Source organism: Psychrobacillus sp. NEAU-3TGS, from assembly GCF_029955155.1.
Lineage (GTDB): Bacteria > Bacillota > Bacilli > Bacillales_A > Planococcaceae > Psychrobacillus.
In genome coordinates, this window is record NZ_JAPNOZ010000004.1 from 291,085 (window position 1) to 335,895 (window position 44,811).

The window sequence follows — 44,811 nt, forward strand, 5'->3', positions numbered from 1 at the left end:
CTGCGAATATTAAATTCATGGAAAAGGATACACTTTAATGCCTTTCCTCTATATTATTTGCATACAAAATAAATCTTTGATAATATATAACTAATATATCTCGAATTCGAGATAAATAAGGAGGGCATAAATATGAAATTAGCGGGTATACACCATGTATCAGCCATTACTGGAGATGCAGATAAAAATCATGATTTTTCACTAGAATATTAGGGATGCGTTTGGTGAAAAAGAGTGTTAATCAGGATAGTACCTCTTCGTATCATTTGTTTTACGCAGATGCAGTAGGGACACCTGGTACGGATATGACGTACTTTGATATTCCGATGGCAGGCCGAACATATCCTGGAGTATCAAGTATTAGTAATACAGGATTTCGAGTGCAAAGCGATGATGCATTAACGTTTTGGAAAACAAGATTTGAGAAATATGGGGTGCACCATGATCAGATAGTAAAAAGATATGGTAGAAACACGCTTTATTTTGAGGATTTTGAAGGCTCCAGAATGATGCTTGTAGTTGATGATGGGCAAGGGATTCCTTATGGGAAACCATGGGTAAAAGATGAAATCTCTGCTAAAAACGCCATAGTAGGTTTAGGTCCAGTTACATTAACAGTAAGAAAATCGGCTGCAACTGAAAAAGTACTCCAAAGTATACTCGGATTTACACTAGCAGGATCATATCCATCCAAATTAGAAAGTATGCCAGATATTCTTGTATACACTACAGGAGAAGGTGGGCCGGCAGGAGAAGTGCATATCGAAACGCGTACAGATTTGCCTATTGAGCGTCCAGGTCGTGGAAGTGTCCACCATGTGGCATTCCGTGTAACGACAATGGAAGATTATCCAAAATGGGAAGAATTATTGCGCTCTCAGGGATTTACTACTTCAGGGTTAGTTGATCGCTATTATTTTAAATCTATTTACTTTAGAGAACCGAACGGCATTTTATACGAATTGGCAACAGATGAACCGGGGTTCGATTCTGATGAACCGATGGAAACACTTGGAGAAAAACTTGCATTACCACCTTTTTTAGAACCACAAAGAGCCCAAATAGAAGCTAAGTTGCGTCCGTTGTCAATTAACAAATAAGTGTGTTAAAATTCAGAAAAGGAGTGGTAGACAATGGATTTTCAATACAAAGAATTAGGCAATGACGTTTTTGCGTATGAGTATACGCAAGATGGAGAGAAACTTGGAGAAATAACGTGGACATTACTTGGAGACATTATGGTAATGGATCACACTTTCGTTTCTGATAAGCTAAGAGGTCAAGGTATAGCAAAAAAACTACTGGATGCTGCCGCTTCCTATGCTCGCCAAAATAATTTAAAAATGGAGGCTGTATGCTCTTATGTTGTAGCAGTCTTCAATAAATCAGATGAATATAATGATGTAAAAGCCTAGTAAAACAAAAAGGCAATCCGCTTTATAAATAAGTGGATTGCCTTTTTATTTTTTGTTTACTAAATCTGTGTAAATAATACCAAGATACCTGTTAATACCGAAGCACCTGCCAATGTGTAAAAGAAATCAGTCTGGTTGAATATCAATTTTTTCTCCATCTAATCATCCTTTCTAGAATAAGTGTTAGTATATAAATACCCAATTATAAAATAATATAAACAGGTTTAACCCAAAAGGTTGCGGGAAGATGAAAAAAGACGAAACTTTTATAAACTGTATTCGTAGAATAGTTATATTAAAATTTTAATGGAGGTTATCTATATGTCACGTACTGGAGAAATGGTGTTAGGAGTAATTAGTGCGGTTTTTACTATTATTGCAATTATAGGAGTATCCTTTCTAGTTATTAGTGGAAGCGCTGCAATTCAAGACGAGTCAGTAAAGTCTGATATACAACAAGAAATCTTGAATGATCCGAATTTTACAGGAGAGGAAGCTGAAATGGTTGTCCAATTTTTGGACGTATTACCGGGAATGTTCAGCACTTTTGGGTGGGGATTTGTTATCGTTCTTGTGATTAGCCTTGTATTGAATATCGTAGGAATTGTTGCTGTTACTAAAAACAAAAAACCGAAGCTTGCAGGTGCTATGTTTATAATAGCTGGACTATTTGCGGGAATTATTTCATTGACTTCGATCTTATTGTACATCGCTGCAATTATGTGCTTTGTTCGTAAAGGACCAGCACAATTGACTGATCAAGATGAATACTATAAGACTGTATAACTAGAAAAAACACTAGCTTAATAAGCTGGTGTTTTTAATAGGTACATGTATTTTGCGGTAGTTAATGGATGCCCCTCAAAATATTCGTCAAATTCTTCTAAGCATTCAAAACCAAATTTTTCATAGAAAAAACGAGCATTTTGATTTTCTCCTTCTACATAAACGAATAATTGGCGGCCAGAATGCATTTCCTCTAAGCCAGCTTGAATTAACTTTTTACCGTAGCCAAGCTGTTGATACTCGGGCAAGATATAAATGGCAGTTAGTTCTGCATCACCATCTTCATCTACATATGTAAAGCTAGCAAATCCAACTGGCTGTCCTTGATATTCAGCGATTAAAAAAATAGTTTTTTCCATTCGTTTCGCAAGCATTGTATTCGAATACGCTTTTTCTAGAAAAAGGGATTGTATATTATCAGGAATAATACCTTTATATGTTTCGTTCCAACTGATCTTTGCGATTTGTTGTACAGTTGAAATATCTTCTAACGTCGTCGCCCTAATCATTCGAACTCACCTCTAAATTCTTTTTGTTATCATATCAAAAATACGAGCAATCTTCTACCAATAAGTAGAATAAAAACACAAGCTTCTTATTTTTGTAGTGAAAATTAAAGTTTAAGTGGTGTAAAAGAGGGTATATATTAACAGGTAATAGAATAAGGAGAACTCGGAGGTAATTTAAATGGCAAAAAATAAATCATTATTATTAGCAGGTCTTGCAGCGGGGGCATATGCCTATTTTAGAAAAAAAGAAAATCGAGACAAAGCGATGGTAGCGTTTAACAATACAAAGGCAAAAGTAAATTCCTATATGGAAGCTCAAAAGCATAATAACTCAGATTTAACTACAGCAGGTAACCCAGATCCTCAAGATGTCCAAGATAACAAAATGGTATCTGAAGGGGCTATGACAAGTGTCCAGTATTATAATGAAGAAGTACAAGATAACACTAAAAAATCCGAAGAAGTTACAAATTAAAAGTGCCTATTAAGGGCACTTTTTAATTTGCCAGAGTCTTTACTTTTTATTGATTAAAATTGATAAACCAGATATTATGAGTAAAATAATTCCCGTTAGGAAAAAGCCGTCATTGGCAGTTAACTCTAAATAACCAGTCACACTCGATCCTGCTACAACCCCAACAGAGAAAAAGGCATAGAAATAACCATACGCTTTGCCCCGGTTAGAAGAATGTGTAGAATCGATTAATAGTGAATTAATAGAAGGGAATAAAAACGCAAAGCCGACCCCATATAAACCCATCCAAATATACATAAACAACAATATCTCCGTTTGTCCTAAAAGCAACATACTTATACCCATAAGAGACATTCCGAAAGCCAGCGTCTTCACAGGCTTTACCAGATCGAAAATACGATTCGTTGGCATAATAAAAACCAGAATTGCGACAAATCCGAAGGTACTTAATAGCAAACCGCTAGTTTTCGTATCAAATCCGAGATGTAATATCTTTAATGGTAGCATATAAGCTAATACGCCTTGCGAAAACATTAAGAAAAATGCTCCTGCAAAAGCTTTTACAAGTCCAGCTTCCTGAAAAAAATGGCGAATAGAAATAGTAGGAGTTGACTTAGGAATGGTGGTTTGTCTACGTATTGTAATGGATCTTAAAAGAAAAATCGATAAAATGCTTAACATAAGCATAACGCAAGCCGTAATACTAAGTACAAATACTTCGCTTTTCTTACTAGCAATAATTCCGCTCATAGCTGGACCTACTATAGCAGCTAATCCAACAAATGCACCAGATAGTGCCACCCCTTTCCCACGTTTTTCGCTAGCTGTTTGGTTAGCCGAAAAAGTAAAAGATGCAGGTACGATAAATCCTGCAACCAAACCGTGGATAAATCGTATGAATAATAAACCAATTGGTTCTGTTACCAAATGATACAAAAATAATGCAACGCTAGTAGTAAATAAACCAAATAGTAGAACGTAATAGGGACCTTTTTTATCAGTCAAGAATCCAGAAATAATGTTACCGATTGTATTGGCGAAAGAATACATGCCTACAACTAAGCCGGTTATAAATGGAGTTGCACCTAGTTTATTAGCATAAGGACTCATAATCGGCAATTGTGTAAACAGATCAAAAAATGAGAAAAAGATAATGATATAAACAAATAAGCGCAATTTAGATCCTCTTTTCTATATCGAACTATTCCTTAGTTTAGCATTTAGATCTGCTTCACACTAGAAACGGGAAATAATATTTGGATAGTATAAATATTTATAGAGGATAATTGAAAAATAGTGGAAAATGACGAAATAAACTATAGTATACATATAATTATGTTTATATAATAACAAAGGAAATTTATGTGAAAAATATCACTTCTTTTAAGTGATAATATTTTAAACTTCCAGTATAATGATATAAAGTGATTCTGTATTCCTAAAGTACGAATTCCAAAAGTACTAGACGAAAAGAAAGATGAGGTTTGTATGTATAGCAAAGAGAAAATATTTTTGGAGTATTTCTCCAAGTCTTATAACAAAGAAATGGGTGTCACCAATAGAATCGAAGGACTAGATCAGTTTTTCGAATTAGAGAAGAAGTTATTTCTACATATGTTTTCATATGAAATAGAAGAAGCAAAAGCAGTATTGAGAAAAATGATTGACTTAATCATTGCTAGAACTGGAAAACAAATGATATTAAATGTGAAAAATTACTATATTCAATTAGCATCCATTATGGCGAGAAAGCTTTACGAAAACCAAGTACCTACTGATAAAGTAATGGCCTTTAATATTGCAAGCGTTGATATTATTGATACACAAATGAATGATGCTCAATTTCTCCAATGTGCAGATGAGCTAGTAGAATTTTTTGTTTTGGTCATCACAGAGAGGAAAAAACCCTCCTTCGGTCACCAAACAGTGAATAAAGTAATATTATTTATCAACGATGGGATTGAGACTAGTTTAACGGTGGAGGATATTGCAAATCATTTCAATATTAGTACAAGCCATTTGTCTCGTATATTCAGAGAACATACTGGTGTAACTTTAGTGGAGTATTTAAATATTCGTAAAGTTGAAGAATGTCAGTTTTTTTTACGGCACACGAACAAACCTATTTTGGATATTTCAGATGCATTCCATTTTTGCAACCAAAGTTACTTCACGCGTATTTTTAAAAAATATACAGGTGTTACACCTAAACAATTTAGAAATCATCTGGAACATCCGACCTTTAAATATGTTTTCCCTAATGAGCCTAAATCACTTTAGATTTGATAAATAGCTTCATAGTGATGTATACTCTGTATAGTTTGATAATTGTAGGTGAATGAATTGAAAAAGAAGATTAGTTTACTTTCTATTCTTGTATTCGCAGCCCTTGTATTAGGTGGATGCGCAGGAGTAGAAAACAAAGAGGGTACTTTTTACAATATATTTGTTCGACCTTTTGAATTTTTGATACATTTCTTTGGTGAAATGTTCAATGGTAGCTATGGGCTAGCGATTATCGCTATCACAGTTATTATCCGTTTTGCACTTATGCCATTAATGCTTAGAAACTATAAGCATCAGCAAGGCATGAAAGAAAAAATGGACAAATTGAAACCAGAAATGGATGAAATTCAAAAGAAATTAAAAGAAACAAAATCTAAAGAAGAACAAATGGCTTTACAACAAGAAATGATGGGTCTATATCGCAAACATGGTGTAAATCCATTGAATATGGGTTGCTTGCCAATGCTTATTCAAATGCCTATTGTAATGGGATTATACTTTGCTATTTCGCATTCAACAGAGATTAAAGCCCATCCGTTTTTATGGTTTAACTTAGGTTCTCCTGATATCGCGATGACACTTATAGCGGGAGCAGTGTATTTCATTCAAGCGAAAGTATCATTATGGACAGTACCAGAACAACAAAAGCAACAAATGAAGATGATGATTTATATTTCTCCTATTATGATTATGTTCATCTCGTTCAGCTCAATGGCAGCATTGCCACTTTATTGGGCAGTTGGTGGGCTATTATTAATATTCCAAACATACTTGGGAAGAAAATTCTATTCTAATCATCCAGAGAAAGCGAAAGAATCAGTATAAAAAACGAAGCTTTTATAGCTTCGTTTTTTCTTGTGAGGTGTATGAAATGAAAAGAAATTGGATTTTTGGTATTTTAATTGTAGGAGCAGCAATTACTGCCTTAGTGTTTATCGTATTAGGTAATTTAAACCTAGCAGTTTTATTTATGACAGCTATTTTTGCACTTAGTAATGGCTACCGTGCGATTAGTTTTAAGGAAAAAGGATTTCCACGCGAGGCAAAGTGGATGAGAACGATGGCAATAGTATTTACTATCCTGTTTTTCGTCGTTTTAGGATTAATATTATTTTAAAGATGCGTTTACCTGAGAAAGGTAGACGTATTTTTATTTTAAGGAAGATAGTCTAGCGAATTATTCAGGAAAAAATGGTAAACTAGAAGTATCGTTAGTGGAAAGAAGGAAGACGAGTACATGAAGTCAAGATATAGTATGTTACAAAAGAAGAAAAGAAAATGGCCTTATATTGTTTCAGGATCCATTTTAGGAGTTTTAATAGTAGCAATTGTCGGGTGGATTTGGTGGAATGACTGGGATATAGATAAAAGTATAGCTGCATTAGGAATTTCCCTTAAAGCAGAGGAGTCTGTACCCGTAGAGGAAAAACCAGTAGAAGAACCAGTAGAAGAAGAACCGGTTGTAGAAACCCCAACTGTTGTGGAACCTGAAGTTGATATGTCAGGAGCAAAAGGGTATGTGGGCAACGAAACATTGCCGGAAGAACCAACTTATGTGGAAGGGATATTGATTGCAAGTAAAAAATATCCATTGCCATCTACTTATGCACCAGGGGAAAGCAAGGAAGCAAGAGCTGCTTTTGAGGAAATGGCAGCAGAAGCTAAACTTTCTGGCTATGAGTTGGTTGCATTTAGTACGTATCGTTCGTTTGAATATCAAACAACTCTATATGAAAAGTATGTAAGTAATGATGGTCAAGAGGCAGCCGATCGCTATAGTGCCAGACCAGGCTATTCTGAACATCAAACAGGGCTTGCTTTCGATATAGGAGAAAAGCATTTTGAACAACATTTTGCTAGAGAGAGCTTTGGAGAAACAGAAGCTGGCAAATGGGTGGCTGCCAACGCCCATAAGTATGGTTTTATCATGCGCTATCCAAATGGAAAAGAAAAAATCACTGGATATATGTACGAACCATGGCATTTCCGATATGTAGGTAAAGAGCTTGCCCCAAAGGTTTTTGAAGCAGGAATAACGTTAGAAGAATATTTCAACTTATAAATGAAAAGAGGTTTCCGACTTTGGAAACCTCTTTTTTATAATATTGGAGATAGCAATCGTGCCAGTGATTCTTTAAATTTAATCATTTTAGTTCGTTCCTCGTAAATCTCCCACGTCATCTCGGTTGATACTTTCATATCCTCTTCGAAAATTTCAGCTAGCTTATGAGAAGTTTCCCGATCATAGATAAATGCATTCACTTCAAAATTCAACTTAAAACTTCGAACGTCAATATTAGCTGTCCCTACAGTAGAGGCTTCATCATCAATTACAATCATTTTTGTATGCAAAAATCCATTTTCGTAAATGTAAATTTTTGCCCCAGCTTTTATAAGTTCTCCAACATAGGAGTAAGTAGCCCAATAAACAAAAATATGGTCTGGTTTGTTTGGAATCATGATCCGCACATCGATACCTGATAAGCAGGCAATACGTAATGTGTCCATAAAACTAGCATCCGGGATAAAGTATGGAGTTTGGATATAAATGTACCTTTTAGCCATCATGATTAACTTTAAGTATCCATTTTTAATTTGTTCCCATTCGGAATCCGGACCGCTCGAAACGATCTGTAAACCGACAGAACCTTTTAAAGGGATAGCTGGGAAAAAGATGTCGGAGTATTCGATATCATGTTCAGCGGAAGCTTGGTTCCAATCCAGTATAAAACGTGTTTGGAGCGGATGAACGGAGCTTCCCTCAATCCGTAAATGCGTATCCCGCCAATATCCAAACTTTTTGTTTAATCCTAAATACTCATCCCCCACATTAAATCCTCCGATATAGCCAATACGTCCATCAATTACGACTATTTTTCGGTGATTACGATAATTCATCCGAGGATTAATGAGAGGTAAAATGGCAGGAAAGAAAGCTTCCACCCTTCCACCCAAATCAATTAGTTCTTTAAAATGTCTTTTCCTTAAGGAACGAGATCCAGTATCATCGTATAATATTCGAACTTTTACCCCTTGTTTTGCTTTTGCTAAAAGCACTTGGTAAATTTTCTGCCCAAGGTTGTCTAAACGAAAAATGTAATACTGAATATGAATATGATCTTTCGCATTTTCTAAATCATGTAGGAGCGCATCGAATTTTTTACGACCATCCGTAAAAATTTCTACATCGTTGTCTTGTGTTAAGACTGCGTGGTTATTATGCAAATGCATAATAATAAGCTCTTTATAATGACTAGCATCATCTAGGCGGAAATCGAATGAGTCATCCTCTATAGCTTCCATTTGGAATTCGATCAGCTTATCAATCCCGATTTTGTTTTTTCCTTCCCATCGAAATAAATGCTTTTTACGTAACTTTCTTCCAAATAACAAATAGATACCGAATCCTACGATAGGGATAAAAAACAGAATCATAATCCAAGCCCATGTGGAAGAAGCGTCCCGCCTTTCCAAAAATATTAATGCAATAGCAAGGAAAATATTTAAAATAAGAATGCCGGAAACGAGTAGGCTATAAACGCTTGCTGCCATAGTAACACCCCCTAAAGTGAAGTTTATCTTCAGTATAGCTGATTTAACGAAAAGAAAGAAGAAAAGCAAATATCTATTACATTTTGGCGTAATCGCGACATCTATTGAATTGCTCCAGATGCTTATAATGCTTGAAAGAATAATACCCTTACTACTGGATATGTTAAACTACGATTGCCTTTCTTTTGAGAGAAATAGAATGTTTGAATTCCTTGACGATACAATTTAGTTTAAAAACCCACTTGACCAATAGGAATAAAAGAATTATTATATGTTAAGAGTTAAATAGGGAGGTATTTCAGGTGGATTTATTATTCATTATTCTTAACGTGGTAGCCTTATTGGTTTTCGTTGGAATATTAATCATAATGCAAAAGAAACATGTTTCTTTTTCAAAAAGAGTATTTACAGCATTAGGGCTAGGGATTGCATTAGGCCTAGCGCTAAACTTTATTTACGGAGTAACATCAGAAGTATTAGCAGACTCTGTACAATGGTATAACCTAATTGGAACAGGATATGTGAAGCTTCTTCAAATGATTGTAATGCCATTAGTGTTTATTTCAATTTTGGGTGCGTTTACGAAAATTACAATTGGTAAAAACTTCGGGAAAATGGCGGCCATCATTTTAAGTATCTTAATCGGTACGACAGCAATAGCTGCACTTGTAGGTATGGGCTCAGCGGCGATATTTGATTTAAATGCAGATCAAATTGTGCAAGGAGATGCAGAGTCAGCTCGGGCAGAATATTATGAAGGACGTTCTGCGGAAGTAGCAGATAAAACGCTTCCTGAGCAAATAATTGAATTGCTACCTGCAAATCCATTTTTAGATTTCACAGGAGCACGTTCCACATCTACTATCGCTGTAGTTATTTTTGCAGCATTTTTAGGATTCGCTTACTTAGGGGTTTCACGTCGAGACAAAGATAATGCAGCGATTATTAAAAAGGGTATTGATGCAGTTTATGCACTTGTCATGAGTGTAGTGAAAATTGTATTACGTTTAACGCCATACGGAATTTTAGCAATTATGGCAAGAACAGTAGCAACATCTGATTTTGGAGCAATATTCAACTTAGGTAAGTTTGTAGTAGCTTCTTACGTAGCACTTGCAGTAGTGTTTGGCATGCACTTACTAATTATTTTGTTATCTGGGCTAAATCCAATAACTTATTTGAAAAAAGCAGCAGAGCCATTACTGTTTGCGTTTACTTCACGTTCAAGCGCAGGGACATTACCTATTAACATTAATACACAAACGAACAAATTAGGTGTAACAGAAGGAGTTGCTAACTTCTCAGGATCATTTGGTTTGTCTATTGGGCAAAACGGATGTGCGGGTGTATATCCAGCAATGCTTGCATTTATGATTGCCCCATCACAAGGAATTAATCCATTAGATCCGATGTTCATCTTAACAGTCGTAGCAGTTGTTGCTATCAGTTCATTTGGTGTTGCAGGTGTAGGAGGCGGAGCAACATTTGCCGCAATTCTAGTACTTTCTGCTTTAAATTTACCGGTTGCTTTAGCTGGTTTACTCGTTTCAGTAGAACCATTAATCGATATGGGGCGTACTGCAGTAAACGTAAGTGGTTCAATGACAGCAGGAGTTACTACAGCAAAAATTACTGGAGAGTTAGACAAAGACGTATATAATGCACCGTTAGAAACACAATCGGTAGAAGCTTAATAGAAATACGAAAAGCCGTCCTTTCGAGGGTGGCTTTTTGTGTTTTATTAAGTATCTCTGGCATTGGAAAATGTTCTGCAACAAAATGTCTAAGCTAGACATTAGATTTTATCAGCACCTTATGCGCAGTATAGGGAAACTGAGCGGTAGTGAGTTGAATGAAGTGTCGGCTAGGATTTCCGCTACAGGGCGACGCTTTCCGCGGGCATGGCTTCAGCCTCCTCGTTGCTTGCGCTCCTGCGGGGTCTTCAGCTCACGCTATTCCCGCTGGAGTCGCCGCCTGCAGCGGAAATCACTAGTATTGATTATTTAATTTGTATAGACTTGTTAAACAAAATTTTAAGCAGATTTTCGGTTGTTCATTGAAAGCAAGTAAATCTACATACTGCTCTGTGGTTGGTATCGGCAACAAGCTAATTTCAAAGTCATCTACATTTTTATCCAGCCCTTCCTAAATAATTTCCTTATACTTTACATAAATTTAATGAACAGATTTTCAATTTTAAGAAAATAGTTTGTTATAATTTAACTAAATATGCATAACAAGGAGTTGGATAAATGCTACAAGCGATTGATCTTCACAAGAAATTCAAAACAAAAGAAGCGGTTCATAAAGTTAATATGCTTCTGGAGGCAGGAGAATCTGTTGGGTTACTCGGTCCGAATGGTGCTGGTAAGTCTACAACTATTTCCATGTTATCTTCTTTAATAATGCCGACAAGTGGTGAGGTGTTATGGAATAACGTATCCATCAATAAAAATCCAGAGGCTCTCCGTAAAACACTCGGTGTAGTTCCACAAGAAATTGCATTGTATCCAGAGCTCTCTGCAAAAGAAAACCTACACTTTTTTGGACGTATTTATGGATTGAAAGGACAATTACTCGTAGAACGTACGGAAGAAATATTGCGGAAAATTGGTTTGTCTGACCGCAAAAACGATATAGTGAAAACCTTTTCTGGAGGTATGAAGCGTCGTTTAAATATTGGAGCAGCACTTTTACATAATCCATCTATCTTAATCATGGACGAACCGACAGTTGGGATTGACCCGCAATCGAGAGCCTATATTTTAGATACTGTCAAACAGCTCGTCGAAGAAGGCATGACATTACTTTACACCAGCCACTACATGGAAGAAGTAGAGCTTCTCTGTGACAAGATTTATATTATGGACCAAGGTGAAATCATTGCCCACGGCACAAAAGAAACATTAAAATCACTAGTTTCAGACAATCAAACCATCGAATTAAAAGCACATGTCTTATCAAAGGGATTCGAGGCGGCTCTAAAAAAGCATTTTCCAACTGCTAATATTCGCAAAGAAGATGAAATACTATTGATTACAATGCCCCAAAACGAAGAGCCACTGGCGACTATATTTGCAATTGCTGCAGAAAATGCAGTGACTATTACTTCTGCGATTGTGAAAGTTCCTTCTCTGGAAGATGTATTTTTACATTTGACAGGCAGAGCATTGAGGGATTAGGGGGAGAATCTGTGATGTTACTTAGTTTAATTGGAAAACAGATGAAAATGTTGCTGCGTAACAAACAGCCGCTTATTATTTTGCTCGTGATGCCTGTTGTGCTCATTACCATTCTTTCTACTGCTCTCGCTAGTGTGATGAATAGTGAGGAAGAAGCAGCTATTCAGGCTAAACTTGTACTAATAGATGAGTCGAGCTGGGAACAGGAAGAGGCGTCTATTGAAAGTTTTTTGAAAGAAGGGGGAGTTAACGGACCTGCTTTGGAGGCCTTACTTCAAGTTTTCAAGAGCAATGATCCTATTTATATCTTAGAAGAATCAATTTTGGACACAAAAGATATTAGTAAATATATTGCGAAGGAAAATAGGCAATCTACTGAACTCGATAATCTTAGAAAAGACAAAGAAATCGCTGGCATCTTAGTGATTCCTGCAGACTTTCGTTTCAATTACATAAAATCAGCTTATTTTGATGAACAGGAAACCCCTGATATGGATTTGTTTTTAAGCCAAGAAAATGGAATACGCGCTTCGATTATTCAATCGGTGCTCGAAGAGTGGCAAAGTGGTTTCACTAAATCGCTTGCTTTAACGAAAGCTGGAATTCCAGCTGATGGAGTAATGCAAAATGAGCAAGCGGTTGAAAGGATTGAACAGGTGTTGCAAGGAAGTGAACGAAAAATTCCTGCTTCGATTTATTACACAGTTGGAATGCTTGTGATGTTTGCACTTTATATACCGACGTTTTTGGCTGGCTTTGCTTTGCAGGAAGTGCAGTGGAAAGTATATGATCGAATCCTTTTAGCGGGTGTACCCGCCACACTATATGCTTTTTCTATCTTTATAACGGGAATGATTATTGCACTGATGCAGCAAGTCATCATCCTACTATACGGTAAATTTGTGTTAGGTATTGACTGGATTGGTTTGGAAGGAATGACTTTAATCGCGTTAAGTTTTAGTTTATTTATCGGAGGGCTTTCTGCTTTACTCACGACATTACAACTTCGAACGAAATCAGAAGGAGTTGCAAATATATTCAGTGGTTTAGTAGTTTCCATATTCGCTTTTTTAGGAGGTTCGTTTTTTAACATAGGGGACGTCTCTAGTCTGCTTGCGAATATAGGGAGTTTTACGCCTAATGGAGCAACAATGAGCGCTATTTTAGCGATTCAAAAAGGACAATTATTAGAAGTTATTTGGTCTTATATGTTCACATTGTATGGCTGGTTTGTTATTTGTATATTGCTATCTATTGTTTTATTTCCAAAAAGAGGGGTGACATCGTGAAAGGAATATGGCTGGCAAGGTTGCAAAACTTGAAACGAAAACCTCTCGTTCTTATTTCAATGACGGTTATGACTGTTATTTTTGCGTATGTATTAAGCGGTGGCGTCGGTAGTAGTGTAACCTTATTAGTCGCGACGGATGACACGGATATGAGTAATAAGGCTTTGGAAAGGCTACAACATATAGATGATTATTCCATTACCGTTTTAACAGAGGCAGAATTGCAAGAAGTAATGAAAGAAAAGAGGGACAAAATCGGATTACAGCTTTATGAAAAAACGTATTCTGTTTTAGCAGATACCGAATCGGACATCGTAAGAATGCTGTCTCTTGAAGTAGTAACCATCTATAACGAGCTTTCTTTTCAAGAACAGATAGTTACCAATGCTGGAGAGAGTAAGTGGGAAGAAGTAGAAAACAGTATGGTGGAAGAACCATCATTTCTATTGGAAAAGTCCTCTATGGATGAGTCTCAAGTTTTTAGATACGACGGAGCACTTCAAAGTCTTTTTGGGTTCATGCTCTATTTTGTCTTTTATACAATTTCTATCAACGTTCAATTTATATTAGAAGATAAACGAACAGGAATATGGAATCGTTTGAAGCTTGCATCTATAAGTAGATTTCAATTGTATTTCGGTCATTTATCTTTTAGTTATCTTATTGGACTTATACAAATGCTGTTAGTCATTTTCTTGTTTCGCTTCATCATTGGTACAAATATGTACGGTGGATTCTGGAAAGTGGTCGTTATTTCTAGTGTGTATGTATTACTCGTCATGGCGTTTTCGTTGTTTATTATTTCACTTGTGAAAACCGTTAGTCAGAGCAGCGTTATTATTTCTTTACTTGCTGTAGCTTTTGCAATGATTGGCGGGGCATACTGGCCGCTAGAAATCGTTCAATCAGAAGGGCTGCTAGCGATGAAATGGATATCTCCTATTTATTACGGAATGGAAGCTTTAAAAAGAGTTACCATTTATGGGGAAACTTTAGGTGGAGTCTTTTCGTATATATCTATGATGATACTTTTAGCAATATTGCTAATCGTGATTGGTATTACTTTACTAGAAAAAAGGACAGAACGATACCATTCTAGTGAATAGATAGGGGTGTTTGGAATGTACTGGTGTAAAATTGCGAGGACAGAAAAAGAATTTGAAGCGATTGCTAGATTAAATTATCAAACGTTTGTAGAAGAAATTCCGCAGCATGAACCGGATCCAAGTGGAATGAGGGTGGATCCATTTCATCATGAAAACGTGTATGTTATTGTGCTAAAGGATCAGGAACTCGCAGGGATGGTTGCATTTCGTGCAGTCCGTCCTTTTTCCTTAGATTTAAAGCTTGGACCAGTAGAGGATTTGCTTCCCAATGATGCGCTTAATGGACTGTTGTGTGAAGTGCGTTTAATGGCAGTCGATAAGGCTCATCGAAATGGACGAGTATTTTACTATTTAGCGCGTGCATTATCTGATTATGCGTATGAGAACGGATACGGGGCTGCTGTTATATCAGGAACTATTCGTGAACAAAAATTATATAATCAACTAGGTTTTGAACCTTTTGCAGAAACTGTCGGGACAGGGGATGCCCTTTTTGTTCCAATGGTGCTGACAAGAGAACGATTTGACCGTTCCGTTGCTGCTCGGTTTAAGCAAAAAAGATATTCGTTTTATCCGGGACCTGTTCAACAAACGGAACTGATTCAACAGGCATTTCTAGAAAAACCAATATCCCATCGATCGCATGCATTTGAAGTGATGCTAGAACGAGTGAAAAATAAACTCTTGGGGATGAGTGGGGCAGACTATGTACATCTTTTATCCGGAAGTGGGACGCTTGCGAACGAAGCGATGATTGCCCAATTATACGTATTAGGAGAGAAGGGGCTAATACTTACAAACGGTGCATTTGGAGAACGCTTGGAAAGGCAGGCCAGTAGATGGGGGCTTGCTTTTGAGGTACAAGCCTATGAGTGGGGGACACCATTTGATAAGACGGAAATTGAAAAAGAACTTGCAACTGGTAATTATAGCTGGTTATTAATGGTGCACGGGGAAACTTCTACGGGAATGTTAAATGATCTGGAAGCATTCGCTAAAATGTGCAAAGAATATAATGTGTTGCTTTGTGCAGATTGTGTAAGTTCTTTTGGTGCGTTACCATTTTCAATGGATGGTGTGTATTTAGCTACTGGAGTCAGTGGAAAAGCTATTGGAACCATGAGTGGTTTAGCATTTGTCTTTTCAAACTCGGAAATTGTAACGAGCGATAACATTCCAGCTTATTTAGATATTGGTCTAACAGCTAGCCAAATGATCCCGTTTACGATGTCCTCCCAGCTTGTACAAAGCTTAGTGAATGCCCTGAAAGCCTATGAAAAAGGTGCAAGATATACACTTTTACAAAAACGGATTAAGTTCATCGAGGAAGAAGTGAAGAAGCAGCAAATCCAATTATTAGCGGATGATCATTACCCAATGATTATTACTTGGCAGGAAAAAGTCTTTCCTCATTTAGCCGAGGATGCAAGAATGTCCGGTTTCGATCTTCATTATAAAAGTGATTATTTAGTGGACCGAGGATTGCTACAGGTTTCATGTATTCAACCAGATTTTGAAGATGCTTGGTCGAAGTTTACAAATTGGATGGATAATTATCGGGCATACCATACCAAGTAAATGATGATTGAAAAAAATAATAAATCGACTTAATAAAAAGTGTTGTCTCCCAGTCAGTTCTGATAGGGAGAGAACACTTTTTTATAAATTTCTTCAACGAATTTTTTATATGGTGTTTCTGGCATTTTACGGATATTATCGACAGCAACTTGTACTGCTTTCATTGCCTTATCCTTCTGACCTAGCTCTAAGTAACATAATGCCATATAGGCATCTTTCTCGTAGAAGGTCGATAAATCGATTGGATGATGAAGGATTTCGGGTATAGTAACTTCCTTTAATTTTTCGATTGCTTGTTCGAATTGGCCCAAGCCAAAAAACGTTTTACCTCTTTCTAATAAGAAAAAGGAGTGAATAGTTTTTTATTTATACTTTTAATCGAAAGTGTGTTGTATAAATGATCTGCTTCTTCATACATTTTTTTAAAAGAATTTAAGTAATGGATATTAGCGTAATAGATGAAAATTTTCGAATCCTCATCATCGGCAAATTCACTATATGCAAGAAGCTTATTTAAATAATGTTCTATTTTTATCTCATCCTCTGCCATCATCGCTTGTGCGGCCGCTAATCTATACAAATTATCCACTTGCTTAAATATCTTATGTTTATTCGAATACTGAATGGCTTTTTCCATTACACGAATCGCATCATCATATCTGCCGACAGCAAAATATAAAGTAGCTTCTAAATAATCGTAATCTAAGTGAGATAGGGGGTCTATCCATAATGGATTGGCTTCTAGTTTTGCACGTTCTTTCAGAAGTATGTCCAGCGACTCTTGATATTGATGCTTCATATATGGAATTACTGCAAGGGATGCCCCTATATCTCCTTGTTTTGTCGTTAAATTTAACTGTTCATACATCACTGCCACACGTTTTAGAAGATTTTCAGAGTCATCGATGTTTATTAATGATAAACAGCGGCTGTACATTTCTAGTAAACGAGCAGCTTCATATCCTTTTGTAAGCTTAGGCACATATGGTTTCACTAATTCAATTAGTTGCTCGTGCTCATTTGTTAGATCCTCATAGTTCGTACTAAAAAGGATTTCCGCTTTTTCGAGTAGCTCTCTTAATTCGATGTTGCTAACTTCTTCTAAAAGATCCGTAACATCCACGTTTAGTCGTCCTGCTATATAATTTAAACTTTCCATGGAAGGGTTTGCTTTGTTGTTTTCGATTAAGCTAAGCATTCCTTTTGTGAGCTCTGTGCCCGCCAGCGTTTCTAAAGTCATATTTTGTTGTTTTCTCAGTTTGCGAATTCGCTCTCCTAATGTTGGCATATTCTTCACCTCGGTTTATTAGTTTAATTATATTAAACTTTTGGTTGAAATGAAAGTAATGCTATGCTATTATTTGTTTAATTAAATTAAACATTTCAAAGGGGAAATGAAAATGGAAGAAGTGCTAAAGCTGAAAAGGGCTACCTATCATTTGTGGACGTTTACGATTAGTAAAATGATTTCTAGTTTTGGGGCACAAGTGTATGCTTTCGCAATCAGTTTTTATATTTTACAGTTGACTGGGTCCGCTTCAAACTTTGCATTGAATTTGATTTGTAGTATTTTGCCAAGAACTTTAGTTGCGCCATTTGCAGGGTATGCTGCGGACAGATATTCGCGGAAAATTATTGTCATAGCAGCGCAAATTGCAACGACTTTAGCAATAATCGGCTTACTTATAGTTAGTATAACGGCTGGTTTGTCATTAATAGCAATTTATACAACGACTGTTATTTTATCGTTGGCTTCTACGTTTTCTAGTGTCACATTTAGCTCATCCATTACAGGATTAGTGGATGAAGGAAGAATTCAAAAAGCGATGTCGCTGAACCAAATGTCGATTTCATTTGCTGCAATCGGCAGTCCAGCTTTAGGTGGGTTATTATATGGGGCAGTTCCTATGCCAGTGTTTCTAATTATGTACATGGTTGCATCGGTTATTGCGGTAGCTTTAGAGTCTACGATGAATTTTACTTTATTTGCAAAACGCAAAGAAGTTGTGGAGGGAGAAGAAAAAGAACCAATGCTTCAAAGTATGAAAGAAGGATTGCGTTATTTGAAAAACCAACCCATTTTGAAAGCGATTGTGTGGATTTCACTTTTCATTAATTTTTTATTTGGTGCTTATATGGTAGGTTATTCATTTATTTTAATCGAAAAGCTAAAAGTGGCTTCTGAGCATTTTGGATTAACAGAGGGTGCTTTTGCGGTAGGTATGTTGCTATTATCCATTTACTTCTCTACCAGAAAAGAAGTCAAGTATCCTTTATTGCTTTCAAAGAGAAGTATAGTAATAATGGGTGTCCTTATGGGAGCAGTAGCTTTACCATTAATCGTTAGCATGTCCTACAATGTTACATTCGGTTACTATGCTATTTTAATGTTTTGTCTCGGATCTGCGATGATCATCACAAATACTCCAATGCAGGTGATGATGCAAAAGATGATTGAGGATGATTATAAAGGCCGCGTATTCTCTATTATAGAAACGATGGCAATGGCGCTTATGCCTCTAGGGACGGTAATTTATGGATTTTTGTATGATTTGCTGCCTGCAGAAGGGGTTCTTATCGTATCGAGTCTGTTATTAATAGCGGTTGTATTGATACTAGCAAGACCATCCGTTATTCGTACCGCACATCCTGAACTGAAATAGAAAATGCCAAGGAGCGACTTTTCGCTTCCTTGGCATGCAATTTTACTCTACACTTTTAACATTTTCTTTGAATTACGGAATGCGAAAATCAATCCGATAGTTAATATCGCAAGTGCACCAGAAAAGACATAAATATTATCCGGTTGAACGGTGAACAACCATGCAAATAATAATGGACCAATGATTCGCCCGAGGTTATCCATTGAATAGGCCATTCCGGCTGCCGTTCCGTAGCGTCCACCTGACTCTTTCGAAGTAAGTGAAACAATTGTTGTTCTTGCAAGCGCATTTCCTGCAGTGAATACGCATAAGGAGAAACCAGCCCAGAAAATGCTGTTTGTAAATACAGTCATAAACAAGCCGATAGCCGTGAAAATTTGTGCATATAAGAGCCACTTTGTTTCGGTGCCATTTTTTATACGACGCACGACACCTCCCTGAATAGCTGCATCAACAAACCCGCTAAACATAAATAGATAACCAATTTGAAGTGGTGTAATGTCAATTCTTTCAATTTGGAACAACTGGAATGTAGCCTCTAAACCAGCAAGTAAAAAAGTGACCATAAAGGAAAACAAAAATAAATACTTAATACGATAACTCCAAAGACTTGCAGCACCTTTGGGAAGTAGAGCACGTTTGTTTGCTTCTCCGGTACGTTCTGGCTCTTTCAAAATAATAAATGCATACAAAAAAATCGCCAGTAATAACAATGCGGAAACAGTAAACGGAAGTGCTAAGTTAACATGTCCAAGTACACCGCCAATTGCAGGTCCAAAAATAAATCCTAAACCAATCGACATTCCAAGAAAACCCATATATTTATTGCGATTTTCTTCATCTGATAAATCAGCAGCAAATCCAGTTACCGCTGCGTAAAGTGCGCCGGAGAATAATCCTCCTACTACACGGGATAAATAAAGCATAAATAATGAATCAAAAAATAAAGAAAATAGCCAGAAACTCAAACTAAATCCAACTAACCCAACTAATATAAGTGTTTTCCGACCAATACGATCAGAGAGCATTCCCCAAAATGGTGCTGTGAAAAAAGCAGCTAGGGAGTAAATGGTAAGTAAACCGCCAACATGAATTTCTTGATAATTCTGCTGTAAAATGACTTCGGGTAAAACGGGAATGATAATCCCAAAGCCTAGATAAACTAAAAACTGTATGGACATTAATATAAAAAGAGTCTTTTTCATACAAAAACCTGCCTTCTGGAAAACTTCTACTTTCTATATTACATGTTTTCATAAGGTTTGGCACATTGGAGATGGAGTCACTTTTTTATGTATTCAATTTATTGAATGCGAATGGAAAACTCAAAAAAGCCATCCCTCGAAATTTTGGGATAGCTCTTCGTTTAAAAACTTCGTGGTTCGGAAATGCTTTCCATAGCGTTTGAAATTTCTTGCACATGCGGAAAAGGGAATGCTAGATCAGCTAAAGATACGAAGCCAACAAGTAAACCATCTTCCATTACGGGGAGCCTGCGAACTTGATTGCGTGCCATCACTGCCGAAGCTTCTGTGGTTGTATCGTCAGGAGAAACGGAAATGACTGATTTCGTCATGACATCTTCTACTTTACTTCGTACATCTCTTGCAACAGCACGTGTCACGATATCTCGATCCGTAATCATACCGACTAATTTTTTGTTGCTGACAACTGGCAAACAACCGATATCTAGTGTTCGCATTTGATCTGCAACTTCATTTACATAATCTTGCGGATTACATGTTACTACTTCTCTGCTCATCACATCTTTCACGTTCATATTAAATCACTCCTTTTGTTCGCAGTTTTCATTTTGTAACTGTCTAGTTTCAGCGCCTTGCCCCTCGGGGGCAAATGTCTGCTCCTGCGCAAAGCTCGTCGCAAACAAAATCGCTTGTGGTGGCTGAGGAGCTACCTCCTTGGCCCGTACGATACGGGTTATGTCTGCTTTGCCACACGATGTGGCGCACTTTGCAGACCTACCCCACCCCATTTGCCTGTCGGGGCAGACATAGGCGCTTCCACATTTCTTTACTAGTTTGGTTTACAAAAGTTTAAAATATGTAATATAAAAGAAAGTTTAAAATGAATAAAAAAGTGGTATGATAAAAACAAAATAAAAAACAAAAGAAACTTTTTTCAACATAAATCGTAATAATAAATGGAGAGGACGAGGTGGATAGAATGGCAAAGGAAGTTGATTTAAAGAAAATTGTAAGTAATCTTTCAAAGCTGGGTGTTACAGTTACAATGACAAAATCGAGACTTGACATACTTAAAGCGTTAGCACCACCAGCACAAACTCCCCACACGCAAAGTTAAAAAGAGTGGCTCGAAAAGTTCGTATAAAATTGAACTTTAGAGCCACTCTTTTTAAATCCATTCTTTTTTAGTCATCATCTTCATTTTTAGCGAACATATACGTTTTATGGTGAAATTTCATACTGAATACGAGGCCGAGTGCGAGCATATTTCCCATGAGCGAACTACCACCGTAGCTTATAAATGGTAATGGAATCCCCGTGATTGGTAGCAATTGTATCGTCATCCCAATATTTTCGAACACGTGGAATGTAATCATAGCAATGATTCCTGCACATACATACGTGCTATACGCATCTTTAAGCTGAAGCGTAATTTTCGTTAAATGAAAAATAAGTAAAAAGAAAATACTGATGACAATGCTTGTACCTATAAAGCCATACTCTTCACCTATAACAGCAAATATAAAGTCGGTATGATTTTCAGGTACATACACAACTCGTCCACCATAACCTTTACCAAATATTTCCCCTGAACCAATAGCGTTTAAGGAAGTGATTAAGTGCATTCCTTCATCGGAGGCATAGGAATAAGGATCAAGCCAAGAATATATACGAGCGAATTGGTAACCCTGTAAGCCGAACTTTTCCTGTAAAAAATCTTGCATATAAAGCGCCATCCAAAGAAGAGACGCCCCTATAGTTACGGATCCCAACAATAACGGGAGAATAATTTTCCAAGTTATTCCTGCTACTATAACTAACGCTGCTGTAATAGCGATAAAAACAAGCGCAGTTCCTAGGTCAGGCTGTTTGAGAATAAAGGCTAATGGAATCAGCAAGGTAATAGCGATTTTTCCGAGTAAAATAAAATCCGTTTTTAAAGACTTCATTAAATATACTTCATGATGATTTGTGATTAAACGGGCAAGAGCTAATATAAAAAAAGTTTTCATGAATTCAGCGGGTTGAATATCCCCAATAGGTAAGTGGAACCAGCTTTTCGCATTGTTTCTTGGTTCAACCAGTGCTAAGCTACCCGGCAAGATAAAAAGAATGAATAGTAGCAGTACACCAATACCATAAATATACCAAGACATTTTTTTGTACTGATCAGGTTCAAAAAACATGACAAGCCCGATAATGACGGCACCAACGCCATACCAGAAAACTTGTTTCGCTACAAAGTTGTATCCAGCATATTGACCAGTAGTTACTGCAGAAGAAATAGCAAGTAAACTAACGATTAAAAATAATAATATAATAAAAGCGAGGGTCCAATCGAAGCGATCGGCAAAGCCTTTTTTGTTTTCCATAAGAGTCACCTAAATTTCTTTCAAATTTCACTTATTCATTATAGCTTAAAATAATGTTTTTGGCTTGTAGATAAAAGAGACGAAGATTAAGATAAAGATGTTTCATTGGAAAAATTATGCTATTATATTATTTAGAATAAAGGGGTGAATTGAGTGGCAAAAAAAGAGAAAGAAATTGAAGAATATATAACGCATTTATATGTGCATGTAAATGATATCGAGCATTTTGTGTTGTTTAGTGGTATTACTGTTCACCAGTTTATTCGGCAATTCTCAGACTTGCCCGCTCTTTTATTATTAAAGCATGAATACGAAGAAGCATCTTTTAATATTCATACACAGCTGGAGTTTGTTGTGCATGATCAATATAATCGCTTTTTAAAGGATTTTGCAGAAAGACCAACCGCTTTATGCTTATTAGATTTTACGGATGAACGTAAGTTAAATATGTTATCTCCTCAAGAGCAAGCGGAGCTGCTTTATATCGCACATAAGAAAGAGACGTTACGTTTACCTTTTTATCATCATCTTCAAAATAGATTTGTTTATTTGACGGATGAGAGTGAACAGATAACGAAAATATATTTCCGCGATTCAGAAGACTTCCATCAATTGGTTGCTAGTGTGTTTAACCAACAAGTTAGTGAAAAAGCAAAAAACACTGCTTTTTGGCGTAAAAAAAACAACGTCGTTTTACCGGAATTGACGACCCAAAAAATAGAAGCATATGCCGACTACTATGAGGATGGCGTCCTCATGTCTTTATGCAAAATAGGGAAAACCAATTATGGAATTGAAATTAGAAGCTTACCCGATAATATATTTCCAGATGAAGTGCTAGGCGATTTAAAGCATCATTTAAAGAAGCCTGCTGATTTTTTAATCCAACTTTAATGTTAAAACCTTTTGCAATTAGCTGCAAAAGGTTTTTTTATAGAAAAATATTAAGTAGGGGGTACGTGGCAACCATAACATCTCTTAAGAAATATCGATTTTAACAGTAAACTTGTGACTAATATGGTGGATTGTAGCGAAAGGGCGGCGACTCCAGCCGGAATAGCTTGAGCTGAAGACCCTGGACTGAGCGTAGCGAAGGAAGCGGCTGAAGCCAAGCCGGCGGAAAGCGTCCGCCCTGCATCGGAAATCCTAGCGGACACTTCAATCAACTCACTACCGCGCGGTTTCCCTATAATGCGAAACACATATACTTAATCTTCTTAGCTCATTTTGTTTTTATTATTTCCTTAATCTTTCTTGTGCTAAAATGAGTGAATGTAATAGAACAGAGGTGTTTATAAGTGGCTTGGTTATTATTAATCATTGCAGGGTTAACGGAAATCGTTTGGGCGATTGGCCTTAAAGAAGCGAATGGCTTTACGGAGCTAGTGCCTTCTATCATTACAATTGTCTTTTTAGTCGTAAGTTTTTTCATATTTGCAAAAGCAATGAAGACGATTCCAATTGGAACGGCATATGCTATTTTTACAGGGATCGGTGCGGCGGGAACTGTAATTGTAGGGATTCTATGGTTTCATGAGGAAGTCAGCTTCGGTAAGCTATTCTTTTTAGGTGTATTACTCATTGGCATCATTGGGCTAAAGCTAGTGGATGATGAAGAGGAGGTTGCCTAATGGAGTGGATTGTGTTAATTGTTGCAGGTCTATTCGAAGTAGCATTCGTGGTCAATATGAAGCTCTCAGATGGTTTTAAAAATGTGAAATATACCATTTTTACTGTGATTTCAGCTTGTTTAAGCTTTTTCCTCTTATCACTTGCTCTAAAAGATATTGCGGTAGGCACTGGATATGCAGTATGGACGGGAATTGGAGCAGCTGGAAGTGTATTAGTAGGTATGTACTTTTTCCATGAGAAAAAAAGCTGGAAAAAGTTATTCTTTTTAAGCTGCATTATTTTTGGTGTGGTAGGCTTGAAATTATTCGGATAGGTGTTCATCTAATGATGCGGTCCGTGATAAACTAGTAGTATCCCAAAACGTGGAGGTTAGTTAAAAATGAAAATAAAATTAGGCTTATTATACGGTGGTAAATCTGCTGAGCATGAAGTGTCGTTACTTACAGCAAGAGCAGTATCCCAAGCGATAAATTTTGAAAAATACGAAGTATATCCAATATATATAACAAAAACAGGTGAATGGATAAAAGGGAGTGTTTTGACAGGCCCTGCGGAATCCGTTGAATCACTAAAGCTTGGTGAGGCAGTAAGCAAGCCAAATAATATTTCAAGTTTCTTACCAGTAGAAGGAAACGACGATTCTCAGCTAGATGTTATCTTTCCATTGCTACATGGTCCAAATGGTGAAGACGGCACTGTGCAAGGTTTACTAGAAGTGTTGAATTTGCCTTATGTCGGAAATGGTGTTCTTGCGTCTTCTGCTGGAATGGATAAAGTAGTCATGAAGCAACTTTTTGAAGTAGCAGGATTATCCCAAGTTCCTTACGTGCACTTCATTCGTAAAGAGTGGAAGAGTAATCAGGAGACGTTTATTCAAAAAATGGAAGAAAGCTTAAAGTGGCCATTGTTCGTTAAACCAGCTAATCTGGGATCGAGCGTAGGAATTACAAAAGCTACGAACAGAGAAGAGCTGATTAAAGCAGTGGAATTAGCCTTCAAATATGATCGTAAAATTATTGTAGAACAAGGCATTAAAGCACGCGAATTAGAAATGAGTGTGCTAGGAAATGACAATCCAAAATGTTCTATAGCTGGGGAAGTATTGCCTACAAAAGATTTTTATGATTACGAAGCAAAATATGAAGATGGTACGACAAACTATGCTATACCAGCTGTAGTATCTGATGATTTGCTTGAGAGAATGGAAGATGCAGCGATTCGTGCATTTAAAGTACTTGATTGTTCTGGGCTTGTTCGTGCTGACTTTTTTGTGACGGATAAGGAAGAAATTATTATCAATGAAGTAAATACAATGCCGGGTTTTACGCCGATTAGTATGTATCCGAAGCTTTGGATAGAGTCTGGTTTATCTTATTCGGGTCTAATTGAAGAATTAATCATGCTAGCTCTAGAACGTTACGAGGAAAAGCAACAGCTTGAGCATTCGAAGGACGGAGAGTGAGCAATTTGAAGAAAAGCTTAGCAGAAATCGCAAACTGGTTAGGGGAAGAGGTTTCTTTTGAAAAAAATCCTCTAGTTACAGGCGTTTCGATTAATACCAGAACATTGCAGCCCGGCGATTTATTTATCCCTTTTCGTGGGGAAAATGTAAATGGCCATCGTTTTGTGCAAGATGCATTTGATAAAGGAGCAGCAGCGTCTCTTTGGTTAAAGGATGAACCAAATCCTCCAAAGGATGTTCCACTTTTATTTGTCGAAAGTGGCGAAAAAGCACTACAGCAAATGGCGGTAGCGTACCGGGAAGAATTGAGTGCAACTTTTATAGGAATTACAGGATCAAATGGTAAAACGTCAACGAAGGATTTAGTGGCAGGGATTCTATCTCCATATTTCCGTGTAAAAAAGACGGAAGGTAATTTTAATAATGAGCTAGGATTACCTTTAACAATTCTTGCCCTTGATGAAGATACGGAATTTGCTGTATTGGAAATGGGGATGAGTTCATTTGGTGAAATAGAGTTTCTATCCAAGCTTGCTAAGCCAAAGTATGCGGTTATTACAAATATAGGCGAAGCGCATATGCAAGATCTCGGCTCACGCGAAGGAATTGCAAAAGCAAAGTTTGAAATTATTGCAGGCTTACAAGAAGCCGGAAAACTTTTCTATGATGGCGATGAACCATTACTACGTCCATTTATAGAAAATACCCCATCCCTACATTCCATTTCTTTTGGTACAGAGGAAGCCAATGATCTGCGTATTGTAGAAGTGACATTTACCGAACAAGGAAGTAAGTTTCGTACAGACGGCTTGATCAACGAAGAGATGTCCATTCCTATTCTTGGGGAGCATCAAGTGAAAAATACATTAGCGGCTTTATTGATCGCAAAAGAAGTTGGGCTTACTTCAGAGCAAATGCGGGTAGCATTAAAGGAAATCGTATTGACCGATATGCGTATGCAAGTAATAGAGGCAGATAATGGAGCAATTTTCATTAATGATGCTTATAATGCAGCGCCAACATCGATGAAAGCAGCGATTTCTTTTGTAGAGAAGTCGACGATTAAATCAGATAAATGGCTCGTACTTGGTGATATGCTGGAACTTGGCGAAAATGAAAAGCAATATCATGAAGAGATGAGCGCCTATATCTCAGATAAAGTGTTTACTGGTGTTTGTTTATATGGACCGAGAATGGAGTGGCTATATAAGAAATTACTAGAGCAGTTTAAGGATAAACAGCTTATCTGGGTAGAAAATGAATATGAGCAAATCATTTCGCACATAAGACAAAGAATAGATGCAGACTCCATTGTTTTAGTAAAAGGATCACGTGGTATGAAGCTAGAACAGATCATCGAACCGTTTAAAAAGTAAAATTTAGAAAGGAGTAGGGCAATATGAAAACAGGCGTCCTTTGTATTCACGGTTTTACGGGTGGACCATATGAAGTACAGCCATTCGTGGAATTTTTACAGGAAAGGACAGACTGGACAATTATTGTCCCTACACTTCCTGGTCATGGAGAAACGTTAGAATTACAAAAGTTAATTGCGGAAAATTGGTTGATGGCTGCAGAGCTAGCATTAAGAAAACTTCTAAAAGAAGTGGACGAGGTATACATTGTTGGATTTTCAATGGGTGGGATTATTGCCATGTACTTGGCAATCCGGTATCCAGTTGCCAAACTTATTTTGTTAAGTGCAGCAGCTAAATATATTTATCCTACACAGCTCTTGCAAGATATTAAAGAAATGGCAAAAGAAGCAGTGGAAGGAAAACTTGAGGACAATATATTGTACAAGCGATACAGTACCAAATGGAAAGAAACACCGATTCGGGCAACGCTTGAATTTATCCGTTTAGTACGTATAGTTGAACCCTATTATAGCCACATTAAAATACCGGTCTGTTTAGTCCAGGGTAAAAAAGATGGCATAGTCCCTTATACAACCGCTGAGTTTTTATTTGACCAAATTGGTTCAGAGGAAAAAGAACTGATCTTTTCCGAAACAGGTAAACACCATATTTGTTACTGTGAGGATTGCGAAGACTGGTTTTATCGAGCGTTAAATTTTTTAACCGAAAAAGGAGTGGATAATTAAACTAATAATTATAACAGTTGCTATTTCGTTGCAACGAGTAATAAGGCATGATATACTACGTTTAGAGCAATGGATACATTTTGTGTGAAGACTCTTCAGCTTTAATTGAAGAGTACTTTTTTTTGAACATAACGGTTTGTTTAGGTAGTAGGGATGAAATCTCTCTCAAACGAACCGCTCGGCAAAAGACCGGGCTTTCCCTTTATATAAGACCCCTCTGAACTGTAAACCACAGAGAATTTTAAGTAACGGAAACGTTCCTCGTATAGGCTCGAATTTGCCGCAATTTCATCTGAAAATGTAACCATTTGTCAAAACACAAGAAAAAGGAGATTAAAATTTTGACAAATTTTTCAGAATTAAATATTAGTGCTTCTACATTGAAATCCGTTCAACGTATGGGATTTGAAGAAGCAACACCAATCCAAGAAGGTACTATTACACATGCTATGGGTGGACGCGACGTTATCGGTCAAGCACAGACTGGTACGGGTAAAACTGCTGCATTTGGTATCCCTATGATTGAAAAAATCGATACTAAAAATCCTAACATTCAAGCGTTAATCATCGCTCCAACACGTGAACTTGCAATCCAAGTTTCGGAAGAGCTATATAAATTAGGGTATGATAAAAAAGTCCGTCTATTATCTGTTTATGGAGGCCAAGAGATTGGTCGTCAAATTCGCGCCCTTAAAAATAAACCACAAGTAATCGTTGGTACACCTGGTCGTATTTTGGACCATATTAACCGTCGTACATTGAAACTTGATCAAGTTCAAACACTTATCTTAGACGAAGCAGATGAAATGCTTAACATGGGATTCATCGAAGACATCAATACAATTTTAGAAAGTGTTCCTGATGAGCGTCAAACGCTATTGTTCTCAGCTACAATGCCAGGACCTATCCGTAAAATTGCAGAAAGATTCATGAAAGACCCAGTTGAAGTAAAGATCAAGTCTAAAGAAATGACTGTTGAAAACATTGAGCAATTCTTTGTAAAAGCGCATGAGCGTGAGAAATTTGATATTTTATCACGTATTCTAAACGTGCACCAACCGGAACTTGCAATTGTTTTTGGCCGTACAAAACGTCGTGTAGATGAATTAGCGCACGCATTAAGCATCCGTGGTTACCTTGCAGAAGGAATTCATGGTGATTTGAGCCAAGCGAAACGTATGTCTGTATTAAAACAATTTAAATCAAATAAAATCGATATCCTAGTTGCGACTGACGTAGCTGCGCGTGGATTAGATATTTCTGGTGTAACACATGTTTACAACTTTGATATTCCACAAGATCCTGAAAGCTATGTACACCGTATCGGTCGTACAGGTCGTGCAGGGAAAAATGGTGTAGCTGTAACATTCGTAACACCAAGAGAAATGGGTTACTTACGTATCGTTGAAGATACAACGAAAAAACGTATGACTCCTCTTCGTCCACCAAGTTCAGACGAAGCACTAGTTGGTCAACAACGTGTAGCAATTGAATCATTAACAGAAATCGTCAATAAAAATGATTTAGGTGATTACCGTACACTTGCTGCGGAAATGCTTGAAAAGTTTGAAGCGGTAGATGTAATTGCTGCAGCTTTAAAATCAATGACAAATGAGCCAGATGATACTCCGATCGCTCTTTCTGAAGAGCGTCCATTACCTGCACGCAGAGAGCGTAGCGGTGGAGGCGGTTCTCGCTCTGGTGGTGGTTACAAAGGTGGATCTCGTTCTGGCGGACGTAGCTCATCAGGACGCTCAGGCGGCGATCGCGGATTTTCTCGTTCAGGTGGCGGTTCACGTCCTAGCAGCTCGCGTCGTAGTAGCGGTCCACGTGACGGTTCTACTCAACGTAGCACTAGAACTCGTTCACCACGTAACGAAAACTAAAATAATATTTGTTTATAAGATGAATCGCGCATTTCGATGCGGATTCATCTTTTTTTATTCGGACATTCACCCAACTAAAACATTCTTCTATAATTTGAAACATTTCCCCGCTGAAATCGTATACAATACAAGGGAAGAGGTGTTGATAATGAGAGCAGAACCAATAAATAGAATATCTAAAAAAGGACTACGTGTATGGCGAATCTATGGGGTTTTCCAAACACTTATAGCATTGTTACTCGGTATAGGGGTGGGGATTATTAACTTCTTTACTGGTGAGTACATTTGGCTGTACATAGTAGTTAGCGTAATTGTACTAATCATTGCATACTTACTCATTTATTTATTTCCGAAAGTCAGATGGACGCGGTGGAGATATGAAGTAAGAGAGCAGGAAATAGAACTGCAGCACGGTTTGTTCGTTGTGAAGCGTACTTTAGTGCCAATGGTTCGTGTCCAGCATGTCGATACAGAACAAGGACCAATTTTACGAAAATATGATTTAGCATCTATTACAATTTCCACAGCAGCAACAAATCATACGATACCGGCATTAATTACCGCAGAAGCGGATGAACTCCGTGGCAGAATTTCTGTACTTGCAAGGGTGGCGGAAGATGATGTCTAAAGAAAAATATAAATTACATCCAATTTCTGCAGTTATAAACTTTGCAAAAGTATTAAAAGAAATGATTATCCCTTTTATTGTAGTTATTGCGTTGAATGGTTTTGGAGGAAGGGAGGGTGCTGGCGATTGGTCCTCCTATATTACCTATGGCATCTATGGAATAATGCTAATCTTTTTGTTGGTTAGTGGCATTATCAAATGGAAACGATTCAGATATTGGTTTGAAGAAGAGGAGCTTCGTATCGAGTATGGTTTGTTCGTAAAGAAAAAGCGATATATTCCTTTTGAACGTATTCAAAGTTTGAACTATACAGAAGGTATTTTCCATAGACCGTTTGGACTTGTAAAAGTAAAAGTAGAAACAGCTGGCGGCGGAGCGACAAAGGAAGCGGACGCCGAGTTAACAGCCATTACAAAAGTAGCAGCAGAACAAATTAAACTGGAAATGCTACAAGCAAAAAATAAATTAACGGAACCAATAGACTACTCTTCGGAAGTACAACAAGTAGTAAAAGCGGAAAGGCAGTCCATTTTTAAGATGTCTCCGAAAGACTTATTTGTGCTTGCAAGTACTTCTGGTGGGGTGGGAGTATTTTTCTCTGGGTTAGCTGTCTTTGTTTCTCAATTTTCAAATGTCATTCCATATGAAGCGATTTATGAAGAAATTGTAGTATTTATTCGTTTTGGTGCACTCATTGTGGCATTGGTTGTTTTTGTTGTATTGTTAATCGCTTGGATTGTTTCCGTTGTACTTACTTTTATAAACTACTACGAATTTACGATTATAGTAGAAGATGAAGAAATTATTATTACGAGAGGGTTGTTAGAGAAGAAAAAAGTAACGATCCCACTTTCCCGAATTCAAGGGGTAAGAGTTGTTGAAAATCCCCTGCGTCAGCTAATGGGCTATGCATCGGTAATTGTCGATAGTGCTGGAGGTTCTTTAGCGGAAAAAGATGAAAAAATACGTTTGCTTCCACTTATTAAAAAAACGAAGATAACGCCAATTTTACAAGAAATATTTCCAGAGCTCCAGTTTGATCCTATCCTCACGAAAGTACCGAAAAGGTCAAGAAAGTTTTTCTATCGATTAGATTATATATGGATGATCCCGGTTGCTGGGGCAGTTAGTTATTTCTTTTTTCCTTTTGGATTACTTTCGCTTTTGTTATTCCCACTAAGCTATGGTCTGGGTGTTTGGCAACAAAAAACAGCAGGCTATTATTTGAATGAACGTCAGTTGGTGATACAATATCGACTCTTCAGTAAAGTAATAGTATGGATGGAGAAAAGAAGGATTCAGTCTATGACGGAGCGTGCAACCCTTTTTCAAAAGAAAGCAAACGTTTCATCTATTATCACAACGATTAAATCTGGTGTTTCGGGAGCGTCTACAACAATCCCACATATCGAAAAAACGGATGCAGAAATGATTTTAAATTGGTACGAACCCCATCGAAAAATAACCATAGAAAAAGAACAGCCACTAGACTAGGCTGTTCTTTTCTTATGCTTTTTGAAATTGTAGGATAGATGGTAAGTCACTGTATAGAGAAACTGCGTGAGCTGAAGACCCCGCAGGAGCGAGAGCTCCGAAGAGGCTGAAGCCATGCCCGCGGAAAGCGTCCGCCCTGCAGCGAAAATCCTAGTGGTCACCTAAATAGAGCTTGCTACCGCACAGTTTCCCTAGAATGTCATCCTCTGACTTTTCTTTCAAGAGATAGAGCGCAATAAGATAACATAGAAAAAAAGAGGCTTGTCATGACCTCAGTCACGATAAGTCTCTTTTAAGGATCAAACGGTATAATAATCAGGAAGTCCATCCCAAAACCTGTGAAAGGAATAAGATTTTTATTCTTTTTACTTCACTGCTCTAAGCTTACTTTTACGTTTCCTCCAAGCAGCAATTCGTTTTGGATGAAAATAGATAATGCCAAAAATAAAACCTGTGATTAGACCTGCAATATGTGCAGTGGCATTAATATTAGGCTGAAGAAATGTCATAATAACACCAATAACAATAATAGGGACAATGATTTGCTTAAGCTGTGGCAATAGATTTCTCGTATAGTAAACTAAAGCTCCAAAGGCACCAAGAATACCATAAATAGCTCCACTCGCACCTACGCTTACATAGTTCCAATCGTGTATTAAATATGTAGCAATACTACCGACTAAACCAGCTAACAAATAGATGGTTAAGAAACGCGCTTTACCTGCAATTTGTTCTAGCTCTGGTCCAAATAGATAAAGAGAGAACATATTGAATAACAAATGAAAAAAAGTCGCATGTAAAAACAAGGGGGTAACTAGACGCCAATATTCCCCTTCGCTTATAAGTAAGTTAAAGTGAACACCCTGAGAGTAGATTGCGTCTCCCAGAACGGGGATATTTGTTAAAATATAAATAACAATATTTATAGCAAGCAGAGTAGAAACGACTGGATAGAATTTAATGTATTGCTTGAAATTTTCTGTTCTTGTAAACATTATTTCACCTCGATTTTTCTACTAATATTATAGCTTGGATAAGCTACATTTGAAAAGGAGAAACCCTTATGATTACTGGAATAGGTTTAGACATAACCGAATTATCGAGGATAAAAAAAATGAAAGAAAAAACAAGTAAATTTGAAGCACGTATTTTAACGAATTCAGAAATTGCTCAAATGCAAAATTTATCTGCTTCGCGACAATTAGAATATCTAGCGGGACGATTTGCAGCAAAAGAAGCATTTTCGAAAGCATTAGGAACGGGAATAGGAAGAGAATGTAGTTTTCATGATATTGAAATCCTCAAGGAAAATAACGGGAAACCAAGTCTTTATTTTAAAGGAAACCAAGTGAATGGCTTTGTCTCTATTACTCATACAAAAGAATATGTAGCTGCTCAAGTAATTCTCCAATCATAACCGGTCGTCCAACTACATACAATGAACGAACGCAGTGATAATAGAAAGGATGGACTGATTGAAAAGCCGAGTGGCCAAACTGTTATTTGTATTAGCAATGATGATCCTGGTACTATCTGCATGTGGAGCTGAGTCAAAAGAAGATGTATTAAAAAAATTGAGTAATAAGTGGGTGGATGCAAAAGGATATGAGTTAACTGCGGAGATGAGCATCTTAACTGGTCAAGAGCCGAGAGTGTATGACGTTGAAGTTTGGCATACAAAGCCTGATTTTTATCGCGTGAAAGTATCCGATGCGAATGCGGAAAATACACAAATGATCGTACGTAACACAGAGGGAGTTTTTGTTGTAACACCAGCGCTTAACAAAACGTATAAGTTTCAAAGTAACTGGCCAGCGGAAAATAGCCAAGCATACCTAATAGGTTCGCTTGCGCAAGATATTAAAAAAGATAAAAATTCTACATTTAAAGAAGAAGGAAACAACTATGTATTTGAAACGAAAACATCTAATAATCACAAAAACATGCTACCAACTCAAAGAATCTATATTGATAAAAAGACTTTATTGCCAAAAGACGTTGCAATCTTAAATGAAAATAAAGAAGAACAAATTCATATAAAATTCAAACAGGTATCACTTGGTAAAGCGCATGCAGCAGGAGATTACAAGATTGAACAGTCAGCACCAACTGGAAAAACGGAAGAGGGTACTGTAGAAGCTTCTGCGGAAATGGAAAACAAAGAATTTGAAACACATTACCCAATGATTAAGTGGGAAGGTGTTCACTTAATCGATGAAAAAGAGATGAAAGTAGACGACGATAGACGAGTTATTTTAACGTTCAGTGGTGAAAAAGAATTTACAATTATTCAGCAGCTAAGCGATCCAAGCGTATCTTCTACAATCCCAGTGTTCGCACCAGGGGATCCTGTAGATTTAGGTGTAGCTGTTGGAGCGGTAACAGATCAATCGCTTACTTGGGAACAGGACGGAATGTCATTCTTCATCGCATCTACATCATTAACTAAAGAAGAAATGATTGAAGTAGCATCATCTATGACGATAGCTGGATTGAAATAAATTTATATTTGACGACTTCTTCTCACTAGTAGGATAATGAAACGAATAATAGTAAAACATACGGAAAAAGAGGGAAGTCACATGTCTCAGCCATACTACCGTCCAACATTTATTCAAGTAAATTTACAATCTGTTAAGTCTAATATCAAGCATTTAAAAGACAACTTACCAAAGCATACGAGCATAATGGCTGTCGTAAAAGCAAATGCATATGGCCACGGGGCGATTGAAGTTGCAAATGCAGCCTTACAAGCAGGAGCTACTCAATTAGCCGTCGCCTCACCGGAGGAAGCAGTTCAGTTAAGAGATGCAGGAATTACTGCTGATATACTTGTTCTTGGAGCTTCCCCGATCTCTTTTTTACCCATTGCATCAGAACGCAACATCACATTAACAGCATATTCCTACGAGTGGTTATTTGCTACACGTCATTTTACAAAATCATTTAAAACACATGTTAAAATCGACAGTGGTATGGGGCGAATTGGCTTTGTACAGCAGGAAGAATTGCAGAAAGCACTTGCTTTTGTACGCGATAGAAAGTGGATAAATGTAACGGGGGTTTTTACCCATTTTTCGACAGCGGACGAAGAGGACGATACTCATTTAAAGAAACAAATCATTGCATTCGAGCAGATGCTTGATTTATTTGAACAACGACCTGCGATTGTCCACACTTCCAATAGTGCTGCTACGCTTAGAATTCCTAGCCAACATTGGGATGCTGTACGTTTTGGGATATCGATGTATGGAATCGCACCATCACCTTGGATTGATGAAAACCTCCCATTTCCATTAGAAAAAGCACTTTCACTACATACGGAAGTAGTGCATGTGAAGAGAGTGAAAAAAGGTACTCCGATTGGCTATGGTGCATCATATATGGCTTCATCGGATGAATGGATTGCAACCCTTCCGATTGGTTATGCAGATGGATTTCTTCGAAAATTGCATAACCAATCAGTATTAATTAAAGGTAAAAGAGTGCCAATCGTTGGAAAGATTTGTATGGATCAGTGTATGATCCGTTTAGACGAAAAGGTGGATATCGGTGAAAAAGTAGTGTTGCTAGGGAAACAAATGAATGAAGAGATTAAGATAGAAGAATGGGCAAACGCTTTGCAGACAATACCATATGAAATTTGTTGCACCTTTTCCAATAGACTTCCTAGATTATATAGTGAATAATTCTTCGACAAAACTCGAACTTAGTGAATGATTTGTCTAACCATTTCTTATAATGTCTTTTATTATGCCTCTAGTAATGGTAAGATTAAGTATATTGTCATATAGGGAAATGTTTTGTCGGAGGTGTTTGCTGTGGTAAGTAGAAAAAAGAAAAAGGAAGCAGTTATAGAGCTTCCAAAGCAAATGGTTAGTGAAGGAGTAAAGGTTTTCAAACAATCATTCGCTACTAGTGAAAATATAGCTCGTGTCCAAGCAAATGAATACATTAAGAAAGGCCAGGCAAATCTTATAAGAGAAGCGATGATGAAAGGTTATGTTGAAATGTCTCATATAAACTTATCCATAAGTTCGGAATGTTTACATGCTGAATATGAAGCGCAACATACGACAGAGCGACTCGTAAGTGGAGGATGAAAACTTGATCGTAAAACGTGGGGACGTTTTTTTTGCAGATTTATCACCTGTAATCGGGTCTGAACAAGGTGGAACCAGACCCGTTTTGGTGATTCAAAATGATATAGGAAATCGATTCAGTCCTACTGTTATCATTGCAGCAATAACCGCACAAATTCAAAAAGCAAAATTACCAACACATGTGGAAATCAATGCGAAACAGTATGATTTTGAACGAGATTCGGTTATCTTGTTAGAACAATTGCGTACAATAGACAAATCTAGGCTGACGGATAAAATTACACATTTAGATGAAGATGTTATGTGTGAAGTTGATCATGCATTAGGTATTAGCTTAGGGATTGTAAAATTTTAATACATAGACAAAAACGCAATGTGTAGCCGACAAATACGCATTGTGTTTTTTATTTTTTACCTTAAAAGATGTAAATCAGCTCACTATTCGTTAAACTATAGTTACGACTACTTAAAAGAGGAGAGGTAAGTTAAAGCATGAATAGAGAAATAGCAATATACATCCAAAAAAACATTGATAAGATTTTAGAAAGATGGAAAGCAAAGATGGAGGACGATCAAGATGACCGTTTCTTTCAAATAATGTCCGATCAAGTCATTGATACTACTGTTCGCGAATTCGGGGAGCTAATGGTTTCTAGCTTAACGGCAAGTGAAGAAACCTATGATGAAAAGCTGAAGGATTTTTCTATTCAAATTGTTCGTTATGGCTGGTCGATCACTTTTGTACTTAGAGCTCTTAATAATTTCTCAGAAGTAATTTACGAAGAAATGGAAGAAGAGGGATCGCTAAATGAAAGCAATTATAAATCATTTAGAGAAGTACTGACAAATTGGATAACACCACTTAATCAGAGTGTCGTTGATGCATATTCAAAAGTGTGGGAAAAAACTGTAAATTTACAAAAGATTGCCTTGCAAGAACTATCAGCTTCGCTGATTCCTGTATTTGATAAAATCTCTGTCATGCCGTTAGTAGGTACGATTGATACCGAACGTGCAAAGCTTATTATGGAAAACTTACTACAGGGTGTGGTGAAACATCGTGCAGAGGTTGTGTTGCTTGATATCACCGGTGTTCCAGTGGTGGATACGATGGTTGCACATCATATTATCCAGGCGGCAGATGCTGTTCGTTTAGTAGGTGCCAAATGTATGCTGGTCGGAATTCGTCCAGAAATTGCACAAACAATAGTAACACTTGGTATAAATTTGACTGACTTTACTACGACAAGTACATTGCAAAGAGGAATGGAACAAGCCCTGGCTTTAACAAATAGAGCAATTGTAGAGGTGAACGTAAAATGATGACAAGAATTCCAATTTTAAAATTAAGAGAATGCCTAATCGTTTCAATTCAATGGGAATTAGATGATCAAACTGCGTTAGCATTTCAAGAAGACTTGTTGGCAAAATTGCACACGACTGCTGCAAGAGGAGTAGTACTTGACTTGACTCCAATCGACTTTATCGATTCGTTTATCGCAAAAGTACTAGGAGATGTCATTAATATGTCGGGGTTAATGGGGGCAAAAGTAGTCATAACTGGTATTCAGCCTGCTGTTGCCATTACATTAATCGAGCTAGGTATTAGATTAGAGAATGTGGTAACAGCACTAGATTTAGAAAATGGATTGGAAAAATTAGAACGAGAATTGGAGGACTAGTCCATTATGAACTTAAGGTCTTCTGTTGATATCATAACTGAGTGGGATATTGTTGCTGCTAGACAGCTTGGAAGAAATGAAGCGAAGGATGTAGGTTTCGGTACAGTTGACCAAGCTAGGATTACAACAGCGATTAGTGAACTTGCTCGTAATATTTATTTATATGCAGGAAAAGGTAACATAGAAATAAAACAAATTGCAGAAGGCAATCTTAAAGGGTTAGAAGTCATTGCATCTGACAAAGGCCCCGGTATAGCAGATGTCCGTAAGGTGATGGAAGATGGATTTACAACATCCGGTGGATTAGGAGCTGGACTTCCGGGTGTAAAGCGGCTAATGGATGACTTTAAGATTGAAACAGTTTTTGGAGAAGGTACGGTGATTAGTGCAACAAAGTGGTTGAGGTAAGGAAGGTGAAGTAATATGGAAGAATTTAAAAGACAATATAAAAAGATATTAGAACAGTATATATTGAAACAGACGGAACATAATTTATATGAAGGTCAAAATATTAGTAGACAACTTATACAAAAAAATATCTCTCCTGAGGAAGTAATTAGTATACATAAGGCATCACTAGAAGAGATTATGTCTGATTTAGATGGAGATGTACAGCATTCTTTTGATCTACTTATTGAAGTAATGATACGTTATGGACTGGCACTTAAAGAACATCAGACGTTGATACAAAAACAGCAAAATATTAAGATGGAAATGGAACTTGCTGCTAATGTGCAACAAACATTGTTAAAAACGAAAGTACCAAAAGAAATAGATTTAGATATCGGTATTATTACTGTTCCTGCCAAAGAAATGAATGGAGACTATGCACACTTTTTACATGACAACACACATGTAGGCATAGCAGTAGCAGATGTTATCGGAAAAGGTATTCCTGCTGCACTATGTATGTCCATGATTAAATATGGTATGGACAGTTTAGACGGAGCTGAAACAGATCCAGTAATTGTTTTAGATGTGATTAATCGAATCGTAGAGAAAAGTGTAAGCGACTCAATGTTCATTTCTATGTTCTACGGAAAGTATGATACTTCGAAAAGTGAATTTACGTATGCTTCGGCTGGACATGAACCTCCACTTTTTTATTGCTCAGAGACATCTAGTTTTACCGAGCTACAAGCAAAAGGTCTACTCTTAGGAGTCATTCCAAATGTAAGATATGAACAACATTCCATTACATTAAACAAAGGCGATTTTGTTGTGATGATGACAGACGGGGTAACAGAATGTCGTTCTAAAGAAGGGTTCATCGAGCAAAAAACGATTATGGATATTATTGAAAATGTTAGAGATCAGCCTGCCCAAGAAATGGTAGAGTATGTATTTCATAAGTTGGAAGAATTACAAGACTTTGAACAACGAGATGATTTCACCCTTGTGATTTTCAAAAAAATATAGTTTTTTTCGCAAAGATGTTTAACTTTAGTTGAATCGTGGTATTAAAACACTATATAGATAAAACGGGGGATAAAACACATGAATATTTCAGTTGAACTGCATCAAACAGACCTACTCACAGTTAATGGGATTATTAAAGGAGAAATTGATGCATTTACAGCACCAACTTTAAGAGAAAAACTTGCAGAGATTGACTTAAAAGAAAACCTACAAGTGATAATAGACTTAACGGATGTTTCCTACATGGACAGCACAGGGCTAGGAGTATTTGTTGGCTTTTACAAGAGCATAAATGCATCAAATAGTCATATGGAGCTAATCGGACTTTCATCTCGTTTAAAACGATTGTTTGATATTACTGGATTAGGGGAAATTATGGATATTCAAGCGAGCAGTGGAGAGGTGAAAATAGATGAAACCGTTTGATTATGTTGAAATTCGAGTGCCAGCAAAGCCACAATATGTAAGCGTAGCGCGTTTAACGATTTCAGGTCTAGCCAATCGTGTTGGATTTACATATGACGAGATAGAAGATTTAAAAATAGCTGCGAGCGAAGCAATTACAAACGCTGTTCAACATGCGTATTCCGAAGAAGAAGATGGCGAAGTTGTCATTGGATGTGCTTTATATGAAGAAAAAATGGAAATAATGGTAGCAGATCATGGAAAGAGCTTTAATTTCGAAGAAACAAAAGCTCAAGTTGGACCTTATAATGAATCAGAAGAAATATCCTTTTTAAGAGAAGGTGGCCTTGGATTATATTTAATTGAGACATTAATGGACGAGGTGAAAGTTCATCAACAGGAAGGTGTAACTGTATTTATGACGAAGCATGTCGGAATAGAGCAGGTGGATGGTAATGTCAAACACATCTCTTCCTAACAAGCAATCCAAGGAAAAAATTCTTGAATGGATAAGTGAATATCAAAACACTGAGAGTGAAGAAGCTCAGACCAATTTAGTATTAAATTATACAAGATTAGTGGAGTCCATCTCAAGAAAGTATTCAAATGGGAAATCACATCACGAAGATATTGTACAAGTTGGGATGGTAGGACTGCTTGGCGCAATACGAAGATATGATCCGGCATTCGGTAAAAACTTTGAAGCATTTGCTATTCCAACAATCATAGGTGAGATTAAACGTTTCCTTCGTGATAAAACATGGGCAGTACATGTACCGCGGAGAATAAAGGAGCTTGGCCCTCGGATCAGAGTGGCCGTAGAAACTTTAACAAGCGAATTCCAACGCTCGCCTTTAGTTCCGGAAATTGCTGAATACTTAAACGTAGAAGTAGAAGATGTATTAGAAGCTATGGAAATGGGAAAAAGTTATCAAGCATTGTCTATGGACCACTCACTTGAATCAGATTCTGATGGAAGTACGATTACATTATTCGATGTAATTGGAAAAACGGACGGGGAGTTCGAAAAGACCGATCAGCGGTTACTGGTAGCTAATGCTCTTGGTGTGTTATCTGATCGTGAAAAAGAAGTCATCCAACTTACATACTTGGAGCAGCTGAGCCAGAAAGAAACAGGCGATCGACTTGGAATTTCTCAAATGCATGTTTCAAGAATTCAACGAAAAGCGATAAAGAAATTACAAGAGGCAATATTAGCGTCAGGTGGAGTAGTGAATTGAAGAATTTTTCCGACGAAAAAGTTGAGCTGTTAGTATTTCAAGAAGCCAAGACGGGTAATTTAGAATCAGGGGATACATACTATGTGTCGAAGAACGAGAACTTCATGCTATGCGCCATTGCCGATGGTTTAGGAAATGGGCCAATTGCAAAAGAATCTGCAGATATTATCCCTGAGATTCTAGAGAAATATCCCGAAGAATCACTAGATGAATTATTGTTGCGATGTAATGAACGAATGGTTCAAAAAAGAGGCGCAGCTGTTGCAATTGTGAAGATAGATTATCATCTCCAAACTATCTCTTACAGTTGCATAGGGAATATCAAATTTTATATGTACCAACGAGAAACAGATAAAATGTTATATCCCTTACCTGTCATGGGCTATTTATCGGGAAGAAAACAAAAAGTAAAAACACAGACGTATGCATGTAAGAAAAATGACTTATTCATCTTACATTCGGATGGTGTAAACATGAATAGTCCCAAGAAAACGATAAAAAACGCACTTAATGCTAATTGTCTTTATCATTCGGTGCTCAATACAATAGAACATGGCGATGACGCTACGTTTATAGTAGGAAGCTTACTCTAGGAGGCATTAGAGTAAGCTTTTTTGTGTTAAAATAAACCTAATAAGGAAAGGGTGTGTTTGTTTTGGAAATGAAGAAAATGCTTCAGCTTGTTTCTAAAGAAACTGGCGTTAAATCATCACAAGCTGAACAGGTTATCAAATTATTAGAAGAAGGAAATACAGTTCCTTTTATCGCACGTTATAGAAAAGAACAAACTGGTTCGTTAGATGAGGTCCAAATAAAAGCAATTGAAGATCGCTACAACTACATACAACAACTAGAGCAGCGAAAAGAAGAAGTGATACGTCTTATTGACGAGCAAGGGAAATTAACAGAAGAACTAAGTAGCGCTATTCAAAATGCAACTGTTTTGCAACGAGTAGAAGATTTATATCGCCCATTCAAGCAAAAACGTAGAACAAAGGCGACGATTGCTAAAGAAAAAGGCTTAGAACCACTTGCGAGTCTATTGATGACCTTTCCAAAAGAGTCAGTTGCTGTTTTAGCTGAGGACTTTTTAAATGAAGAACGAGAAGTACTAACAATAGAAGAAGCTTTACATGGTGCACGTGACATACTAGCTGAGCAATTTGCGGATGATGCAAAAATTCGAGAACAAATCCGCAATATTTCACGCATAGACGGACAAATAATCAGTGCTTTGAAAAAGGCCGAATTAGACGAGAAAAACGTCTATGAGATGTATTATGAATACGCAGAACCGGTAAAAAAAATAGTTCCACATCGTATATTAGCACTTAATCGTGGGGAAAAAGAGGATGTTTTAAAAGTAAGTGTCCAAGTACCGATTAACAAGGTAACGACCGTTATGCAAACAGAGTGGATACCTAATCATTCATCAAGTGATGCAATAGAACATGTAAAACTGGCAATAGAGGACTCCTACAAACGCCTGATACAGCCTTCTGTAGAGCGTGAAATTCGAACGGAGCTTACTGAAAAAGCTGAAGCACAAGCAATTCATATTTTTTCAGAGAACCTACGAAATCTTCTATTACAGCCGCCGTTAAAAGGAAAAGTGATTCTTGGCGTCGATCCTGCATATCGTACTGGATGTAAACTAGCAGTAGTTGATGACACTGGTAAACTATTGGAGGTTTCCGCAATCTATCCGCATGCACCAAAAATGGATATAGAAGGTTCGAAAAAGAAAGTACTTTCTTATATTAAAAAGTACCCGATTTCATTAATTGCTATTGGCAACGGTACTGCTTCTCGTGAAACGGAGCAGTTTATAGTAGATTGTCTGAAAGAAGTTGATGGTGAAGTTGCGTACGTTATTGTCAATGAGGCTGGGGCAAGTGTCTATTCAGCATCTGAAACCGCAAGGCACGAGTTCCCTGATCTTCAAGTGGAGCAGCGAAGTGCAGTATCAATCGCAAGAAGATTACAAGACCCACTAGCCGAACTAGTTAAAATAGATCCAAAAGCGGTAGGGGTAGGGCAATACCAACATGACGTGTCACAGAAAAAATTATCCGAGTCGCTCTCTTTTATAGTAGAAACTGCTGTTAACCAAGTTGGAGTGAACGTAAATACCGCATCTGCATCGCTTTTACAATATGTTTCTGGTTTATCTAAAACAGTTGCAGAAAATGTGGTGAATTTAAGAAATGAGCAAGGAAGATTCACTTCCAGAGCTCAGCTAAAGAAAATACCTCGCCTAGGTGCAAAAACATATGAGCAAGCAATTGGATTTTTAAGAATCCCAGATGCAAAGAATCTATTCGATGCCACAGGAATTCACCCGGAAAGTTATAAGGCTGCCGAACAAGTACTAACAATTGTAGGATTGAAAAAAGAACAAATTGGCTCCAAAGAAGCGGAAGAGGCTTTAAAAAACATTTCAATAGAAGAGGTAAGTAAAGAATTAGAAATTGGTGACATTACATTAAAAGATATAGTAGACACATTGATCAAACCGGCTCGTGATCCACGGGAAGCTTTTCCACAACCTATTTTAAAAACAGATGTGCTTAAAATGGAAGATTTAAAAGCAGGAATGGAACTCCAAGGTACTGTTCGCAATGTGGTCGACTTTGGTGCATTCGTTGATGTCGGTGTCAAACAAGATGGACTTGTTCACATTTCAAAATTGAAAAAAGGTTTTGTCAAACATCCACTAGATGTTGTCTCACTAGGAGATATAGTAACTGTATGGGTAGATCAGTTCGATGCAAACAAAGGAAGAATTGCACTTACAATGCTTCCTCCAGAACAACAGGTATAATAAATAAGTAGTTGCCAATGTTAAAGCATTGGACAACTACCTTTTAACAATAAAGATCCAGCGCAAGCATCTTGCCTGCAATGCAGTCATAGATGCTTGCGTTTTTCAAATAGGGGTGAAAAAGTATGACAGATGAAAAATTGACTGAACTAGTTTGTAGTGTATCAAAAGAAGTTTTTAGGAAAGACTTTCGACATGATGCTTATTTTAATAAACGTCTTCGCACGACAGGTGGGAGATACATGTTAAGAACACATCATATAGAAATTAATCCGCTTGTTTTTGAAAAACATGGGATGGATGAATTGATCGGGGTAATTAAGCACGAGCTTTGTCATTATCATTTACATATAGAAGGAAAAGGGTATAAACATAGAGATGCAGATTTTAGAGAGCTTTTAAAAAGAACTAATTCTCCAAGATTTTGTTCAACTCTTGTAGAGCGGGAGGAGCGGGAAAGAAGTAAAATCTATACATATCAATGCGCAAAATGCTCTTTGTTATATAATCGGAAAATTCGTTTAAATACGAGTAAATACAGATGTGGCAAGTGTTTGGGAGACCTCATTTTAGTTTCTTCAAAAAAACTTAAATAAATTCCATAAAAGTAGTTGACGTTTTGTAAAAGGCTCTCTATAATAGAAAAAGTCGAGAAGAACAAAACGACAAAAAATATTCCGAAGTAGCTCAGTGGTAGAGCAATCGGCTGTTAACCGATTGGTCGTAGGTTCGAGTCCTACCTTCGGAGCCATTATTTGGCCCCTTGGTCAAGCGGTTAAGACACCGCCCTTTCACGGCGGTAACACGGGTTCGAATCCCGTAGGGGTCATTTCAATTTTATATCTTTAAAGGTCCCGTGGTGTAGCGGTTAACATGCCTGCCTGTCACGCAGGAGATCGCCGGTTCGATCCCGGTCGGGACCGCCATTTTGGGGTATAGCCAAGCGGTAAGGCAACGGATTTTGATTCCGTCATGCCCTGGTTCGAATCCAGGTACCCCAGCCATTTGTACGAGCCATTAGCTCAGTTGGTAGAGCATCTGACTTTTAATCAGAGGGTCGAAGGTTCGAGTCCTTCATGGCTCATCAATTTATTGTTGACAAATTCGATTGGCGAGAGTATCATAAGTCTTGTCCAAGTAAAACTACGCGGTCGTGGCGGAACGGCAGACGCGCTAGGTTGAGGGCCTAGTGGGGGATAACCCCGTGGAGGTTCAAGTCCTCTCGGCCGCACCAAAGCACACATTAAGCGCCCGTAGCTCAATTGGATAGAGCGTCTGACTACGGATCAGAAGGTTGTGGGTTCGACTCCTGCCGGGCGCGCCAATTAAACAATAATATTGAATTTTATATATGCGGGTGTAGTTTAGTGGTAAAACCTCAGCCTTCCAAGCTGATGATGAGAGTTCGATTCTCTTCACCCGCTCCATCAATTAAAACCATGAACATTGAAAACTGAACATGCAAAACGTTAAGAAATATAGCTTTTCAGATTAACTTGTTAGTCTGAAAGT

47 protein-coding genes, 8 tRNA genes and 1 pseudogene are annotated in these 44,811 nt (G+C 37.4%); 47 read left to right on the plus strand and 9 right to left on the minus strand.

Translation table 11 applies throughout. The annotated features are described in order from the left end of the window. Positions 1-132 precede the first annotated feature (132 nt). The 3 genes and pseudogenes from OR571_RS02390 to OR571_RS02400 all read left to right on the plus strand — a co-directional run bounded on the left by OR571_RS02390 (position 133) and on the right by OR571_RS02400 (position 2,201). Positions 133-1,100 (plus strand): annotated as a pseudogene (locus OR571_RS02390) (ring-cleaving dioxygenase). Positions 1,101-1,133: 33 nt separating this feature from the next. Beyond that, on the plus strand, positions 1,134-1,415 hold the full coding sequence (locus tag OR571_RS02395) for a GNAT family N-acetyltransferase (RefSeq protein ID WP_282241266.1): 282 nt from the start codon (positions 1,134-1,136) through the stop codon (positions 1,413-1,415). Positions 1,416-1,736: 321 nt separating this feature from the next. Then, positions 1,737-2,201 carry a DUF4064 domain-containing protein gene (locus OR571_RS02400; RefSeq protein WP_282241267.1) on the plus strand — a complete coding sequence of 155 codons (465 nt, stop codon included), beginning with the start codon at positions 1,737-1,739 and terminating at the stop codon, positions 2,199-2,201. A gap of 17 nt (positions 2,202-2,218) precedes the next feature. On the opposite strand, the gene OR571_RS02405 is transcribed toward OR571_RS02400, so the two are convergent. Continuing rightward, entirely contained in the window at positions 2,219-2,710 is a 492-nt protein-coding gene (locus OR571_RS02405) for a GNAT family N-acetyltransferase (RefSeq protein WP_282241268.1), read from the minus strand. A gap of 178 nt (positions 2,711-2,888) precedes the next feature. Between OR571_RS02405 and OR571_RS02410 the strand changes: the two genes are divergently transcribed. Continuing rightward, a complete protein-coding gene (locus tag OR571_RS02410) occupies positions 2,889-3,185 on the plus strand; it encodes a hypothetical protein (protein WP_282241269.1) in 297 nt (98 codons plus the stop codon). Between the two features lie 39 nt (positions 3,186-3,224). Here the strand turns inward: OR571_RS02410 and OR571_RS02415 are convergent, their stop codons facing one another. Beyond that, positions 3,225-4,361 (minus strand): MFS transporter, encoded by a 1,137-nt coding sequence (locus OR571_RS02415; protein WP_282241270.1) that lies wholly within the window; start codon positions 4,359-4,361, stop codon positions 3,225-3,227. 312 nt (positions 4,362-4,673) lie between these two features. On the opposite strand from OR571_RS02415, the gene OR571_RS02420 reads away from it, so the two are divergent. The 4 genes from OR571_RS02420 (at position 4,674) to OR571_RS02435 (ending at position 7,533) form a co-directional block, all read left to right on the plus strand. Then, positions 4,674-5,465: a helix-turn-helix transcriptional regulator gene (locus tag OR571_RS02420; RefSeq protein WP_282241271.1), complete on the plus strand. Its 792-nt coding sequence runs from the start codon at positions 4,674-4,676 to the stop codon at positions 5,463-5,465. Between the two features lie 63 nt (positions 5,466-5,528). After that, positions 5,529-6,296, plus strand: coding sequence for a membrane protein insertase YidC (yidC, locus tag OR571_RS02425; RefSeq protein WP_142539429.1), 768 nt, complete (start codon positions 5,529-5,531; stop codon positions 6,294-6,296). A 46-nt stretch (positions 6,297-6,342) separates the two neighbouring features. Then, on the plus strand, positions 6,343-6,588 hold the full coding sequence (locus tag OR571_RS02430) for a hypothetical protein (protein WP_282241272.1): 246 nt from the start codon (positions 6,343-6,345) through the stop codon (positions 6,586-6,588). A 120-nt stretch (positions 6,589-6,708) separates the two neighbouring features. Next, entirely contained in the window at positions 6,709-7,533 is an 825-nt protein-coding gene (locus OR571_RS02435) for a M15 family metallopeptidase (protein WP_282241273.1), read from the plus strand. A 35-nt stretch (positions 7,534-7,568) separates the two neighbouring features. Here the strand turns inward: OR571_RS02435 and cls are convergent, their stop codons facing one another. Next, positions 7,569-9,023: a cardiolipin synthase gene (gene cls, locus OR571_RS02440; protein ID WP_282241274.1), complete on the minus strand. Its 1,455-nt coding sequence runs from the start codon at positions 9,021-9,023 to the stop codon at positions 7,569-7,571. 368 nt (positions 9,024-9,391) lie between these two features. Between cls and OR571_RS02445 the strand changes: the two genes are divergently transcribed. The 5 genes from OR571_RS02445 to OR571_RS02465 all read left to right on the plus strand — a co-directional run bounded on the left by OR571_RS02445 (position 9,392) and on the right by OR571_RS02465 (position 16,178). After that, positions 9,392-10,717, plus strand: coding sequence for an L-cystine transporter (locus OR571_RS02445; protein WP_282241492.1), 1,326 nt, complete (start codon positions 9,392-9,394; stop codon positions 10,715-10,717). A gap of 558 nt (positions 10,718-11,275) precedes the next feature. Then, complete coding sequence (locus tag OR571_RS02450; RefSeq protein ID WP_282241275.1) at positions 11,276-12,205, plus strand: ABC transporter ATP-binding protein; 930 nt, start codon at positions 11,276-11,278, stop codon at positions 12,203-12,205. A 14-nt stretch (positions 12,206-12,219) separates the two neighbouring features. Further along, positions 12,220-13,494, plus strand: a complete 1,275-nt coding sequence (locus tag OR571_RS02455; RefSeq protein ID WP_282241276.1) for an ABC transporter permease — start codon at positions 12,220-12,222, stop codon at positions 13,492-13,494. Then, complete coding sequence (locus OR571_RS02460; protein WP_282241277.1) at positions 13,491-14,600, plus strand: ABC transporter permease; 1,110 nt, start codon at positions 13,491-13,493, stop codon at positions 14,598-14,600. Before OR571_RS02455 ends, OR571_RS02460 begins: the two co-directional genes overlap by 4 nt. A 15-nt stretch (positions 14,601-14,615) precedes the next feature. Further along, complete coding sequence (locus OR571_RS02465) at positions 14,616-16,178, plus strand: aminotransferase class V-fold PLP-dependent enzyme (RefSeq protein WP_282241278.1); 1,563 nt, start codon at positions 14,616-14,618, stop codon at positions 16,176-16,178. A gap of 53 nt (positions 16,179-16,231) precedes the next feature. On the opposite strand, the gene OR571_RS02470 is transcribed toward OR571_RS02465, so the two are convergent. Then, entirely contained in the window at positions 16,232-16,489 is a 258-nt protein-coding gene (locus tag OR571_RS02470; RefSeq protein ID WP_282241279.1) for a hypothetical protein, read from the minus strand. 23 nt (positions 16,490-16,512) lie between these two features. After that, positions 16,513-17,466 (minus strand): helix-turn-helix domain-containing protein, encoded by a 954-nt coding sequence (locus tag OR571_RS02475; RefSeq protein WP_282241280.1) that lies wholly within the window; start codon positions 17,464-17,466, stop codon positions 16,513-16,515. A 112-nt stretch (positions 17,467-17,578) separates the two neighbouring features. On the opposite strand from OR571_RS02475, the gene OR571_RS02480 reads away from it, so the two are divergent. Next, positions 17,579-18,841, plus strand: a complete 1,263-nt coding sequence (locus tag OR571_RS02480) for an MFS transporter (protein WP_282241281.1) — start codon at positions 17,579-17,581, stop codon at positions 18,839-18,841. Between the two features lie 47 nt (positions 18,842-18,888). On the opposite strand, the gene OR571_RS02485 is transcribed toward OR571_RS02480, so the two are convergent. Further along, positions 18,889-20,046 (minus strand): MFS transporter, encoded by a 1,158-nt coding sequence (locus OR571_RS02485; RefSeq protein WP_282241282.1) that lies wholly within the window; start codon positions 20,044-20,046, stop codon positions 18,889-18,891. Positions 20,047-20,207: 161 nt separating this feature from the next. Further along, on the minus strand, positions 20,208-20,621 hold the full coding sequence (locus OR571_RS02490; RefSeq protein ID WP_282241283.1) for a CBS domain-containing protein: 414 nt from the start codon (positions 20,619-20,621) through the stop codon (positions 20,208-20,210). A 404-nt stretch (positions 20,622-21,025) separates the two neighbouring features. Here OR571_RS02490 and OR571_RS02495 point away from each other — a divergent pair, with 404 nt between their 5' ends. Beyond that, a complete protein-coding gene (locus tag OR571_RS02495) occupies positions 21,026-21,163 on the plus strand; it encodes an Lmo0850 family protein (RefSeq protein ID WP_170206517.1) in 138 nt (45 codons plus the stop codon). A gap of 67 nt (positions 21,164-21,230) precedes the next feature. On the opposite strand, the gene OR571_RS02500 is transcribed toward OR571_RS02495, so the two are convergent. Further along, positions 21,231-22,418, minus strand: a complete 1,188-nt coding sequence (locus OR571_RS02500; protein ID WP_142539442.1) for an FtsW/RodA/SpoVE family cell cycle protein — start codon at positions 22,416-22,418, stop codon at positions 21,231-21,233. 153 nt (positions 22,419-22,571) lie between these two features. Between OR571_RS02500 and OR571_RS02505 the strand changes: the two genes are divergently transcribed. The 9 genes from OR571_RS02505 (at position 22,572) to OR571_RS02545 (ending at position 31,625) form a co-directional block, all read left to right on the plus strand. Continuing rightward, positions 22,572-23,312: a hypothetical protein gene (locus OR571_RS02505; RefSeq protein ID WP_282241285.1), complete on the plus strand. Its 741-nt coding sequence runs from the start codon at positions 22,572-22,574 to the stop codon at positions 23,310-23,312. Positions 23,313-23,716: 404 nt separating this feature from the next. After that, entirely contained in the window at positions 23,717-24,049 is a 333-nt protein-coding gene (locus OR571_RS02510) for a DMT family transporter (protein WP_282241286.1), read from the plus strand. Beyond that, complete coding sequence (locus tag OR571_RS02515) at positions 24,049-24,363, plus strand: DMT family transporter (RefSeq protein WP_282241287.1); 315 nt, start codon at positions 24,049-24,051, stop codon at positions 24,361-24,363. Before OR571_RS02510 ends, OR571_RS02515 begins: the two co-directional genes overlap by 1 nt. A 66-nt stretch (positions 24,364-24,429) precedes the next feature. Next, positions 24,430-25,512: a D-alanine--D-alanine ligase gene (locus tag OR571_RS02520; RefSeq protein ID WP_282241288.1), complete on the plus strand. Its 1,083-nt coding sequence runs from the start codon at positions 24,430-24,432 to the stop codon at positions 25,510-25,512. Positions 25,513-25,517: 5 nt separating this feature from the next. Next, on the plus strand, positions 25,518-26,888 hold the full coding sequence (locus OR571_RS02525; RefSeq protein WP_282241493.1) for a UDP-N-acetylmuramoyl-tripeptide--D-alanyl-D-alanine ligase: 1,371 nt from the start codon (positions 25,518-25,520) through the stop codon (positions 26,886-26,888). A gap of 23 nt (positions 26,889-26,911) precedes the next feature. Beyond that, a complete protein-coding gene (locus OR571_RS02530; protein ID WP_282241289.1) occupies positions 26,912-27,616 on the plus strand; it encodes an alpha/beta hydrolase in 705 nt (234 codons plus the stop codon). 341 nt (positions 27,617-27,957) lie between these two features. Then, a complete protein-coding gene (gene cshA / locus OR571_RS02535; protein ID WP_282241290.1) occupies positions 27,958-29,502 on the plus strand; it encodes a degradosome RNA helicase CshA in 1,545 nt (514 codons plus the stop codon). A 148-nt stretch (positions 29,503-29,650) separates the two neighbouring features. After that, a complete protein-coding gene (locus OR571_RS02540; protein ID WP_282241291.1) occupies positions 29,651-30,130 on the plus strand; it encodes a PH domain-containing protein in 480 nt (159 codons plus the stop codon). After that, positions 30,123-31,625: a PH domain-containing protein gene (locus OR571_RS02545; protein WP_282241292.1), complete on the plus strand. Its 1,503-nt coding sequence runs from the start codon at positions 30,123-30,125 to the stop codon at positions 31,623-31,625. Before OR571_RS02540 ends, OR571_RS02545 begins: the two co-directional genes overlap by 8 nt. A gap of 365 nt (positions 31,626-31,990) precedes the next feature. Here the strand turns inward: OR571_RS02545 and OR571_RS02550 are convergent, their stop codons facing one another. Next, a complete protein-coding gene (locus OR571_RS02550) occupies positions 31,991-32,620 on the minus strand; it encodes a rhomboid family intramembrane serine protease (protein ID WP_282241293.1) in 630 nt (209 codons plus the stop codon). A gap of 68 nt (positions 32,621-32,688) precedes the next feature. Between OR571_RS02550 and acpS the strand changes: the two genes are divergently transcribed. The 23 genes from acpS to OR571_RS02665 all read left to right on the plus strand — a co-directional run bounded on the left by acpS (position 32,689) and on the right by OR571_RS02665 (position 44,726). Next, positions 32,689-33,042 carry a holo-ACP synthase gene (gene acpS, locus OR571_RS02555; protein ID WP_282241294.1) on the plus strand — a complete coding sequence of 118 codons (354 nt, stop codon included), beginning with the start codon at positions 32,689-32,691 and terminating at the stop codon, positions 33,040-33,042. Positions 33,043-33,100: 58 nt separating this feature from the next. Further along, entirely contained in the window at positions 33,101-34,126 is a 1,026-nt protein-coding gene (locus OR571_RS02560; protein WP_282241295.1) for a LolA family protein, read from the plus strand. A gap of 81 nt (positions 34,127-34,207) precedes the next feature. After that, a complete protein-coding gene (alr, locus tag OR571_RS02565; protein WP_282241296.1) occupies positions 34,208-35,314 on the plus strand; it encodes an alanine racemase in 1,107 nt (368 codons plus the stop codon). Between the two features lie 132 nt (positions 35,315-35,446). Continuing rightward, on the plus strand, positions 35,447-35,728 hold the full coding sequence (locus tag OR571_RS02570) for a transcriptional regulator (protein ID WP_282241297.1): 282 nt from the start codon (positions 35,447-35,449) through the stop codon (positions 35,726-35,728). Positions 35,729-35,732: 4 nt separating this feature from the next. Then, entirely contained in the window at positions 35,733-36,083 is a 351-nt protein-coding gene (locus OR571_RS02575; RefSeq protein WP_093271851.1) for a type II toxin-antitoxin system PemK/MazF family toxin, read from the plus strand. Between the two features lie 137 nt (positions 36,084-36,220). Beyond that, positions 36,221-37,051 carry an STAS domain-containing protein gene (locus OR571_RS02580; protein WP_282241299.1) on the plus strand — a complete coding sequence of 277 codons (831 nt, stop codon included), beginning with the start codon at positions 36,221-36,223 and terminating at the stop codon, positions 37,049-37,051. Next, positions 37,048-37,410 (plus strand): STAS domain-containing protein, encoded by a 363-nt coding sequence (locus tag OR571_RS02585; RefSeq protein WP_142539458.1) that lies wholly within the window; start codon positions 37,048-37,050, stop codon positions 37,408-37,410. The genes OR571_RS02580 and OR571_RS02585 overlap by 4 nt, the downstream gene beginning before the upstream one ends. A 6-nt stretch (positions 37,411-37,416) precedes the next feature. After that, on the plus strand, positions 37,417-37,818 hold the full coding sequence (locus tag OR571_RS02590; RefSeq protein ID WP_282241300.1) for an anti-sigma regulatory factor: 402 nt from the start codon (positions 37,417-37,419) through the stop codon (positions 37,816-37,818). 15 nt (positions 37,819-37,833) lie between these two features. After that, on the plus strand, positions 37,834-38,829 hold the full coding sequence (locus OR571_RS02595) for a PP2C family protein-serine/threonine phosphatase (RefSeq protein ID WP_282241301.1): 996 nt from the start codon (positions 37,834-37,836) through the stop codon (positions 38,827-38,829). 78 nt (positions 38,830-38,907) lie between these two features. After that, positions 38,908-39,255, plus strand: coding sequence for an STAS domain-containing protein (locus OR571_RS02600; protein ID WP_142539461.1), 348 nt, complete (start codon positions 38,908-38,910; stop codon positions 39,253-39,255). Beyond that, on the plus strand, positions 39,242-39,712 hold the full coding sequence (rsbW, locus tag OR571_RS02605) for an anti-sigma B factor RsbW (RefSeq protein WP_142539462.1): 471 nt from the start codon (positions 39,242-39,244) through the stop codon (positions 39,710-39,712). Before OR571_RS02600 ends, rsbW begins: the two co-directional genes overlap by 14 nt. Next, positions 39,690-40,475 carry an RNA polymerase sigma factor SigB gene (gene sigB, locus OR571_RS02610; RefSeq protein ID WP_282241302.1) on the plus strand — a complete coding sequence of 262 codons (786 nt, stop codon included), beginning with the start codon at positions 39,690-39,692 and terminating at the stop codon, positions 40,473-40,475. The genes rsbW and sigB overlap by 23 nt, the downstream gene beginning before the upstream one ends. Continuing rightward, positions 40,472-41,068, plus strand: a complete 597-nt coding sequence (locus tag OR571_RS02615; protein ID WP_282241303.1) for a SpoIIE family protein phosphatase — start codon at positions 40,472-40,474, stop codon at positions 41,066-41,068. Before sigB ends, OR571_RS02615 begins: the two co-directional genes overlap by 4 nt. A 62-nt stretch (positions 41,069-41,130) precedes the next feature. Beyond that, positions 41,131-43,299 carry a Tex family protein gene (locus OR571_RS02620; protein ID WP_282241304.1) on the plus strand — a complete coding sequence of 723 codons (2,169 nt, stop codon included), beginning with the start codon at positions 41,131-41,133 and terminating at the stop codon, positions 43,297-43,299. A 125-nt stretch (positions 43,300-43,424) separates the two neighbouring features. Beyond that, positions 43,425-43,895: a SprT family protein gene (locus tag OR571_RS02625; protein WP_282241305.1), complete on the plus strand. Its 471-nt coding sequence runs from the start codon at positions 43,425-43,427 to the stop codon at positions 43,893-43,895. 80 nt (positions 43,896-43,975) lie between these two features. Continuing rightward, positions 43,976-44,050, plus strand: a tRNA-Asn gene (locus OR571_RS02630). Positions 44,051-44,056: 6 nt separating this feature from the next. After that, positions 44,057-44,128, plus strand: a tRNA-Glu gene (locus tag OR571_RS02635). A 21-nt stretch (positions 44,129-44,149) separates the two neighbouring features. Next, a tRNA-Asp gene (locus tag OR571_RS02640) sits at positions 44,150-44,225 on the plus strand. Positions 44,226-44,228: 3 nt separating this feature from the next. Further along, a tRNA-Gln gene (locus OR571_RS02645) sits at positions 44,229-44,303 on the plus strand. A 7-nt stretch (positions 44,304-44,310) separates the two neighbouring features. After that, positions 44,311-44,383: transfer RNA gene (locus OR571_RS02650), tRNA-Lys, on the plus strand. 63 nt (positions 44,384-44,446) lie between these two features. After that, positions 44,447-44,533: transfer RNA gene (locus tag OR571_RS02655), tRNA-Leu, on the plus strand. A 13-nt stretch (positions 44,534-44,546) separates the two neighbouring features. Continuing rightward, positions 44,547-44,623: transfer RNA gene (locus OR571_RS02660), tRNA-Arg, on the plus strand. 29 nt (positions 44,624-44,652) lie between these two features. After that, positions 44,653-44,726 (plus strand) — tRNA-Gly (locus OR571_RS02665). The last annotated feature ends 85 nt before the right edge of the window (positions 44,727-44,811 follow it).

Bases quoted from the DNA above. Each gene is read 5' to 3' on its own strand.
- OR571_RS02500 (WP_142539442.1), bottom strand. From the start codon at position 22,418: ATGGAAAACAAAAAAGGCTTTGCCGATCGCTTCGATTGGACCCTCGCT.
- OR571_RS02540 (WP_282241291.1), top strand. From the start codon at position 29,651: ATGAGAGCAGAACCAATAAATAGAATATCTAAAAAAGGACTACGTGTA.
- OR571_RS02545 (WP_282241292.1), top strand. From the start codon at position 30,123: ATGTCTAAAGAAAAATATAAATTACATCCAATTTCTGCAGTTATAAAC.
- OR571_RS02410 (WP_282241269.1), top strand. From the start codon at position 2,889: ATGGCAAAAAATAAATCATTATTATTAGCAGGTCTTGCAGCGGGGGCA.
- OR571_RS02475 (WP_282241280.1), bottom strand. From the start codon at position 17,466: ATGCCAACATTAGGAGAGCGAATTCGCAAACTGAGAAAACAACAAAAT.
- OR571_RS02530 (WP_282241289.1), top strand. From the start codon at position 26,912: ATGAAAACAGGCGTCCTTTGTATTCACGGTTTTACGGGTGGACCATAT.
- rsbW (WP_142539462.1), top strand. From the start codon at position 39,242: ATGAAACCGTTTGATTATGTTGAAATTCGAGTGCCAGCAAAGCCACAA.
- OR571_RS02600 (WP_142539461.1), top strand. From the start codon at position 38,908: ATGAATATTTCAGTTGAACTGCATCAAACAGACCTACTCACAGTTAAT.
- OR571_RS02520 (WP_282241288.1), top strand. From the start codon at position 24,430: ATGAAAATAAAATTAGGCTTATTATACGGTGGTAAATCTGCTGAGCAT.
- OR571_RS02450 (WP_282241275.1), top strand. From the start codon at position 11,276: ATGCTACAAGCGATTGATCTTCACAAGAAATTCAAAACAAAAGAAGCG.
- OR571_RS02480 (WP_282241281.1), top strand. From the start codon at position 17,579: ATGGAAGAAGTGCTAAAGCTGAAAAGGGCTACCTATCATTTGTGGACG.
- OR571_RS02400 (WP_282241267.1), top strand. From the start codon at position 1,737: ATGTCACGTACTGGAGAAATGGTGTTAGGAGTAATTAGTGCGGTTTTT.
- OR571_RS02580 (WP_282241299.1), top strand. From the start codon at position 36,221: ATGAATAGAGAAATAGCAATATACATCCAAAAAAACATTGATAAGATT.
- OR571_RS02495 (WP_170206517.1), top strand. From the start codon at position 21,026: ATGGCAAAGGAAGTTGATTTAAAGAAAATTGTAAGTAATCTTTCAAAG.
- OR571_RS02585 (WP_142539458.1), top strand. From the start codon at position 37,048: ATGATGACAAGAATTCCAATTTTAAAATTAAGAGAATGCCTAATCGTT.
- OR571_RS02515 (WP_282241287.1), top strand. From the start codon at position 24,049: ATGGAGTGGATTGTGTTAATTGTTGCAGGTCTATTCGAAGTAGCATTC.
- OR571_RS02465 (WP_282241278.1), top strand. From the start codon at position 14,616: ATGTACTGGTGTAAAATTGCGAGGACAGAAAAAGAATTTGAAGCGATT.
- OR571_RS02590 (WP_282241300.1), top strand. From the start codon at position 37,417: ATGAACTTAAGGTCTTCTGTTGATATCATAACTGAGTGGGATATTGTT.
- OR571_RS02625 (WP_282241305.1), top strand. From the start codon at position 43,425: ATGACAGATGAAAAATTGACTGAACTAGTTTGTAGTGTATCAAAAGAA.
- alr (WP_282241296.1), top strand. From the start codon at position 34,208: ATGTCTCAGCCATACTACCGTCCAACATTTATTCAAGTAAATTTACAA.
- OR571_RS02445 (WP_282241492.1), top strand. From the start codon at position 9,392: ATGCAAAAGAAACATGTTTCTTTTTCAAAAAGAGTATTTACAGCATTA.
- cls (WP_282241274.1), bottom strand. From the start codon at position 9,023: ATGGCAGCAAGCGTTTATAGCCTACTCGTTTCCGGCATTCTTATTTTA.
- OR571_RS02490 (WP_282241283.1), bottom strand. From the start codon at position 20,621: ATGAACGTGAAAGATGTGATGAGCAGAGAAGTAGTAACATGTAATCCG.
- OR571_RS02395 (WP_282241266.1), top strand. From the start codon at position 1,134: ATGGATTTTCAATACAAAGAATTAGGCAATGACGTTTTTGCGTATGAG.
- OR571_RS02435 (WP_282241273.1), top strand. From the start codon at position 6,709: ATGAAGTCAAGATATAGTATGTTACAAAAGAAGAAAAGAAAATGGCCT.
- OR571_RS02595 (WP_282241301.1), top strand. From the start codon at position 37,834: ATGGAAGAATTTAAAAGACAATATAAAAAGATATTAGAACAGTATATA.
- OR571_RS02485 (WP_282241282.1), bottom strand. From the start codon at position 20,046: ATGAAAAAGACTCTTTTTATATTAATGTCCATACAGTTTTTAGTTTAT.
- OR571_RS02405 (WP_282241268.1), bottom strand. From the start codon at position 2,710: ATGATTAGGGCGACGACGTTAGAAGATATTTCAACTGTACAACAAATC.
- OR571_RS02550 (WP_282241293.1), bottom strand. From the start codon at position 32,620: ATGTTTACAAGAACAGAAAATTTCAAGCAATACATTAAATTCTATCCA.
- OR571_RS02455 (WP_282241276.1), top strand. From the start codon at position 12,220: ATGTTACTTAGTTTAATTGGAAAACAGATGAAAATGTTGCTGCGTAAC.
- OR571_RS02430 (WP_282241272.1), top strand. From the start codon at position 6,343: ATGAAAAGAAATTGGATTTTTGGTATTTTAATTGTAGGAGCAGCAATT.
- OR571_RS02420 (WP_282241271.1), top strand. From the start codon at position 4,674: ATGTATAGCAAAGAGAAAATATTTTTGGAGTATTTCTCCAAGTCTTAT.
- acpS (WP_282241294.1), top strand. From the start codon at position 32,689: ATGATTACTGGAATAGGTTTAGACATAACCGAATTATCGAGGATAAAA.
- sigB (WP_282241302.1), top strand. From the start codon at position 39,690: ATGTCAAACACATCTCTTCCTAACAAGCAATCCAAGGAAAAAATTCTT.